This is a genomic window from Burkholderia sp. Bp9090 (genome assembly GCF_003857985.1).
Classification (GTDB): Bacteria; Pseudomonadota; Gammaproteobacteria; order Burkholderiales; family Burkholderiaceae; genus Burkholderia.
Genome location: NZ_QTPV01000009.1, coordinates 57282 through 112206, shown reverse-complemented (window position 1 = coordinate 112206; position 54925 = coordinate 57282). Strand labels below are relative to the sequence as shown.

Sequence of the window (54925 nt, the reverse complement as noted above, 5' to 3'; positions counted from 1 at the left end):
GGGCTCCTTGTCCGGCAGAAACGTCCGGCGAATCAGACTGCCGCCGCATCATGTGGCGACGCGGCGAGACAGGTGCCCATCGTAAGGAGCGGGCCGCTTCGGCGAAATACACGAAGGTCTCGAAGATTTGCCTATTCCTCTCGAATTGCACGCGAACGGCCGTCAAAACGCTTTCAAGGTGCTACATTGCGAGCCTGATTCTCTTGCCGGACAGGACGACGCCCGTGAGCTTCCAACCCCTTTTCGACGACACGGGCGACCGTGTGCGGCGCCGCATGATCGAGCTGCATGCGCGTCTCGCGCCGAACGAGGGCGATACGCCGGCGGCGCTCGACGGCGTGCGCTTCTTCCGCGTGAACCGCCCCGTGCCGCGCATGCCGGTGCTGTACGAACCGAGCATCATCGTCGTGTGCCAGGGCCGCAAGCTCGGCTATCTCGGCGACCGCTCGTTCGTCTACGACGCGCAGCAGTATCTCGTGCTGTCGGTGCCGCTGCCGTTCGAATGCGAGACCTTCGCGAGCATGGACGAGCCGTTTCTCGCGATCTCGATCCGCGTCGATCTCGCGGTGATCGCCGAGCTCGCGATCCTGCTCGACGAGACGCTGGGTGCTTCAGTCAGCGAGCCGCACGGCGTCTATTCGACGCCGCTCGACGCGCCGCTCGCCGACGCGGTGGTGCGGCTGCTCGAAGCGCTCGCATCGCCGCACGACACGTGCGTGCTCGGGCCGGCGATCATGCGCGAGATCGCATACCGCGTGCTGACGGGGGCGCAGGGCGACGCGATTCGGGCGGCGCTCGTCCAGCAGCATCATTTCGGCCGCATCGCGAAGGCGCTGCGGCGCATCCATGCGGACCTGAAGGCAGATCTCGACGTCGAGACGCTCGCGCGCGAGGCCGGGATGAGCGTTGCGGTGTTCCACGCGCAGTTCAAGCACGTGACGGCGACGTCGCCGATGCAGTATGTGAAGGCCGCGCGCCTGCACCAGGCCCGGTTGATGATGGTGCAGGACGGTCTCGGCGCGGGTGCGGCGTCGGCACGGGTCGGCTATGCGAGCGCGTCGCAGTTCAGCCGCGAGTTCAAGCGGCTGTTCGGCCGCAGCCCGGGAGACGAAGTACGCTGGATGCGCGAAATCGGCAGCCGGCCGGTCGAGTCGGAAGTCGGCGCGTAGCGCCTGGCCTCGTGCGCCGGTGATGCGTGCCGGTGATTCCCGGGGAAGCCGCCGGGTGCGGCGCTCAGCGCCGTACGACCTTGCGCCGCTGCGCGCTGATGCCCGCGTAGTCGGGCAGCGTGTCGACGCGTTTGGCCGTCGCCTTCGCATACAGCGGCATCAGGTCCGGCAGGCGGTTCAGCAGATCCTGCCGCCGCGCGGCGCTGTACGGATGCATGTAGATGAAGCCCGACGTCTTGTTCGCGCGCGTCGCCGCCGCGAGCTTGTCCCACAGCGTGATCGCCGCGCGCGGATCGAAGCCCGCGCGGGCCGCGATGTCGCCGCCGATCACGTCGGCTTCGGTTTCATCGGTCGGGTCGTAGCGCAACGTCTGCAGGCGTTCGCCGAGGTTCAGCGCCTGCGGCAGCGGATCGCCGACGCCGAACAGCGGCGGCAGCGTGGCCGCGCGCAGCGACGTTTGCGACGTCGCGCTGAAATTGCTGCGCGCGTGTTCGCGCAGCGCATGCGCGATGCCGTGTGCGATCAGCACGCCGAACTCGTCGTCGTTCAGGCGGACGCGATCGAGCAGCCCGCCGTACACGAGCACCTTGCCGCCCGGCAGGCAGGTGATGCGGATGTCGCGCGAGCGGATCACGTTGACGTCCCACGCCCAGCCCTTCACACGATCGTTCCACTTCACCGAATACGGCGCGAGCTTCATGACGATCGCGCGCAGCCGCTTCACGCGCGGCTGGTTCGCGGGCAGCAGGCGGTCGCTGTCGGCGGCGGCCTGGACGATCTGCGCGTATTCGTTCGCGGTGAGTTGTTCGAGCAGCGGCGACGGGATCAGCGTGCGGAACGCGATCGCATTGCCGTAGCGAACCTGCTGCGGCGCCGGCGTATAGGCTTTCGCGGGCACGGCGGCGCCGGTCGGCTGCGCGGCTTCGGCTGCAGGCGGGGGAGCGGATGCAGCCGGTGTGGACGGCGATGCCGGGGCAGCGGGCGCGGAGCCGGCCATGGCCGCAACGGTGTCGGACGCATGAGCGCTTCCCGCCGCGCCGAGCGTCGCGAAGCCGACGCCCAGCGCGGCGGCGACGCGCGCCACGCGATGCAGTCGGTCATTGCGCACGGCTGGCCTCGCCGTTGCGCGCGGTGCCGTTCCACGGCGCGATCTTGAACAGCAGCAGCATGCCGGGGATCGCGAGCGCGGTGCACACGATGAAGTAGTCGAACCAGCCGATCTTCGCGACGATGAAGCCGCTCGCGGCCGATGCGAGGGTGCGCGGCACGGACGCGAGGCTCGTGAACAGCGCGAACTGCGTGGCCGTGTAGCGCGGATCGGTCGTGCTCGCGATATACGCGACGAACGCGGCCATCGTCAGGCCGGTCGTGAAGGTTTCGACGCCGTAGACGATCGCGAGCGCGACCGTCATCGGGCTGAATTGCGGCGTGACCGCGACGCCGAACACGGACAGCGCCGCCGCGATCGCATGGCTCGTCGATACCGTGAAGTCGTACAGCATCGCGAGCACCGGCGAGCCGGGGCCGAGTTGCGCGAGCCATGCGAAGCCGAGCGTCGACACCATCTGCAGCGCGCCGAAGATCCACAGCCCGCGGCCGATCCCGATCTTCACGAGCCAGACGCCGCCGATGATGCCGCCGGCGACGCTCGCGACGAGCGCGGTGGTCTTCGCGACGATGCCGATCTCGGTGCGCGTGAAGCCGATGTCGAGGAAGAACGACGTCGACAGCGTGGTGGCCATCGTGTCGCCGATCTTGAACAGGAAGATGAACGCGATGACGAGCAGCGCGCCGCTCCAGCCGTCGCGCTGGATGAATTCGCGGAACGGCAGCACGATCGCGTCGCGCAGGTTGCGCGGCGGCGCGCCGACGACTTCCGGTTCGCGCACAAGCAGCGTCATCAGGATGCCCGGCAGCATGAACGCGCCGGTGAGCGCGAACACGGCGTCCCACGGCATGTGGTCGGACAGGATCAGCGCGAGCGAGCCGGGGATCAGCGCGGCGAGCTTGTATGCGTTCACGTGCACCGCGTTGCCGAGGCCTTGCTCGGTGTCGCGCAGCAGTTCGCGGCGATAGGCGTCGATCACGATGTCGGAGCTTGCGCCGAAGAACGCGACGAGCGTCGTGAGCGCGGCGACCGTCCAGATCGAGTCGCGCGGCGACACGAAGCCGAGCGCGGCGATCGCGCCGGCGACCAGCACCTGCGTGAGCAGCATCCAGCCGCGCCGGCGGCCCGGCCGCCAGCCGGGCAGGCGCGGGATGTAGCGGTCCATCAGCGGCGCCCACAGGAACTTCCACGTATACGGGAACTGGATCAGCGCGAACAGGCCGATTTCCTTCAGGTTCACGCCCTCGGAGCGCAGCCATGCCTGCACGAGGTAGACGAGCGTGAACAGGGGCAGCCCCGACGTGAAGCCCAGGAACACGCAGATCAGCATGTGCGTGTTCAGATAGGCGCGCCAGCCGGGGTGATCCTCGTGAGCGGTGAGTGCGGGCGCCTCGTGTGGCGTTTTGGACATGGACGGAAACTGGGTAGCGTTGACTGATGGCGGCGGCAGCGCAGGCGGCGGCGCGGGTAGCACAGGAGCGCGGCCGTACGTGCGTGCGGGCCGTCGGCGTCCGTCAACGGCCCCCCGGCTCAGCTGCGCTTGACGCGATAGACAGCAAGACTACCACGCCAGTTCGCTCCCCATCGAATCGGCTGGCCTTCGTGCAGCACGATGCGGTCGAGGATCGTGACGCCGACTTCCGGCGCGAGCGCCTCGAAATCCTTGATCGTCAGCACCCGGACGTTCGGCGTGTTGTGCCACTGGTAAGGCAGCGACTTCGACACCGGCATCCGGCCGCGCAGCACCGACAACCGGTGCGCCCAGTAGCCGAAGTTCGGGAACGACACGATGCATTCGCGTCCGACGCGCGCGGTTTCGCGCAGGATCGCGGCCGTCTGGTGGATCGTCTGAAGGGTTTGCGACAGGATCGCGAAATCGAAGCTGTGATCCTCGAACAGGCGCAGGCCGTCCTCGAGGTTCTGCTGGATCACGTTGATCCCGTTCTTCGCGCTGGCGAGCACGCCCGCGTCGTTCAGTTCGATCCCGTAGCCGGACACGTCGAGTTCTTCCGACAGCAGCGACAGCAGCGAGCCGTCGCCGCAGCCGAGGTCGAGCACGGTCGCGCGCGGTTCGACCCAGCGGGCGATCGCGCGGAAGTCCGCGCGGGCGGACAGGGAATTCAGTGCTTGCTGGTTCATGCCCCCACCTCGATGGCGATTCGTTCGTAATACGCGCGGAGCAGGTTGTGATAGCGCGCGTCGTCGAGCAGGAACGCGTCGTGGCCGTGCGGCGCGTCGATTTCCGCGTAGCTGACCGTGCGCTTGTTGTCGAGCAGCGCCTTCACGATCTCGCGCGAACGCGCCGGCGCGAAGCGCCAGTCGGTCGAGAAGCTCGCGATCAGGTATTTCGCCTGCGTGTGCGCGAGCGCGGCCGTCAGGTTGCCGTCGAACGCCTTCGCCGGATCGAAGTAGTCGAGCGCGCGCGTGATCAGCAGATAGGTGTTCGCGTCGAAGTAGTCGGCGAACTTGTCGCCCTGATAGCGCAGGTACGACTCGACCTCGAACTCCACGTCGAAGCTGAAGTTGTACGCGTCGAGCGCGCCGTCCGCACGGCGCAGCGCACGGCCGAATTTCTCGGCCATGTCGTCGTCGGACAGGTACGTGATGTGGCCGATCATCCGCGCGACGCGCAGGCCGCGCTTCGGCTTCACGCCGTGTGCGTAGTAGTCGCCGCCGTGGAAGTCGGGATCGGACAGGATCGCCGAGCGTGCGACCTCGTTGAACGCGATGTTCTGCGCGGACAGCTTCGGTGTCGACGCGATGTCGATGCAGTGCGCGACGCGCTCCGGATACATCAGGCTCCACGCGAGCGCCTGCATCCCGCCGAGGCTGCCGCCCATCACGGCGGCGAAGCGCTCGATGCCGAATGCGTCGGCGACGCGCGCCTGCGCGTGCACCCAGTCCTCGACGGTGACGACGGGGAAGCGCGCGCCGTACGGCTTGCCGGTCGACGGATCGATGCTCATCGGGCCGGTCGAGCCGAAACACGACCCGAGGTTGTTCACGCCGATCACGAAGAAGCGGTTGGTGTCGAGCGGCTTGCCGGGGCCGACCATGTTGTCCCACCAGCCGGTGCTGCGCGGATCGTCCGCGTAGACGCCAGCGACGTGGTGCGACGCGTTGAGCGCGTGGCAGACGAGCACCGCGTTCGAGCGCGCGGCGTTGAGCTCGCCGTACGTCTCGACGACGAGCTGATAGTTGCCGATCACGCTGCCGCTTTGCAAGCGCAGCGGTTCGGCGAAGTGCATGGTCTGTGGAGCGACGATGCCGATCGATTCCATTCGTTCCGCCTTATGCCATATGACTGGGCGGCTAAATGGTGTCGGCGAGGCGCGGAGTCGAAGGTGCGCGGCTGACGACCTCTTTAGCCGCATTTGTAGTGAACCGCCGGGGAACGACGCATCGACGCGTCAAGGCCCCGGCCGGTTCGCGCGCCCGCAATCGAGTCAGCAAATCGGCGCGCTTCCGGCCTGCCGCCAAGGGGGCGGCAAGTCGGCAAAGTATAGCGGAATTCCGCCGGAGGCGGATTGCATCGGGGCGTGCGGCCCGCTGGCCCGTTACCAGCAGCGGTACTTTGCCGTGAATTGCCCCGTGGCCACCGAGTAGTCGGACAGGTTGCCTTCCACGCGGAGGCTGGCCGATATCGAGAAGCGCTGGCTCACTTGTCCGGTCGTGCCGAGTCGGATGGAAGCGCGCGTCACTGCAGAATCAGCCGCAAATGCGCATCGGCCTGTTCCCCGGGCGGCTTCTGGAACCCGCCTTTGGCAAAGCGATGCCACCGGCCGATCACATAGCTGACGAGCAGGCTTGCGCGCGCGGCGGGATCGTAATCGGCCGGCAGCACGAACGGCGCCGCGCCGTCGGGCGCCTGGGATTCGGTGCGCGCGACCCGCAGGCACTGCTTGACGGTCGCCTCGATCCGGTCGAGCAGCTGGTTCACGCGCTCGGTGAGCCGCTCGTCCTCGCCGACCAGCGCCTCGCCGGTCAGCACGCGCGTCATGCCGGGGTTCTTCGCGGCGAAATTGAGCATCGTCAGCGCGATCGTGCGTGCCTGCAGCACGCCGTTCGGCTCCTTCGCGACGATCTGGTTGACGAGGCCGAACAGCGCCTGCTCGATGAACTCGATCAGCCCTTCGTACATCTTCGCCTTGCTGGAGAAGTGCCGGTACAGCGCGGCTTCCGACACGTCGAGCCGGGCCGCGAGCGAGGCCGTCGTGATTTTTTCGGGCTTCGGCGCCTCCAGCATCGCGGCGAGCGTCTGCAGGATCATCACGCGCCGCTCGCCCGGCTTCGGGCGCGGGCGGGACGGCGTGGCCTGGTCTTCCGTTACGGCTTGGTCCTGCGGGTAAGTCGGCTGCATTTTTGTCGCCCCGATCGTGTGCCCAGTCGCAGCGATTTTAACGAACGAATGCGCTGGTCGACATAATGCGGCCGGCCGATGTTCGGCAGATGACCCGGAAGGTGGCCCGTGATCCATACGGTGCCGATGCCGAGGCGCTTGTAGCGCTTCAGGTGGCTGCGCGTATCCTCGACGAGGATCGCGTCGGCGAGCCGCGCGTGCGCGACGCGCAGCGTGCGGCGCAGCATCGTGTGATCGGGCTTTGCGCGCCACGCACGCCGGTCTCGCATGTGCTCGATCGCGATCACGCGCTCGAACAGGCGTTCGATGCGCAGCTCGCGCAGCACCGCGCGCGCGTAGTTCTCGGGCGCGTTGGTCAGCACGAACTTGCGGCCCGGCAGCGCGGCGATGATGCGCGCGAGGCCGCGCTCGGCGCGCAGCATCGCGGGCAGGTCGGAAAACGTGTGCACGACCCGCAGGAAGTCGTTCGGATCGATCGGATGGTGGCGCGTGAGGCCGAGGAGCGCGGCGCCGTAGCGCTGCGTGTAGCCGGTGCGCAGGCGATCGGCTTCGACGCGCCCGACGTGGAGCGTGTCGATGATGTATTGCGTCATCGCGCGGTTGATCTCCGGGAAGATCGCGTGCGATGCGTGGTGAAGCGTGTTGTCGAGATCGAACAGCCAGACAGGCGAGCCGGCGCGCGGCCGGCTGCGGGAGATGCGCCGGCGTCGCAGCGACGCCGGCAGGTCGGGGCGGGTGGTCTTGCGGCGCGCGCTCAATGCGAGCGGATCATCGTGCCGAACGGCTGCTCGGTCAGGATTTCCAGCAGCACCGAGTGCTCGATGCGGCCGTCGACGATGTGCACCGACTTCACGCCGCTCTTCGCCGCGTCGAGCGCCGACGAGATCTTCGGCAGCATGCCGCCCGAGATCGTGCCGTCCTCGAACAGCGCGTCGATCTCGCGCGCCGACAGGTCGGTCAGCAGGTTGCCGTCCTTGTCCATCACGCCGGGGATGTTGGTCATCATCAGCAGCTTCTCGGCGTTCAGCACCGTGGCGAGCTTGCCCGCGACCAGATCGGCGTTGATGTTGTATGAGAGGCCGTCCTCGCCGAAGCCGATCGGCGAGATCACCGGGATGAATGCGTCGTCCTGCAGCGCCTTCACGACCGCCGGGTTGATCGCCTCGACTTCGCCGACCTGGCCGATGTCGATGTACTGGCCCGGATTGTCGCGGTCCGGCATCAGCAGCTTGCGAGCATGGATCAGGCCGCCGTCCTTGCCCGTCAGGCCCACCGCATGGCCGCCGAAGTGGTTGATCAGCATCACGATGTCCTGCTGGACTTCGCCGCCCAGCACCCATTCGACGACTTCCATCGTTTCTTCGTCGGTGACGCGCATGCCCTGGATGAAGGTGCCGGCCTTGCCGATCTTCTTCAGCGCATGATCGATCTGCGGGCCGCCGCCGTGGACGATCACCGGATTGATGCCGACCAGTTTCAGCAGGATCACGTCGCGCGCGAAACCCTGCTTGAGCCGCTCTTCCGTCATCGCGTTGCCGCCGTATTTGATCACCACGGTCTTGCCGTGGTAGCGGCGGATGTACGGCAGCGCCTCGGCGAGGATTTCTGCCTTCAGCGTGGGGGCGATCTGCGAGAGGTCGATGGGCTCGGACATGGCGGCGGCTCTGGCTGGGAACGGTTGAAACAGGGCGAATTGTACAGGAGTGGCGCAGCGCAGCATCGGGTTTTTGGGCTGGCCGGACGGCCGATCGCGCGGGCCCGGCGCCACGCGCGGCGGCCCGCCGGCCATGGCGCCGGACCCTGCGCCGAACCCCACGCCGAACTCTGCGCCGACCCCCGCGCCGACCCCTGCGCCGACCCCCGCGCCGGCGGCGCGAGCGGGGCGACGTGCGCCGCGTGCGGCGCGGTGTCGGCGGCACGCATCGGCCGGACGGCAGACGTGCAAAATCCGTGCGCCGCGCTATGCTTGTCGCGTAGGGCGACGTGCATGCCCGCTTTCACGCTTGAGCCATGACCGATTCCGCCGCCGCCGCCCGTTCGACCCCGCGCCGAGCGCGTTGCCCGCACTGCGGGCGCGGCTTCGACTGCGGCGCCGGCACGCAGCCGTTCGAGTGCTGGTGTGCATCGATGCCGGCCCTGCCCGGCGGCGCGCCGTCGGCAGCCGGTACGCGTTGCCGCTGTCCGGAGTGCCTCGCCGACGAGATCGCGCAACGCATGACCGGTGCGGCCGGCTGACGGTTGCCGGCCCGTGCAACCCGATGCAACGCCGGCTCGCCCGGTGCTCCGTTCGTCCCCACCGATCCGGCCCCCGGTAGAGGCGCCGGGCGCTAAACGGGTAAACTGCTCGGATGCAACGAATCACCACCACCGGGCGCGTCAACCTCAGTCACCTGTTCTGGCTGCGCAATCTCGCGATCATCGGCCAGCTCGTGACGATCGGCGTCGTGCAGACCTATTTCGGCGTGCATCTGCCGCTGCCGGCGATGCTGATGGTCATCGCGCTCGAAATCGTTTTCAACGCGCTGACCTGGGTGCGCGTGCTGCGCGCGCGGCCCGAGACCAATTTCGAGCTGCTCGGCCAGCTGTGGGTCGACCTCGGCGCATTGTCGGCGCTGCTGTTCCTGTCGGGCGGCACGACCAACCCGTTCGTGTCGCTGTACCTGCCGTCGCTCGCGATCGCGGCGGCCGTGCTGCCGTGGCACCTGATGATCTGGCTCGCGGCGTTCGCGGTCGCGTGCTACGCGGCGCTCGGCTTCGATTCGGTGCCGCTCAACATGGATAACCCGGCGAACCTGTTCGACTACTACCGCACCGGGATGTGGGCGAACTTCATGGTCAGCGTCGGGCTGATCGCATGGTTCGTCGCGCGCATGTCGAACGCGCTGCGCCAGCGCGATGCGGCGCTCGGCGAGGCGCAGGCGCACCTGCTGCGCGACGAGCGGGCGGTCGCGCTCGGCGTGCAGGCGGCCACCGTCGCGCACGAGATGGGCACGCCGCTGTCGACGATCGCGATGCTCGCGGAGGAACTGCGCGACGCGGCACGCGCCGATCCGGGGCTCGCGCGTTACGAGGGCGACCTGAAGGTGCTGGAAGAACAGATGACGCTCTGCACGTCGGCGCTCGCGCGGCTGCGCAGCCGCGCGAGCGCGCCGGCGAGCCGTCAGCCGGTGGATGACTGGCTCGACACGTTCGTCGAGCACTGGCGCCTGCGGCATCCGCACGTGCAGTTCGAGCTGCTGGGTGCGCGCCCGTCTGGCGTCGCGCTCGACGACACGGTCGCGGCCGGCCAGATCCTGACGATCCTGCTCGACAATGCCGCGCGGGCGAGCCCGCACCGCGTGACGCTGGCCGCGAAGCTCGCGCACAACGACCGGGCGGGCGACCAGATCGAATTCGAAGTATGCGACGACGGCCCGGGCATTCCGGCCGCATTGCGCGAATCGCTCGGCGCGATGCCGGTCGACAGCACGCAGGGCGGACACGGGGTCGGCCTGTATCTTGCGTTCAGCGCGGCCGCGCGCCTCGGCGGCGAGGTCGAGCTGTCCGATGTCACGCCGCGCGCGGCGGGCGGCAACGGGCGCGCGGGTGGCGGTGCGAACGGTCACGCCGCTGCTGCGTCGGGCCAGCGCGCGAGCGAACGAGCGGCAGCCGCGCCGGACAGCCGCCCGGCTGGCGTCACCGGTCGCGGCACCCGCGCGGTGCTGCGCCTGCCGGTGGCGCGCGTCACGGCGCCGGCCGCCTCAACCAACACGTAGACGGAGAAACCACATGAGCGAGAACAATTTCCTGGTGATCGACGACAACGAGGTGTTCGCGGGCACGCTCGCGCGCGGCCTCGAGCGCCGCGGCTACGCGGTCCAGCAGGCGCACGACAAGGAGGCGGCGCTGCGGCTCGCGGCCGGCGGCAAGTTCCAGTTCATCACCGTCGACCTGCATCTCGGCGACGATTCGGGGCTGAGCCTGATCGCGCCGCTGTGCGACCTGCAGCCCGACGCGCGGATTCTCGTGCTGACCGGCTACGCGAGCATCGCGACCGCCGTGCAGGCCGTGAAGGAAGGCGCCGACAACTATCTCGCGAAGCCGGCGAACATCGAGTCGATCCTGGCCGCGCTGCAGACCAACGCGAGCGAAGTGCAGGCCGACGAGGCGCTCGAGAATCCGGTCGTGCTGTCGGTCGACCGGCTCGAATGGGAGCACATCCAGCGCGTGCTCGCGGAGAACAACAACAACATTTCGGCAACCGCGCGCGCGCTGAACATGCACCGTCGCACGCTGCAGCGCAAGCTCGCGAAGAAGCCGGTGCGGCAGTAAGCGGCGCGGCGGCAGCGGCCGGCCGCCCCCAACGAAAACGGGCGGCCCCGAAGGAGCCGCCCGTTTCGCATTCGCCGCCGCGCGCGTTACAGCACGTAGCGCGACAGGTCTTCGTCCTGCGACACTTCGCCGAGCGCACGGTCGACATACTGCGCGTCGATCGTCACGCGCTCGCCGGCGTGGTTGCCGGCCGAGAACGACACTTCCTCGAGCAGCTTCTCGATCACCGTGTAGAGCCGGCGCGCACCGATGTTCTCGGTCTTCTCGTTGACCGCGTACGCGATCTCGGCCAGGCGGCGAATGCCGTCTTCGGCGAACTCGAGCTGCACGTCTTCAGTGGCGAGCAGCGCCTGGTACTGTTTGACGAGGCTGGCATCGGTCGCGACGAGGATTGCCTCGAAATCCTTCACCGACAGCGAGTCGAGCTCGACGCGGATCGGGAAGCGGCCCTGCAGTTCGGGAATCAGGTCGCTCGGCTTCGCGAGGTGGAATGCGCCGCTCGCGATGAACAGGATGTGATCGGTCTTCACCATCCCGTACTTCGTGTTGACCGTCGTGCCCTCGACGAGCGGCAGCAGGTCGCGCTGCACGCCCTGGCGCGACACTTCGCCGCCGCTGCCTTCGTTGTTGCGCGACGTGATCTTGTCGATCTCGTCGAGGAACACGATGCCGTTCTGCTCGACGTTCTGCACGGCCTTCGTCTTCACTTCCTCGTCGTTGAGCATCTTCGCCGCTTCCTCGTCGGTCAGCAGCTTCAGCGCTTCCTTGATCTTCACCTTGCGGCGCTGCTTCTTGCCGCTGCCGAGGTTCGAGAACATCGAGCGGATCTGCTCGGTCATTTCTTCCATCCCCGGCGGCGCCATGATGTCCATGCCGGCCGACGGCTGCTCGAGGTCGAGCTCGACTTCCTTGTCGTCGAGCTGGCCTTCGCGCAGGCGCTTGCGGAAGGTCTGGCGCGTCGCGTTGTTGTCGTCGTTCGCGTGGTCGGCATTGCCGCCGAAGCCCACCGCGCGCGGCTGCGGCAGCAGGATGTCGAGGATGCGGTCTTCCGCCTGGTCGGTGGCCTTGCTGCGCACCTTGCGCATCTCGGATTCGCGCGTCTGCTTGACCGAGATCTCGATCAGGTCGCGCACGATGCTGTCGACGTCGCGGCCGACGTAGCCGACCTCGGTGAACTTGGTCGCTTCGATCTTGATGAACGGCGCGTCGGCGAGCTTCGCGAGGCGTCGTGCGATTTCGGTCTTGCCGACGCCCGTCGGCCCGATCATCAGGATGTTCTTCGGCGTGATTTCCTGGCGCAGCGGGTCGGCGACCTGCTGGCGGCGCCAGCGGTTGCGCAGCGCGACCGCGACGGCCTTCTTCGCCTTGGCCTGGCCGATGATGTGCTTGTCGAGTTCCGAGACGATCTCGGCAGGGGTCATGGTGCTCATGGGGCGGTCCTTACTCGATCGTTTCGATGATGCGGTTGTGGTTCGTGTAGATGCACATGTCGCCGGCGATCTCGAGCGACTTCTCGACGATCTCGCGCGGCGACAGCTCGGTGTTCTCCGCGAGCGCGCGGGCCGCGGCCTGCGCATAGGCGCCGCCCGAACCGATCGCGCAGATGCCGCCTTCCGGGTCGAGCACGTCGCCGTTGCCGGTGATCACGAGCGTGGTGGTCGCGTCGGCCGTGATCAGCATCGCCTCGAGGCGGCGCAGCATCCGGTCGGTGCGCCAGTCCTTCGCGAGCTCGACGGCCGCGCGGGTCAGGTTGCCCTGGTGCTTCTCGAGCTTCGCCTCGAAGCGATCGAGCAGCGAGAACGCATCGGCGGTGCCGCCCGCGAATCCGACCAGTACCTGGTTGTTGTAGATCCGCCGCACTTTCCGCGCGCCACCCTTCATGACGATGTTGCCGAGGGTTACCTGGCCGTCGCCGCCGAGCGCGACCTTGTCGCCGCGCCGGACCGAAACGATGGTCGTGCCGTGAAATTGCTCCATCTGCGTTCCTTGAGAAAAACGGGGAAGAGTCGGGCGGCGCGACGCGCCGCCGCGTGAATCCGCAGTGCGCCGGGGAGCGGCCCGGCGCGCGTCCGTTTCATTTTAGGGCGGGCGCCGGGATATCAAGAGGGGGACGCAAATCGGCCGGCGGGCCGGGAACCGGTGCCGGAAAAACAAAAAGCGCGCGGCAGGCCGCGCGCTTTCGGGAAGCAGCGTGTCGGAGCGGAACGCCGCTCGATCAGTCGCCGAACAGCTTTTGGCGCAGCTCGCGGCGCTCTTGCGCCTCGAGCGACAGCGTGGCCGTCGGACGCGCGAGCAGGCGCGGAATGCCGATCGGTTCGCCGGTTTCCTCGCACCAGCCGTAGTCGCCGGAATCGATGCGGGCGAGCGACTGCTGAACCTTCTTGAGGAGCTTGCGCTCGCGATCGCGCGTGCGCAGCTCGAGCGCGTGCTCTTCCTCGATCGTCGCGCGGTCGGCGGGATCGGGGACGATCACCGTCTCGCGCAGGTTCTCGGTCGTCTGGCCTGCGTTCTTGAGGATGTCCGCCTGCAACTGTTCGAGCCGATTTTTGAAGAAGGCGAGCTGATCCTCATTCATGTAATCCTTGTCGCTCATCTTCAGGATTTCGGCTTCGGTCAAGAGTTTCTTCGTCATCTGCTTGCTTCTTCAATGTGCGGCAAATCAGGAGATAGTGCCTGCACTTTGGGATTACCCGCAACTGCCGCTTGCAATCATTTGCGATTTGCCGTCGCGGGGCCGAAAGCCTCTGGAAAACCGGTTCTCAAATACCAGGACAGGCCTGGCGCGGATTTGCGCGCGCGGCGAACCGGTACTGCGCGGCAGATCGCATCGGCCGCGGCCGGGTGGCGGATGGGCGATCCGGCGCGGTTGCGATGCCCGGGTAATGGTTCTGCAAGAACCGGGCCTGTTATTGCCGTACTCCAGCGGGCACGTATTGTAACTGAATCGCAAGCGGGCGCCGTATCGGGTCGATCCCCGTCGGCTGCGCCAATATCTAGAAAATATAACGCGCAAATCGCGAAAAAGCGATGACGGCGAAACCCTGCCCGGAAACGGCACCCCGCAAGCCCCGCGGCCGCCCGCGAAGGCGGCCGCACGGAAGGCCTGCGACACCGGCCCGACCGCTCAGGCGAGGCAGGCGTCGAGGCCGTCGGTGATCAGGTCCTGCGGCAGGTCGACGCCGATGAACACCATCTTGTTGGTCTTCTTCTCGACCGGCAGCCACTTCGCGGCGAGGTCGCTGCCCATCATCTGGTGCACGCCCTGGAACACGACCTTGCGGTCGACGCCCTTCATGTACAGCACGCCCTTGTAGCGCAACATCCGTTCCCCGTAGATCTGCAGGATGCCGCCGAGGAAGTCTTCCAGCTTGTTCGGGTCGAACGGACGGTCGTTGCGGTACACGAACGACTTGATCTTGTCGTCGTGGTGCGCGTGATGGTGATGGCCGTGGTCGTGATCGTGCGCGCATTGACCGTGATCGTGGTCGCAATCCGCGTGATCGTGATCATGGTCGTGATCGTGGTGATGGTGCGCGTGGTCGTCCTCGGCGAGGAAGTCCGGGTCGATCTCGAGCTTCGCGTTCAGGTTGAAGCCGCGCAGGTCGAAGATTTCCTTGATGTCGGCTTCGCCAAAATTCACGACCTTGATCGTCGCCTTCGGGTTCATGTGCATCAGGCGGTGCTTGAGCGCCGCGACGGCCTGGTCGTCGACGAGGTCCGACTTCGTGATGAACAGGCGATCGGCGAAGCCGACCTGGCGCTGCACCACTTCGTGTTCGTCGAGCTGCGCGTTCGCATGCTTAGCGTCGACCAGCGTGATGACGGCGTCGAGCAGGAAATCGTCGGCGATCTCGCTGTCGATGAAGAAGGTCTGTGCGACGGGGCCCGGGTTCGCGAGGCCGGTCGTCTCGATCACGATGCGGTCGAAGTCGAGCTTGCCTTCGCGCTTCTTCGCGGCCAGATCGCCGAGCGCGCGGGCGAGGTCGCCGCGGATCGTGCAGCAGATGCAGCCGTTGCTCATCTGGATGATCTGCTCGTTCGTGTCCTGGACGAGGATCTCGTTGTCGATGTTCTCTTCGCCGAACTCGTTCTCGATCACGGCGATCTTCATGCCGTGCTGTTCATTCAGGATGCGCTTGAGCAGCGTCGTCTTGCCGCTGCCGAGGAAGCCGGTGAGGATGGTGACGGGAGTGGCCATGTCGGTCGCCTGTGGTTCGTGAATCGGGGTCAAAACCAGGATGTGTGCGTCGCGCCGTCGACTCGCGAGCCGGGGCGCACAACCATCCATTGAAACATACCTGTCAAGCCCTCGCCCGTCGTCCGGACGACAGGCGAGAGCGCGGTTCCGCCAGCGCACGAACGGCCGGCGGACGGGTGTGCGTCTAGATCGGGGCGATCAGACGATTTGCAACAGCAGGCCCTTCAGATATTCGCCTTCCGGGAACGCGGCGAGCAGCGGGTGATCGACGCCCGCGCCGAGCCGCTTCAGGATCCGCGCGTCGACCTTCGCGTCGGCAGCCGCGCCCGCGACGATCTTCTGGAACAGGTCCATGTCGATCGCGCCCGAGCACGAGTACGTGAACAGCAGGCCGCCCGGACGCAGCAGCTTGAAGCCGCTCAGGTTGATGTCCTTGTAGGCGCGCGACGCGCGATCGACGCTGTCGCGCGTCGGCGCGAACTTCGGCGGATCGAGCACGATCAGGTCGAAGCGCTCGCCTTCGTCGACGAGGCGGCGCAGCGTCTTGAACGCGTCCGCGTCGAGCCAGGTCGCGCGGTCGGGATCGAAACCGTTCGCGACGACGTTCTGCTGCGCGAGCGCGAGCGCGTCGCCCGACGAATCGATCGACACGACGCGTTTCGCGCCGCCCTTGAGCGCCGCGAGCGAGAAGCCGCCCGTGTAGCAGAAGCAGTTCAGTACGTCGCGGCCGTCCGCGTATTGCGCGACGAGCGCGCGGTTGTCGCGCTGGTCGACGTAGAAGCCGGTCTTGTGGCCGTTCGGCACGTCGACGTGATAACGCACGCCGTTTTCGTTCGCGATCAGCGTAGCGGGCGGCGCGTCGCCGGCGAGCACGCCGGTCGTCTGCGCGAGCCCTTCCTTGTCGCGGATCGACACGTCCGAGCGTTCGTACACGTTCGGGCAGTCGGTCGCGCCGCTGAGCGCCGCGACGATCGCATCCTTCCATGCCTCGACGCCCGCGGCCATGAACTGGCACACGAGCTGGCCGCGCGGCGCGGCGCCCGGCTCCGCCGTGTCCGCGACGTAGTAGTCGACGATCAGCCCCGGCAGCCCGTCGGCTTCGCCGAACACGAGCCGCACCGCGCCCGTGCCCGACACCATCGTCGTGCGGTGCGCGACCGCGCGCTGCACGCGGCGCTTGAAGAAGGCGTGATCGATCGGCTCGTTTTCGTCGAAGCTCCACACGCGCACGCGGATCTGCGACTGCGGGCTGTACGCGCCGCGCGCGAGGAAGCGGCCGTCGTGCGCGCGCACGACCACGGTCGCGCCGGGGGCGGGCGTGCCGTCGACGCGGTCGATCGCATTGGCGTAGATCCACGGATGCCGGCGCAGCAGCGATTTTTCCTTGGACGGTCTGAGTGTGACGGTTTGCATGATCGGATCGATTGGGGCCGCGGACGGCGCCGGCCGTTGCCGGCCGCCGCGCGCGGCGGGTAGGGCGGAACGCGCGTCAGTCGCGCTTCTTCGCGCGCGGATGCGCGCTGTCGTAAATTTTCGCGAGATGCTGGAAGTCGAGCGACGTGTAGACCTGCGTGGCGGCGACGCTCGCGTGGCCCAGCAGCTCCTGCACCGCGCGCAGGTCGCCGCTCGACTGCAGCACGTGCGTCGCGAACGAATGGCGCAGCACGTGCGGGTGGACGTTGGCGGGGATGCCCGCGGCCAGCGCCGCGCGCTTCACGCGGTCGCGCACGACGCCCGGCGCCATCCGGTTGCCGCGCACCGACACGAACAGCGGATGCGGATCGTGCTTCACGAATTCGCCGCGCACCGCGAGCCACGCGTTCAGCGCGTCGATCGCCTTGCGGCCGACCGGCACCTTGCGCTCCTTGTTGCCCTTGCCGCGCACGGTGACTTCGGCTTCGGCGAGATCGAGCCAGCCGGCCGAGCGGTAGCCGTCGGCCTGCGTATACATGACGTCGAGCCCGACCAGTTCCGCGAGGCGCAGCCCGGACGAATAGAACAGCTCGAGGATCGCGTGATCGCGGATGCCTTCGGTCGTGCCGGCGAGCGGCGTATCCATGAGTGCGACCGCATCGTCGACCGACAGCGCCTTGGGCAGCGATTTCTCGCGTTTGGGCGCGCGCACCCCGGCAACGGGATTCGCGGGCAGCTCGACGCGCTGCGCGAGCCAGCGATAGAACGCACGCCATGCGGAAAGCCGGTGCGAGATCGAGCGAGCTGACAAGCCGCCCGCGTGTGCGCGCACGACCGCGCCGCGCATGTCGGCGGCCGTCAGCGCGTCGAGCGGGCGGCCGGCGGCGAGTTTCTTCAGTTCGTCGAGTTCGTGCGTGTACGCACGCAGCGTGTGTTCCGACAGCTGCCTGACGTGTTTCAGGTTCGACAGGTAGGCGGCGATCGGATCGTCGGTCATCGCGGGAGCGATCTCAATGCGGCAGCAGACGCGTGAGCGCGGCGCTCGCGAGCGTCGCGATCTGCGCGAGGAAGTCGGTCGCCATCCCGTCGTGGAAGCGGCGCGGATCGGGCGAGCCGAGCACGAGCAGGCCGAACGCGGGCGCATCGGTGCCGCCGAGCGGCGCACGCAGCGCGAGCAGTGCGACCGACGTGGCCGCGCCGTCGCCGGCCGGCGCGGCTTCGGCGCCTTCCGCCGCATTCGCGGCCGGCGCCGCGAGCGCGGGCGCGAGCCACTGGGCCGCTTCGAATCCGGTGTTCGCGCCGCAGTACGGCGTCGACAGCCCGTTCGTGAAGAGGCGCACTTCCTCGCCGACCTGGCGCGCGAAATCGGCCTGCGCATAGGTGTCGGCGACGTCCCAAACGCGCAGCGCGGTTTGCGGCACATCGAACACGTCGGCGATGCCTTCGGCGATCGTGCGCGGCAGCGCGTACGGGTCGCGTTCCGCGATCACGCGCGCGGTCCAGCGGCTGAACTTCGCGGACAGGCTGTCGTTCTCGTGGCCGTAGCGCACGAGCTCGGCGAGCCGGCGCTCGAGATGCTTGTTCTTGTCGCGCAGCATCTCCATCTGCCGCTCCTGCAGCGAGATCGCGGCCTTGCCGTGCGGGTTCGCGAGACGGATCGTCGCGAGCAATTCCGCGTGTTGCGCGAAGAATTCGGGATTGGCGAGCAGGTAGTCGGCGACTTCGCGATCGTTCATGTGGCTGGAGCGTTCTTCGGTTATCGGGACGTTGAAGGGTCAGACGTTCAGGTCGATCTCGCCTTCGAACACGGTCGTGGCGGGCCCGGACATCATCAGCGCGGCGGCTTCGTCGCGCGCGCCGCCCCAGCCGATCGTCAGCGTGCCGCCATGCGTGTGCACGGTCACCGGCGAATCGAGCAGGCCGCGCCGGATGCCGGCCGCCACCGCCGCGCACGCGCCGGTGCCGCATGCGAGCGTCTCGCCCGCGCCGCGTTCGTACACGCGCAGCTTCACCTCGCTGCGCGACACGATCTGCATGAAGCCGGCGTTCACGCGCTGCGGGAAGCGGGCGTGGCGCTCGATCAGCGGGCCTTCGTCAAGCACGGGATACGCTTCGACGTCGTCGACGACCTGCACCGCGTGCGGGTTGCCCATCGACACCGTCGAGATCCAGCGCGTGTGGCCGCCGACGTCGAGTGGCCACAGCGTGTCGTTGCCTTCCGTCCGGCCGTCGAGCCCCGCGGCGTCGAACGGCACCTCCGCCGGCGCAAACACGGGCGCGCCCATGTCGACGACGACTTCGCCGTTGTCCTGCATCGTCAACGTGATCAGGCCCTTCATCACCTGCACGCGCACGCTGCGCTTGTCGGTCAGGCCGCGGTCGCTGACGAACTTCACGAAGCAGCGCGCGCCGTTACCGCAGTGTTCGACTTCGCCGCCGTCGCAATTGAAGATCCGGTACTTGAAATCCGCGCCGTCGACGGTCGGTTTCTCGACGAGCAGCAACTGGTCGGCGCCGATGCCGAAGTGTCGGTTGGCGAGCGCGCGCACCTGCGCCTCGGTGAGCGGCGGCAGCGCGCGCGAATAGCTGTCGAGCACGACGAAGTCGTTGCCCGCGCCGTGCATCTTGGTGAACGAGAGTTTCACTGGGTCCGGAATTCCATGGCGAACAGGGCGGCCGGCACGACGGACGCGGCGCGCCGTCATGCCGGGCGGCGTCGTTCGTCGTGCTGATCTCAACCGCAAATGATACATGCAGCCGACAGGGGCGTCCTGCGCGGGCGGGGCGCCGGGCGTCGTTCGGGGGCGCGGAGCGCGGCGATGCCGGCCGATCGGCTGACTGGTCGCGTGGGCACCGAGTCGGCAGATTGAGGTGGTGCGGTGTGGCGAGCGTTGTCGGGACAGGTGAATCCGGCGGTACGCGTCGCGCCGTTGCCAGCGCACGGGATTTCGCCGCGTGCGCGTTTTCGTACCGGTCAAATTGACAAATCAATCAGGCGATTCGTATAGTCTGGCTATACGCCATGTGGGCCATGCCGTCGAATCGCACTCGAGTGTGGGAGGCCCATGATCAAGTCATGGCAGCACAAGGGGCTGGAAGCGTTTTTCACGAACGGGAGCAAGGCTGGCATCCGGCCGGATCATGCCCCGAGGTTGCGGCGCCAGCTTGCCCGTCTCGACATGGCGAGCCAGCCGTTCGACATGAACGTACCCGGCTGGCGCCTGCATGGCCTCGCCGGCGGGCTGGAGGGTTACTGCTCGGTGAGCGTGAGCGTCAACTGGCGCCTGACGTTCAGATTCGAGGGCCCGGATGCCGTCCTGGTCAACTATCAAGACTATCACTGAGGTCATTCAACGCCATGACTCGCATCTTCAATCCGCCCCATCCGGGCGAGGCGCTGCGCGACGACGTCTTGCCGGCGCTCGGCCTGACCGTCACCGAAGCCGCCGCGCAGCTCGGCGTCACGCGCGCGGCGCTGTCGCGCATCCTGCACGGCCATGCCGGCATCTCGCCTGAAATGGCGCTGCGTCTCGAAGCGTGGCTGGGCGAGGAAAACGGCGGGAAGGCGGATCTGTGGCTGGCGCAGCAGTCGGCCTACGATCTCTGGCAGGCGCGCGCGAAAGGCGCGCCGAAAGTGGCGAGGGTGCAGGCGCGCATCTGACGACGCGCCCGCGGTTCGACTCAGTAGAGGCTCGGCTCGCCGGGCGGGCGCGTCTTGAAGCGCTTGTGCACCCAGTAATACTGCTCGGGCATCAGCGGAATCTGCTCTTCGAGGAATTCGTTCATCCGCCGCGCGTCGAGATCGTCGTCGCCGGTCGGATAGTGATCCCACGGCTTGAACACCTTCAGCCGGTAACCCTGGTAGTTCGGCAGCACTTCGCCGATGAACGGCACGACCTGCGCGCGGCCCGTCTTCGCGAGCCGGCCGACGGCCGTCAGCGTGCACGCGGGCACGCCGAAGAAGGGTACGAACGTCGAATTGCGCAGCCCGTAGTCCATGTCGGCGCCGAGCATCACCGGCTTGCGGTCGCGCAGCCAGCGCAGCACGACGCGCGCGCTGTCCGCGCGGCCGACCATCTCGGCGTCGAAACGCCCGCGCGCCTTCTTCGCTTCTTCCTCGAGTATCGCATTCGAGAACGGCTGGTACAGCGATCCGCAACGGCGCTGGAGCGAACGGTTCAGCCAGATCGAGCCGGCTTCGATGCCGACGAAATGCAGGCCCAGGAACAGCGTCGGGGGCAGATCGGGGTCCGTGAGATCGACCGCGCTGTCGACCTGGATCAGTTTCGCGAGCTTGCGCTCGGAGCCGAACCACTGGACGCTGCGCTCGACGTAGCTGCGGATCGCGTGGCGGAAATGCCGGCCCGCCACTTCCTCGCGCCGCTCGTCGCTCCAGTCGGGGAAGCAGAGTTTCAGATTGGTATGTACGATGCGCTTTCGCCGGCTGGGAATCTGGTACAGCAGCCAGCCGAGGCCGTCGCCGAACCGTGCGGTCAGACCGTACGGCAGCAGGGCGAGCAGCTTCAGCAAGCCGATGGCGAGGTGCGTGCCGAGGCGGCCTAGCATGCGGAATCTCCGTGGGGCCGGCTGGCCGGCGCGTTGCGAACAGGGGGGTAGGACAGCGGACGATGCAGCACGTGTGGCGCTCTGTGACAATTCACGAAAGCCGCTATAATACGGGCTTCGCCGAGTTAACTGACAACTTGCGGGGCGAAGCCGGCTGGCGCGAAGCGCGCTGCCCGGTCCTGGTAATCCGCTAAAGCGTCGCCGCTTCAGGCCAACGAAGCTGGCTACGTGAAACCCACCGTAACCACACAGGAGCCTGAAAAAGTGGCAAACGATTATCTCTTCACGTCCGAATCCGTCTCCGAAGGCCATCCGGACAAGGTCGCGGACCAAATCTCGGACGCGATTCTCGACGCCATCCTCGAGCAGGACAAATACTCCCGCGTTGCGGCCGAAACGCTGTGCAACACGGGTCTAGTCGTGCTGGCCGGTGAAATCACCACGACGGCCAACATCGACTACATCCAGATCGCGCGCGACACCATCAAGCGCATCGGCTACGACAACACCGACTACGGCATCGACTACAAGGGCTGCGCGGTGCTCGTCGCGTACGACAAGCAGTCGCCGGACATCGCGCAAGGCGTCGACCGCGCGCATGACGACAACCTCGATCAAGGCGCGGGCGACCAGGGCCTGATGTTCGGTTACGCGTGCGACGAAACGCCGGAACTGATGCCGCTGCCGATCTACCTGTCGCACCGTCTCGTCGAGCGCCAGGCCAGCCTGCGCCGCGACGGCCGCCTGCAGTGGCTGCGCCCGGACGCGAAGTCGCAGGTCACGGTCCGCTACGTCGACGGCAAGCCCGATTCGATCGACACCGTCGTGCTGTCGACGCAGCACGCACCGGACATCGAGCTGCCGGCGCTGCGCGAAGCCGTGATCGAGGAAATCATCAAGCCGACGCTGCCGGCCGACCTGATCAAGGGCGACATCAAGTTCCTGGTGAACCCGACCGGCCGGTTCGTGATCGGTGGCCCGCAGGGCGACTGCGGCCTGACGGGTCGCAAGATCATCGTCGACACCTACGGCGGTGCCGCACCGCACGGCGGCGGCGCGTTCTCGGGCAAGGATCCGTCGAAGGTCGACCGTTCGGCAGCGTATGCCGGCCGTTACGTCGCGAAGAACATCGTCGCGGCAGGTCTCGCATCGCGCGCGCTGATCCAGGTGTCGTACGCGATCGGCGTTGCCGAGCCGACCTCGGTGATGGTCAACACGTTCGGCACGGGCCGCGTGTCGGATGCGGTGATCACGAAGCTCGTCCGCGAGCATTTCGACCTGCGTCCGAAGGGCATCATCAAGATGCTCGACCTGCTGCGCCCGATCTACGAGAAGACGGCCGCTTACGGCCACTTCGGCCGCGACGAGCCGGAATTCTCGTGGGAAGCAACCGACAAGGCACTCGCGCTGGCCGAAGCGGCTGGCGTGGAGCCGACGGCACGCGTCGCATAAGCGTCGTCCGCCTGAAACGAAAAACCCCGGCATGCCGGGGTTTTTTTATGCGCGTCGCGCGCCGGCGGAATGACGGCGCGCGCGACGATCGTGGCGGGCAGCGTGCCGCCGGCTCGGCTTCAGCGTGCGCCGAACCCGAACCAGCCGTTGCTCGCCGCGAGGCGGCGCGGGCGATTGACGCGGCGCTGCGGGCCCAGCGTGCGGCGCAGCGCGAGCGCGCGCAGCGACGACGGTTTCTGCAGCAGCGAGCGCAGGCCGGCGCGGCGGGCGAACGCCTGTGCGCTCATCATCGAGAAGAACGCGTGGAACCACGCGCGGATGCCGTCCAGCCGGCTGTGCGCGTGCGTGTGCTCGGCGAGCGCCTGCGTGCGCGCGCGGTGATGGCGCAGCGGGCGGGAGCGGACGGCACGACGCGCTTCGCAGCGCGGCTGAGACGGGAAGTCAGACGGAATGGCATGTGAACGATGCTTCGCTTGTATGGATGGCGCCCTTGAAGAGCGCACTGGTATGAACGGCCTCGGATGGCGCAACGGATCTTACCGAAAGTCGTTGCGCGCCGCGCCCGCCAGAATTGACAGGCCGCGACAGGCTACCGGGGTTTCATGACGTGCAAAAGTCGCGATAAACCCTTGTGCCGCAAGCGTGTCGTCGCATACCGCCTGTCGCTGAGGCTCGCGCCGCGCCGCACAGTTCCCTTGAGCCAGATCAAATCGGCGATTGGCATGCCCCTGCGTACGACAATGGCGCTGTTCGCGGCATCCGGCGCCGATTTACAATCGTCACATTCACACAATAAACGTCTGGCATCCCATGTCGTCTTCATTGCAGTCGGAATCGATCCGCGCGCAAGTCGCGGAATTGCGCGAACGCGGCTTCGTCGTCGCGCGCGGCCTCGTCGGCGAAGCGCAGTGCGCGACGCTCAAGCGGATCGCGGGGCGCCAGTTGCAGGAAGCGGCGGAGCCGATCGAGTTCGAGGCGGATTTGCGCTACCCGGGCGCGCCCGAGTCGAAGCATGCGCCGGGCGGGCATACGGTGCGGCGGCTGCTGGACGCCTACACGCGCGATCCGGCGTTCGCCGAGCGCGCGATCGCGCCGGAAATCGGCGCGTGGATGCGCGAGTACTTCGGCGAGCAGCCGGTGCTGTCGCGCGCGCATCACAACTGCATGATGACGAAGCATCCGGCGTACGGCAGCCTGACGGGCTGGCATCGCGACTTCCGCTACTGGTCGTTCGAACGCGCGGACATGGTGTCGGTGTGGCTCGCGCTCGGCCCGGAAACGAATGAAAACGGGGCGCTCTGGCTGGTGCCGGGTTCGCACACGGCCGAATTCGGGCCGGAAGCGTTCGACGACGCGAAGTTCTTCCGCAGCGACCTGCCGGAAAACCGCAAGATGATCGACGCGGCAACCTGCCCGCCGCTCCAGACGGGCGACGTCGTGTTTTTCCACTGCAACACGCTGCATTCGGCGGGGCAGAACCGCTCCGACCAGGTGAAGTTCTCGCTCGTCTACACGTATCACGGCGTGAGCAACCGGCCGGTGCCGGGCACGCGTTCGGCGGCGAAGCCGGAAGTGCAGTTCTAGCAGCGGTTCGGGCGGCGCTGCAGCCGCGTCGATGGTTCGATGCGGCGCGGCGGCCGCATGAGCGGATGAAGAAATGGGCGGCCTGGCCGCCCGTTGCGTTTTGTGCGGCCCGCATCGCGCGAGGCGGGCACGTCGTCGTGCGTCACGCGGCTGCGAGATCAGCGCTTGTTGGCCGGCATCGCGAGGCCGATCAGGCCGATCAGCATCGCGACGGCGCCCCCGGCGATCAGCAGGATCGTTTTCGTGGCGGGCGAGCCGGTGAAGAAGCGCGACACGTTGTCGTTGATCGAATGGAACGACTGGCCGCCGAAATACAGCAGCACGACGCCGCCGACGAGCAGCGCAACCGAGATGACCCGGGACATACCAACCTCGCTGTAACGGTGATTCGAGACGCCGCAGTGTAGGCGACGCGCGCAGCCGCGTCCATTGCCGTGCGCGCATCGGCCACGTTCGCTACCATAGCCGTCGTATGTTTCCTTCGCCGCCGGCGCGTGATGTTCGCGCGCGGCGCGCGTCCCTTCCCCGACGTCCTGACGGAACCGACTCATGGCCTACGAAGCAGCTTCCGAACGTTATGCCGACATGCAATACCGCACCTGCGGCAAATCCGGGCTCAAACTGCCCGCCTTGTCGCTCGGCCTGTGGCACAACTTCGGCGACTCGACGCCGATCGCGACGCAGCGCGAGATCCTGCGCACCGCGTTCGACCTCGGCATCAATCACTTCGACCTCGCGAACAACTACGGGCCGCCGTACGGCAGCGCCGAAACCAACTTCGGCCGGCTGCTGAAGGAAGATTTCCGGCCGTACCGCGACGAGCTGCTGATCTCGACGAAGGCCGGCTGGGACATGTGGCCGGGGCCGTACGGCAGCGGCGGCGGGTCGCGCAAGTACGTGCTCGCGAGCCTTGACCAGAGCCTGCAGCGCATGGGCCTCGACTACGTCGACATCTTCTATTCGCACCGCTTCGACGCGCACACGCCGCTCGAGGAAACCGCCGGCGCGCTCGCATCGGCCGTGCAGCAGGGCAAGGCGCTGTATATCGGCATCTCGTCGTACTCGGCCGCGAAGACGCGCGAGATGGCCGAACTGCTCGCGCAATACAAGGTGCCGCTGCTGATCCACCAGCCGTCGTACAACATGCTGAACCGCTGGATCGAGCCGGACCTGCTCGGCACGCTCGACGAGATCGGCACGGGCAGCATCGCGTTCACGCCGCTCGCGCAGGGGCTGCTGACGTCGAAATACCTGAACGGCGTGCCGGACGACGCACGCGTGAACAAACCGGGCGGCGGCTCGCTGAAGCAGGATCACCTGAGCGCGGAGAACCTCGAGCACGTGCGCAAGCTCAACGGTATCGCCGAGCGGCGCGGGCAGAGCCTCGCGCAAATGGCGCTCGCGTGGGTGCTGCGCGATGGCCGCGTGACGTCCGCACTGATCGGCGCGAGCCGTGCGGAGCAGGTGCGTGAAAACGTCGGCGCGCTGAAGAATCTCGAATTCTCGGCCGACGAACTCGCGGAGATCGATCGCCACGCAATCGAGGGCGGCATCAATCTGTGGGAAAAGCCGTCCACCGATCAGGCGATCTGACCGGCAGCAACGACCGTCGATACGGGATGCGAAGCATTGCATGCCGTATCGCCGCGCACGCACACACGCCGTCGCGTCGCTGCAATGCAGCGACGTGACCGCCGCGCGCCGACGCGTGGCTAGAGGAGTGCAGGCAGGCCCTCGACGAGCAATACCGCAACGCCGACGCCGAGGATGACGCCGAGCACGCGCAGCAGGTTGTGGCGGAATTCGGTTGCGCACGGCACCGCGCCGAGAAATAGCGCTCCGGCCAGCGCCATCGGAATCAACAGGATGAAGTCGCCGATCGTGAAATAGGTCGTCATGCGTGTCTCCGTAGTGGGCCGGAACAGGCGCAGGCGCGACTTCCAGCCCCATGCCGGGCATTTCTCTTGTTGGGCCGACCGATTCGCGATTGCGAGCGGGTCGGACAGTTCGAGTATAGGCAAGCTCGCCGCGATTTTCGCTATCCGAACCATTAAAAGTATGCGGAAAACCCCGGGGATTCCGCATTTTTCCCGCGAATTGGACGAATGCCTTGCGCCAGTCTTTCCCGTTCCTTTCGATTGGCGCGGAAACGCCGTACGTGTTCGCTACGGGCTGCCGCACCCGCGGGCGCGGCAGCCCGGCCGCTTACGCGCGATCGGGTTGCGCGCGAACGGCGGGCGTGCGGAACACGAGCGCGAGGCCCCCGACGATCGCCCCCATGCCGGCGAGCGCGAGCGGTTCGGGCCGGTTGCCGAGCCAGAGCGCGTCCATCAGCGTGGTGACGACGGGCACGAGATAGAACAGGCTCGTCACGTTGACGAGATCGCCGCGCTGCATCAACCGGTAGAACAGCAACTGCGCGATCACCGAGATCACGATCCCGAGCCACAGCAGCGGCACGACGAACGCCCAGCCGATCTCGAGCGAGATCGGCCGGAACGGCAGGATCGCCACGCACAGCACGAGGCCGATCGCGTTCTGCAGCGGCAGCACGTCGGCAGGCGCCGCGCGCACGCGCTTTTGCAGCAGCGAGCCGGCGGTCAGCGCGACGAGCGCCGTGAGCGCGCAGGCGACGCCGATGACCGGCAGGCCGGCACCGCCCACGCCGCGGCACACGACGAGCGCGAGACCGGCCAACGACAGCCCGAGCCCGGCGATACGCATCGGTTGCCAGCGCCGCTCGACGATCGCGAGCGTGAGGATCGGCTGCACGCCGAGGATCGTCGCGAGCACGCCCGGCGCGATCCCGCGGTCGAGCGCGAGCAGGTAGAAGATCGAATAGCCGCCCATCATCAGCAGGCCGGTCAGCGCGGCCATGCGGCGCTCGCCGCGCGGCGGCAGCCAGCGTCCGCGCATGACGGCCAGCGCGAGCAGCACGAGTGACGCGAGCGCGAATCGCGCGGTGAGAAAGACGAACGCGGATGCGTGATGCAGACCGAGTTCAGCGAAGATCGCGCCACTGCTCCACAGCAGGACGAAGAGCGACGTCACGCCATGCGCGGCGAGCGCGCGTTTGAACGAAACCATGTGAATCCACCTGTCGAACGGATCGAAACGTTCCATGTCGCGCGTGCGGGAACGCGTCGTGCGCGATCACGCACGAACGGCCCGAACGGGCAAATGGAAAACGGAAACCGGAAGCCGGCTGGTCAGCCGACGCGTGTCGCCGGCGGGGGCGGCGCGGCGCCGACGCGCGGCGGTGCGACAGGAGGAGGGAGGACCGACGGATGCGCGCACGCCTGCGGCCGCGAGTCGAACTGCGGCCGGGATTTTGCGAGAGCGGACGTGAGCGGATGCATCGTGTCGAAATGCGCTTGAACGCGAATGAACGTCAAAGGTAACGCAAGGCGGCCGTGCAGCGCAACCGCTGGCGCACCGGCACCGCCATACGCTATGGCGCCACGACACTACGACATCACGCCGCACGCCGCGCGTCGGTAGCTGCGTGAGTCTCGTTCGAGGTAGGGGGCGCGGCATTGAGGCGCGAGGCCGCGGGCGTGGTTCCGTTCGCTGCGCTCGCGCGAAGTCTCCTTGCGACCGGGCAAAGGGCAGACGATACGCCTGTCGTGCGATTCGCCTGCGCGCCGCGCGTATGGCCGGATTCGGCGGACAGTCACATTCGACAGGGTATGATGGGGGTATCCGCCCGTGCAAGCGCACGCGCGGCGCAGTGGTTGATTGGAGACATTCGACGAATTCGCGGCACTTCGCCTGCTTCTTCTTCTTTTCGCGCTTCGATAAACCGTGAACAATGGGATCACGCGCAACACCCCGACGAGGGCGGCGCGGATCGTGCATTTGCCGGCTCGCCAGCGAGCCGGGTTTCAAGTTTCAAGAGTGGGGAACCATCATGCATGTCGGGTCGATTGTCTGCACTACCCATATCGCAGTGCCGAAGGGCGCGCGCGGCATCGTTCAGCGCGTTCTGGGCGACATGGCCATGGTGACCTGGTACGCGGGCGTGCCGGGCGAGTCGAAGGAACTCAACACCGAGCCGTTCTTTCTCGAGGACCTGATCGACACCGGCGAATCCGTGCTGCCGGCCGGCGCCGCGATCCACTGAGCGCGCGTGCCGCACCGGGCGCTCGTGTTTCGGCGCGGCTGACGGCACAATGCGGGGCATGAAAGACGACACTTCCGCCCCCGCAGCTCCCGCCGGCCCGCCGTTCGCCGGCCTCACGCCCGAGTGCGTGCTCGACGCGCTCGACAGCGTGCTGATGCCGTCCGGGCTGCGCACCGACGGGCGCCTGCTCGCGCTCAACAGCTACGAGAACCGCGTCTACCAGGTCGGCATCGAAGACGGCCCGCCGGTCGTCGCGAAGTTCTACCGGCCCGCGCGCTGGTCGGACGACGCGATCCTGGAAGAACACGCCTTCGTCGCCGAGCTCGCCGCGCGCGAGATTCCGGCGGTGCCCGCGCGCGCGTTCGACGGCCGCACGCTGCATGCGTTCGACGGCTTCCGCTTCTCGATCTTCGAGCGGCGCGGCGGCCGCGCGCCCGATCTCGACCGCAGCGACACGCTCGAATGGCTCGGCCGCTTCATCGGCCGGATTCACGCGGTCGGCGCGACCGAGCCGTATGTCGCGCGTCCGGTGCTCGACATCCGCACGTTCGGCTACGAGCCGCGCGACTACCTGCTCGCGCACGATTTTCTTCCCGACGATGTCCGGCCCGCCTACGAGACGGCGGTGAACCTCGCGCTCGAAGGCGTCGAGGCCGCGTTCGAGCGTGCGGGCGAGATTCGCCTGCTGCGCACGCACGGCGACTGCCATCCGAGCAACGTGTTGTGGACCGACGCAGGCCCGCATTTCGTCGACTTCGACGATAGCCGGATGGCGCCCGCCGTCCAGGATCTGTGGCTGCTGCTGCCGGGCGATCGCGAAGGCGCGTCGCGCGCGCTCGCGGACCTGCTCGCAGGTTATGAGGACTTCTGCGAATTCGAGCCGCGCGAGCTGCATCTGGTCGAAGCGCTGCGCACGCTGCGCTTGATCCACTACGCGGCCTGGCTGGCGCGCCGCTGGGACGATCCGGCGTTTCCGGCCGCGTTCCCGTGGTTCAACACGCATCGCTACTGGGAAGCACGCGTGCTCGAGCTGCGCGAGCAGATCGGCGCGATGCAGGAAGGGCCGCTCTGGCCCGTGTGACGTGCGACGGCGCGCGCGGCAGCGTCGCCGCGCGGCGTTCGCGGGCGGGCCGGCGCGCGTGGCGCGCGGCCCGCATCGCTCAGAACTTCAGCATCATCCGGATGACCGCGGCGAAGCGCTTGCCGTAAGGCGGTACGATCAGCCCACGGGTATTCAGGCGCGCCTGCGTGAGCACGGGCTTCATCTTCGAGAACGTCACGAAGCCGTCGTAGCCGTGATACGCGCCCATCCCGCTCGCGCCGACGCCGCCGAACGGCAGGCTGCCGCACGCAATGTGCAGCAGTGCGTCGTTCACCGTCACGCCGCCCGAGATCGTTTCGCGCATCACGCGCTCGACCGTGCCGCCATCCTCGTCGAACAGGTACAGCGCGAGCGGCCGCGGCCGCGCGTTCACGTACGCGATCGCCTCGTCGAGCCGCTCGTACGGCACGAGCGGCAGCAACGGCCCGAAGATTTCCTCCTGCATCAGTTGCGACGCGGCCGGCACGTGCGTGACCGCGCACGGCACGAAGCGGCGTGACGCGGGATCGGACTGCGCGTCCGACAGCGGATGCAATTGCGCGCCTGCTGCCTGCGCGTCGGTCGCCAGCTGCTGCAGCCGGGCGTAATGGCGCGGCGACACGATCGTCGTGTAATCGCCGTTGGTCGACAGGTCCGGATACAGCTTCGCGAAGCGCGCCCGTGCCCGCTCGATGAACGCGGCTTCCATCCCGCGCGGCAGCAGTACGTAGTCGGGCGCGATGCAGGTCTGGCCCGCGTTCAGCGTCTTGCCGCCGATGATCGCGTCGACGGCTGCATCGAAGCGCGCATTCGGACCGACGATCGCCGGCGACTTGCCGCCGAGTTCGAGCGTGACGGGTGTGAGATTGTCGGCCGCGGCGCGCATCACATGGCGGCCGATGTGCGTCGACCCGGTGAACAGCAGGTGATCGAACGGCAGCGCGCTGAATGCGGCGCCGATCTCCGCATCGCCGTTCACGACCGCGACGTGGTCGCGCGAGAAGGTCTTCCCGATCAGTTGCGCGAACAGCGCCGACGTGCGCGGCGTCAGTTCGGACATCTTGATGATCGCGCGGTTGCCGGCCGCGAGCGCGCAGATCAGCGGCCCGGCCGCGAGCAGGAGCGGATAGTTCCACGGCACGACGATGCCGACCACGCCGAGCGGCTGCGGCAGCACCTTCGCGCGCGCCGGCCGCAGCCACTTGTTCATCGGCTTGCGGATGGGCTTCATCCAGCGCTTGCCGCGCTTGAGCGCATCGTCGATCTCTTCCTTCGCCATCCAGATTTCCGACAGCAGTACTTCCTGCTTCGCGCGATGCCCGAAGTCGGCGCTGATCGCATCGGCGAGCGCATCCGCGTGATCGAGCAGCATCGTGCGCAGCGCGCGCAGGTGCTGCGCGCGGGTGTCCCACTCCGGATACGGCGCGCGCAGGTAGGCCGCGCGCTGGTCGCGCAGCAGCGACGTCAGCGCATCGACCGACGGCGCCGTTTGCGGGGCCAGTTCGGGCAGGTCGTTCTTCATGTCGTCTACTCCAGTTGGGCGTGGCACGTCGGCCAGCAGTCAGGCCGCACGTACCCGCTCGGCGAGCGTGGTGGGGCGGGTCGGGATGGCGCGCGTCGCGCGGCACGGGGCCGGATGCAATGCACGGTCGAAAACAGGATGCAACGTGCGGCAAGCGTCGTATCCGCGCGACGGTATTCGTGTTCGAAAACGGGATTGCTCGGGGTGCGCGTGCGGCTCGCTGCGACTTCCGAATGGTGCGCGATCGCGAATTGCCGATGCTTGCCGGCGCACCGAAGCGGCATGACGCGATGCGCGCGACGATGCATGAATCGGCAGGTCGAGCCGCGCATGCGACGCGCCGTTCAAACGGTCGGCGATACGCGGCGTCGTTCGATTTCGACCGGCCGCGCGCACGGTGTTGCACGTCACCGCCAAGGCATCCGTTTGAAATGAAATGCGGGCCGCGCGCGGTGCGTCCGGACAACCCGGTCGGCACGCGGCCTGCAGAACGTCGCGCTGCATCGTCGTCTCCCCAGTTTCGCGACGGCGCGGCTTCTGGCGGCCGCTGCATCGCGTCGAATTCATCGATACATCTTAAATTTAGTTCACGCGGGCGTTTAGAGGAATCGCTCTTGAATCGGCGTGCCGCGCGCGCGACGGCCATTCCTACAATGCCCGAACATTACAAGCGGGAGCCGGGCCGCGCCGGGCGCCGTTCATGACACGAAGGAGACGTGACATGCAATACGACTACATCATCGTCGGTGGAGGATCGGGCGGGTCGAGCCTCGCGAGCCGCCTCGCCGATGCATGCCCCGACGCGACGATCGCGTTGATCGAGGCCGGTTCGCACACGGCGCGCAACCTGCTCGTCAACATGCCGGTGGGGATCGCGGCGCTCGTGCCGTTCAAGCTCGGCACGAACTACGGTTACGAAACGGTGCCGCAGCCGGGCCTCGGCGGCCGCCGCGGCTACCAGCCGCGCGGACGCGGGATGGGCGGCTCGAGCGCGATCAACGCGATGATCTACACGCGCGGCCATCCGGGCGACTACGACGAGTGGGCACAACTCGGTGCGACGGGCTGGGGCTGGCAGGACGTGCTGCCGTATTTCCGCCGCGCGGAAGGCAACGCGCGCGGCGCCGACGCCTGGCACGGCGCGGACGGGCCGCTGACGGTGTCCGATCTGCGCTTTCGCAATCCGTTCTCCGAACGATTCATCCAGGCCGCGCACGCGGCCGGTTATCCGCTCAACGACGACTTCAACGGCGCGACGCAGGAAGGCGTCGGCTTCTATCAGGTCACGCATCGCGACGGCTCGCGCTGCAGCGTTGCACGTGCGTACATCTACGACCGCGACCGGCCGAACCTGCATGTGATCACCGAGGCGACGGTGCTGCGCGTGGGCTTCGACGGCAGGCGCGCGGTCGGTGTGGTGGTGTCGCGCGACGGACGCGTCGAGACGCTCGGTGCGCGCGCGGAAGTGATCCTGTCGGCCGGCGCGTTCAATTCGCCGCAACTGCTGATGTGCTCGGGGATCGGGCCGGCGGAACAACTGCGCCGGCACGGGATCGCGGTCGTGCAGGACGCGCCGGATGTCGGCACCAACCTGATCGACCATATCGACTTCATCATCAACACGCGCGTGAATTCGTCGGAGCTGGTCGGCATCTGCCTGCGCGGGATCGCGAAGATGGCGCCGGCGCTCGCGCGCTATTTCTCGAGCCGCACGGGGATGATGACGAGCAACGTCGCGGAGGCCGGCGGCTTCATCAAGAGCGATCCGTCGCTCGATCGTCCGGACCTGCAGCTGCATTTCTGCACGGCGCTCGTCGACGATCACAACCGCAAGATGCACTGGGGCTTCGGTTATTCGCTGCACGTGTGCGCGTTGCGCCCGTTCAGCCGCGGCACGGTCGCGCTCGCGAGCGGCGATGCGCGCGACGCGCCGCTGATCGATCCGCGTTTCTTCAGCGATACGCGCGATCTCGACCTGCTCGTGCGCGGTGCGCAGGCGATGCGCCGGATCCTGTCGCAGGCGCCGCTCGCGTCGCAGGGCGGGCGCGAGCTGTACACGCGGGCGGGCCAGAGCGAAGCCGAGCTGCGCGCGACGATCGTCGCGCACGCCGACACGATCTATCACCCGGTCGGAACCTGCCGGATGGGCTCGGATGCGCGCGCGGTCGTGGATCCGCAACTGCGCGTTCGGGGTGTCGAAAGGCTGCGGGTGGTGGATGCGTCGGTGATGCCGACGCTGATCGGCGGGAACACGAATGCGCCGTCGGTGATGATCGGCGAACGCGCGGCGGACTTCATCGTCGCGGCGCGCCGGGGCAGCGTGCCGCGCGGCGAGGCGGCCGCGGCCGCGCACGGCCGCTGAGCGGCACATACCGGCACGCGAGCGACGCGATGCTCAGGCGAACGTATCGACGAGGCCCGCGCGGCTCACGGTGGCGGCGGCCGATGCGGATTGCGCGGCGTCGAGCGGTGCGTCGACGGCTGACGATCCGGCGCGCGCGCGCGGCGACGACCGGCCGCCGGCGAAGCTTTGCTGCGGGTTCTGCTGCTGCGACGCGAAGCCGCCGTCGCTGACCGTCGCGCTGCCCAGGCCGAGCCCGCCCGCTTCCATCGCCTCGCGCAGCTTCGGCAGCGCGGCTTCCACCGCGTCACGCACCTGCGCGTGCTGCGATACGAACAGTGCATGCGCGTGGTTGTCCGCGACGCGCAGCACGACCTGCAGCGGGCCGAGGTCCGGCGGGTTCAGCGTCAGCTCGGCGCTCTGCTGGTGTGCATTCGACAGGAACACGACCTTCTGGCTCAGCGCATCCGTCCAGTCGGCGGTGCCGACGTGCGGGGCCAGCACGTGCGGGTTGGCCGCGGCAATCGTGCTTGCGGCGGGCGATGCCTGGAGGTTCGCCTGGGCGGCTGCCGCAGCCGTGGCGGCGGCAGCGACCGTTGCGTCGGCGGCCGGGCTGGCGGTTTCTTCGGCGGCCGCGAATGCATGTTGCGCGGCGGGTTGGGCCGTTGCGCCGGCCTGCAGCGCCGGTGCGGCGGCCTGCGTGGCGGGCTGCTGTGTCGCGGGCGCGCCTTTGGCGTCGGCGAGCGCGCGGTCGAACGTCGGGACCTTCGGCGTCAGCGGGGCGGCGGCCGAGGCCGACGTCGTCGCTGCCGGTGCGGGCGCTGCGGCCGCCGCCGCGCCCGCCGCGGGCATCGCGATCGCGCCCGCGCCGCCGGTCAGCTTCGCCAGCGCGGCCTGCAGCGCGTCGCGACCCGGCGCGGGGGCAGCCGGCTCGGCGGCCGCATCCTTGCCGGCATGATTCGTCAGCGCGGCCGTGGCGTCGGGCTGGCCGGACACGGCCGTCGTCTGCGCGGCAGTGGCGGTGCTGTCGGCATCGGCCGGCGCCGCGTCGTTCGTGCGAGCCAGCAGCTGCGCCTGCACGGCGGCGGCCGCTGCGAGCGCGGCGGCGTCGGGATTGGGCGTCGCGTTCGCGTCGTCGGTCGGCTTGTCGTCGCCCGTGCCGGACGGCTTCGTGCCGGCGGCCGGCGTCGCCGACACCTGTTTCGTCGTGGCGTCCGGCATGCCGGCATTCGTCGCGTCGTGCCGCGTGTCGACGCTTTGCTTCAGCGTCTGCGCGAACGGCACGGCGGCCGGGCTGGCGGCGGCATCGTTGCCGGCGGTCTTGCCGGCGGCGGCCGACGAACCCGCGTCGCGGACGGCCTTGAGTGCGGTGCCGGCGGTGTCGAGCAGCGCGCCGAGCAGGGGCAGGGGAGGCATGACGATTCTCTCGTTCGAAAGCGGTGAGCGGCTACGCCGAGCGGGCGGCGTCGGCCCGCATGCGCAGGATCTTCGCGGCGTGTTCGTCGGCGTCGCGCTGTTCGCGCTTCGCGGTACGCTGCGCTTCCTGCGCGACGCCGCGCGCCTGCAGGATTTCGTATGAGCCGACGGTGCGTTTCTTCTGTTGCCAGTTCGGGCGCGCCTCGTCGATGCGGCGTTCAGCTGCGGCCAGCACGTTGCGCTGCTGCGCGATCGCAGCGTCGAGCGTGTCGATGAACGCCTGGAAATTGCGCCAGTTGCCGGCCGGCATCCCGCTCTGCGCGGACTGCGCGAAGCGTGCGTGGTATTCGTCGCGATAGCGCAGCAGCGCATCGAGCTGCTCGGCGGCAGCGGTGCGGTCGCGCTGCGCGGTGCCGAGCTGCTTCGCGGCCGTATCGAGATCTTCCTGCGCGCGGTCGAGCAGCAGTTGAAGGGGAAAGCCGTGTGCCATCGGGATCAGCCTCCGTGTACGTCGAACAGCGCATCGAGCGCGGCGAGGCTCGATTCGAACGGTGCGCATTCGCGAAAGCCCTGCTGCAGGAACGATTCGATGCGCGGGTAGAGCGCGATCGCGCGGTCGAGCTGCGCGTCGCGGCCGGGCGCATAGGCGCCGACCGCGATCAGGTCGCGATTGCGCTGGTAGCGCGACAGCATCTGCTTGAACTGCCGAACGCGGTCGAGATGCGGTTCGTCGATCAGCGCGGTCATCGCGCGGCTGATCGACGCCTCGATGTCGATCGCCGGATAGTGGCCGGCCTCGGCGAGCGCGCGCGACAGCACGACGTGGCCATCGAGGATCGCGCGCGCCGAGTCGGCGATCGGGTCCTGCTGGTCGTCGCCTTCGGTCAGCACCGTGTAGAACGCGGTGATCGAGCCGCCGCCTTCGGGCCCGTTGCCGGTGCGCTCGACGAGCGCGGGCAGCTTCGCGAACACCGACGGCGGATAACCCTTGGTCGCGGGCGGCTCGCCGATCGCGAGCGCGATCTCGCGCTGCGCCATCGCGTAGCGCGTCAGCGAATCCATCAGCAGCAGCACGTGCTTGCCCTGGTCGCGGAAATACTCGGCGAGCGACGTCGCGTAGGCGGCGCCCTGCATCCGCAGCAGCGGCGACACGTCGGCCGGCGCCGCGACGACGACCGAGCGCGCGAGCCCGTCCTCGCCGAGGATCTGTTCGATGAATTCCTTCACTTCGCGGCCGCGTTCACCGATCAGCCCGATCACGATCACTTCCGCGCTGGTGTAGCGCGCCATCGTGCCGAGCAGCACCGACTTGCCGACGCCGGAGCCGGCGAACAGGCCCATCCGCTGCCCGCGGCCGACGGTGAGCAGGCCGTTGATCGCGCGCACGCCGACGTCGAGTACGTGGTGGATCGGCTCGCGATCGAGCGGGTTGATCGACGGCGCCGACAGCGGCGCATCGACCTTCGACCCGAGCGGGCCGAGGCCGTCGAGCGGGCGGCCCGACGCGTCGACGACGCGCCCGAGCATTTCCCAGCCGACCGGCAGCCGCTTGGCGCCCGCGAGCGGATCGGCGACGGGCGCGGCCTCCAGCGGCCATACGCGCGCGCCGGGCAGGACGCCGGCGACGTCGGTGGTCGGCATCAGGAACAGGCGATCGCCGGAGAACCCGACGACTTCCGCTTCCGCGTGCGGCAGCGTGCTGCCGGGCGGCAATTCGATCGTGCATTCGGCGCCGACCGACAGGCGCAGCCCGATCGCCTCGAGCACGAGGCCCGCGGCGCGCGTGAGGCGCCCGCACGGCCGCAGCGGCAGCGCGCGGTGGCTGCGTGTCGCGAGCCCGTTCAGGTGCGTGCGCCAGTGCGCGAGATGCGGATTGTGCGGCGCGCGCGGCGTGTCGCAGGCGGCATCCGTCGCGTGTGCCGGCGCGTCGTGCGCGGTGTCGTGCGGACCGTCGGGGCCGAACGACGCGAGCGCGAGTTCGCGCTCGAGCGGCGTCATTCCGTCGTGCAGGATCGATTCGGGCGTGGGCGTCACCATGCGCTCACCTTGCCGATCGCGGCGGCGACGCGCTGCCAGCGGGTGGGCAGCGTCGCGTCGACCTCGCCCGTCGCGGCGTGCGCGCGGCAGCCGCCGCGCTCGATCGACGCGTCGGTGCGCACGTTCCAGCCGAGCGTATCGAGTTCGTCCTGCAGATAGGCTTCGACGACGGGCAGGTCGGCCGGATTCACCGCGAGATGCGGCGCGCCGGACAGCGCCGGTTCGGCGGCGAGCACGTCGCGCACCGCCGCGACGAGCGCGGCCGGATCGTGCTTCACGTGCTGGCGCACGACCTGCTGCGCGATGTCGAGCGCGAGCTGCGCGAGGTCGGACGCGAGATCGTGCTCGATGCTCGATACGGCTTCGCGGAACGACGCGGCGAGCGCCGCGAGCTGCGCGGCCTGTTTGCGGGCTTCGGCCTGGCCGGCTTCGAAACCCTGCTCGCGGCCCTGGTCGAAACCGGCCTGATAACCCAGCGCCTGGCCTTCGACGTGACCGGCCGCATGGCCTTCGGCATGCGCGGCGTCGCGCACGCGCTGCAGGTCCGCGGCGAGCGCGGCGGCGGCCGCTGCGGCAGCGTCGGGCGGCGGCGGGGGCGGCGGCGGATCGAACGACGCCATCTCCCACCGCTGGTACGCGGTGAGGGTGCCGGCGGGCTCGCGCGCGGAATCAGACATACGCGTCTTCCGCCTTGCCGCCGATCACGACCTGGCCGCTTTCGGCGAGATTGCGGACGATTTGCAGGATGCGGCGCTGCTGCGTCTCGACTTCGGACACGCGCACCGGGCCGCGCGCGTCGAGATCCTCGGCGAGCAGTTCGGCCGCGCGTTGCGACATGTTCGCGAGGAACTTCTGGCGCAGCGCGGGCGGCGCGCCCTTCAGCGCGATGATCAGCGTTTCCGACTCGACTTCCTTCAGCACCATCTGGATCGCGCGATCCTCGAGGTCGAGTAGGTTCTCGAACACGAACATCTGGTCGATGATCTTCTGCGCGAGCTCCGCGTCGTACTGGCGCACGCTTTCGAGCACGCCTTCCTCATGATTGCTCGTCATGAAGTTCAGGATCTCGGCCGCGGTACGGATGCCGCCCATCGGGCTGCGCTTCAGGTTGTCGCTGCCGGACAGCAGGCCGGTCAGCACGTCGTCGAGCTCGCGCAGCGCGGCCGGCTGGATGCCGTCGAGCGTCGCGATCCGCAGCAGCACGTCGTTGCGCAGCCGCTCGGTGAAGCACGATGCGATCTCGGACGCCTGGTCGCGGTCGAGGTGCACGAGGATGGTCGCGATGATCTGCGGATGCTCGTTCTTGATCAGTTCGGCCACCGCGCCCGAGTCCATCCACTTCAGGCCCTCGATGCCGCTCGTGTCGCTGCCCTGCAGGATCCGGTCGATCAGCACGCCGGCCTTGTCCTCGCCGAGCGCCTTGGTCAGCACCGAGCGGATGTAATCGCTCGAATCGAGCGACAGCGCGGTGTGCTGCTCGGCTTCCCTCGCGAACTCCTGCAGCACGTCCTCGACCTGCTCGCGCGTGACGTTCTTCAGCGCGGCCATCGCGGCGCCGATCTTCTGCACCTCGCGCGGCGCGAGGAACTTGAATACTTCAGCGGCCTCTTCCTCGCCGATCGACATCAGCAGCAGCGCGCTCTTGGTCAGGCCTTCAGCGTTCATCGGACACCCAGTTCTTCACGACGGTGGCGACGATCTTCGGATCCTGGCGGGCGATCGTGCGCGCGTAGTCGAGGTTGCGTTCGTAGCGGTTCTTTTCGTTCTCGAAGCCGAGCAGCAGCGCATCGGGCTCGTCGGCCTTGTCCGGGGCGGGCAGGCCGTCGAGCACGACCGCATCCTCCGGCGCCGCGAGCGCCGGCGCGGCCGGCTCGGGCGGCGGAAACGCGCGGCGCATCGCCGGGCGCACGAACATGAAATAGAGCGCCGCCGCGGCCGCCGCGATGCCGAGCCACTTCGCGGCTTCCTTCGCCATCGCGATCATGTCCGGCTGGCGCCACCACGGCAGGTCGGCGTACGGATCGCTCGCGGTCGAGAACGCGCTGTTCACGACGTTCACCGAGTCGCCGCGCTTCTCGTCGTAGCCCATCGCGTCCTTCACGAGCTGCTCGATCTGCGCGAGCTTCGCGGGTGGCAGCGGCTGCATCGTCACGTGGCCCTTCGCGTCGGCCACCGGCTGGTAATTGACGACGACGGCGACCGACAGCCGCTTCACGTTGCCCATCGGCTGCTCGACGTGGCGGATCGTCTTGTCGAGTTCGTAGTTGGTCGTCTGGTCCTTGCGGTCGCTGACGGGCGTCGACTGCGGCCCGCTCTGGCCGTTACCGGCGACGATCGGCGCGGAGGCCGGCTGCGGCGGCGTGTTCGACAGCGCGCCCGGCACGCCCGAGGCGCCGCCCTGCGCGAGTTCGGTGGCCGTGCTGGTCTGCTGGCTGCGGATCGCGGTCTGCTGCGGCGAGGCGTTCGGGCCGTAGCTTTCCGAGGTCTGCTCGAGCCTGGAGAAATCGACGTCGGCGCTGACCTGCGAGCGCGCGTTGCCGGCGCCGAAGATCGGCGCGAGGATCGCGTCGATGCGCTTTTGCGTGTTGCGCTCGACCTGCTGCACGTACTTGAGCTGGCTCGCGTCGAGGCCGGAGGCCGACGCCGTCTGGGTCAGCAGGTTGCCGTCCTGGTCGACGATCGTCACGTTCTTGGCCGGCATGTCGGGCACGCCGGACGACACCATCCGCGTGATCGCCTGGACCTGGCCCTCGTCGAGCACGCGGCCCGGGTAGAGGTCGACGAACACCGACGCGCTCGGCGCTTCCTTGTCGCGCACGAACACCGACGGCTTCGGGATCGCGAGATGCACGCGCGCCGTTTTCACCGCGTTGATCGACTCGATCGTGCGCTGCAGCTCGCCTTCGAGCGCGCGCTGGTAGTTCACCTGCTCCGCGAACTGGCTGATGCCGAATTTCTGGTTGTCCATCAGCTCGAAGCCGACCGAGCCGCCCTTGGGCAGGCCCATCGCGGCGAGCTTCAGGCGCGTTTCGTGCACCTGGTTCGACGGCACCAGGATCGCGCCGCCCGCGTCGGCGAACTTGTAGGGAACGTTTGCCTGCTGGAGCGCGGTGATGATCGCGCCGCCGTCGCGGTCCGACAGGTTGCTGTACAGCACGCGATAGTCGGGCGCGCGGCTCCACAGCACGAGCGCGGTGATCGCGGCGACGGCGAACGCGACGGCGATCACGAACGGCAGCTTCGGGTTGCCCTTCATCCGCGAGATGCCGGGGATGCGTTCCGCGAAGCCGCCGAACCCGAAGTCCGCGCCGGCGCCGCCTGCTCCCGGCAACGCGGCGGCCGCGGTGGCGCCTGGCACCGGGCTGGCGAGGCCCGTGCGGGCGTCGGGGTTGATCAGCGAGTTGGCCTGCGAATCCATGCGTGGAGTTTCTCCGGAGCGGGACGACTGAGCCGCTCGGACGAGCGGACGGACAATGACACGATGCGATTATCGGGACCCGGGCGCGACTCCGATCGACCGAAAAGAGCGGGGTTTCCCCCGTACTTTCGCGGCTTTGGCGCGCGCCGCGCTGCTATCCTTTTTCGCGATCCGGCATGGTGCGCGTCGTACGGCGCCGTCGGAAACGCCCGGTGTGCCCGGGTCTCATCTCTTACAGGTCTGGGGACAGCATGGCTGCCAACGTCAGCGGAATCGGTTCGGTGTTGCAACAGATGCAGGCGATGGCCGCGCAGGCGAGCGGCGGCGTCGGGAGCCCGGCGGCAGCGCTCGCCGGCTCGGGCGCCGCGACGGCCGGCACGTTCGCGAGCGCGATGAAGGCGTCGCTCGACAAGATCAGCGGCGACCAGCAGCACGCGCTCGGCGAGGCGCACGCGTTCGAGGTCGGCGCGGCGAACGTGTCGCTGAACGACGTGATGGTCGACATGCAGAAGGCCAACATCGGTTTCCAGTTCGGGCTCCAGGTCCGCAACAAGCTCGTGAGCGCGTACAACGACATCATGCAGATGTCGGTCTGACCCGCCGGCAACCGGCGACGGGCATCCGGCGACGGGCTTCCCGGGGCAGCCGCCCAGGGGAGCAGCCTGCCTGCCGCGCCGGCGGCCCGCGCACCTAAAGCTTTCCAATTCCGTTCCGATAACTCTGGAACGAGGCCGCGTCGTGCATCGCAAGGCGGCGGCCACCGCATAGCCAACGCATCACAAGGAGAAGCGCATGTTTTCCCCAGGACACGCTGGAGCCAGTGCGTACGCGCGTGTCGGCGTCGAGACGGGGGTGATGGGCGCCTCCCCGCACCGGCTGATCGCGATGCTGTATCAGGGCGCGCGGCAGGCCATCGCGCTCGCGCGCATGCATTTGCAGCAGGGCAACGTGTCCGCACGCGGCGAAGCGATCGGCAAGGCGATCGGGATCGTCGAGAACGGCCTGCAGGTGTCGCTGAATCGCGACGCGGGCGGCCAGATCGCCGAGCGCCTCGACGCGCTGTACACCTATATCGGCCGGCGCCTGCTGGAAGCCAACATGCACGCGAGCGACGCGATGCTGGTCGAGGTCGACGGGCTGCTCGCGACGCTCGAGGAAGCATGGACGGGCATCGCTCCGGAAGTCGCGCGCATGGCCGCGCAACAGGCGGCGGGCGCGGCGCGATGAATCTCAAGGCCGAATACTTCGCTCGCTACGAGGCGCTCGCGGCCGTGTCGGGCCGCATGCTGTGCGCGGCGCGCGGCGCGGACTGGCGCGCGCTGCCGGAGTTGCAGGCCGAATTCCTGAGGCTCGTCGACGGGTTGAAGGCGGCCGCTCCGGGCGTCGCGCTCGACGAAGCGGACCTCGGCCGCAAGCTCGCGCTGATCCGCCGCATCCTTGCCGACGACGCCGCGATCCGCGATCTCGCGAGCCCGGAAGTCGCGCGATTGTCCGCGCTGTTCGAGGCGCGGCGCTCGACCGAGGTATTGACCGATCTCTACCGCGCTCGCGGATAGTGCCCGTTTGCCGGGGCGGCGGTAGCCGCGTGCCCGGCTTCGCAACGATGTGGCTGAGGTGAGCAGGCTTCGATCATGACCGGTATCGACTCCGTTGCGGCCGCCCTGCTGGCGAGCCGCCTCGACAGCCTGCTGGCCGGCACCGTGACGGCGCCCGCCGGCGGCGGCGCGACCGCGCAAGTCGGCACGCCGGGTGCCGGCGCGTCGTCGCCGCCCGCGACGGGGGCCACGCCGGCCGCGCCGCCGGCGTCCGCGCAGACGGCGTTATCCGATGTCGCGCTCGTGCTCGATGCGATCTCGCGCTCTGGCGGTGTCGCGACGCCCGTGATCGCCGGGCGCACGCCGCTGCTGGCCGACCCTTCCGTGCTGCTGGGCGGCGCGGCGACTGCGCCGCCGGTCGGGCAGAGCGCCTCCGATCCGGCCGCTTCGGCCGCCGCTTCTTCCACTGCTTCCTACACCGCTTCTTCCAGCACTTCTTCAACCGCGTCGCCCGCGTCCGACGTCGCGGCCACGCGCGCTGCGGCTGCCGCACCGCCCGTCGCGGCGCTGCACGCGGCGCTCGCGCAGGCCGTGAGCGAAAGCGGCCTCTTCTACGAATCCCATCTCGCGCAGTGGCTGGCCGGCCAGCGCCCGCTCGCCGCGCTGATGCGCGAACCGCAGGCGCGCCTCACGACCGTGCCGGTGCAGCCAGCCCCGGATGCCGCGCAGCACGATGCGCCCGATGTGCTCGACGAACTGCTCGCGCCGCGTCTGCCGTTGCCGGCGGCCGCGCCGCGATTCGCCATGCAACCGGGCGCGCCCGCGCCGGGCGGTGCAGTGCCGCACGAGCCTGTGCCGAACGCCCAGCTGGTCGCCCGGCCGGGTGCCGCGTCGGGCACGGCCGCGCTGACCGACCCGCTCGGCGACCATCCCGACCCGCGCTGGACGCCGGCGCGCGCCGAACTGGCCGCCGCGTCGGCCGATCCGCAGGCGCAGGCATCGGCTCCCGTGCATCCGGCCGCCGTGCCGATCGTCCGGCAGCAGCTCGACGCACTCGCGACGGACCAGTTTCGCTGGGCCGGCGAGGCATGGCCCGGTGCGCGGCTCGACTGGACGATCGAGCCCGACGATCCGGGCGGCCGCGCGTCGCGCGGCGGCGACGACACGGGGGACGGGATCGCCTGGCGCACCCGGCTGACGCTCACGTTGCCGTCGCTCGGCACGGTCGACGCGGAGCTGGTGTTGAACGGCAAGCAGCTCGTCGCGCGGCTGCGCGCGAATTCGGCCGGCGCCGACCGGCTCACGCGAAACGAGGCGGCGTTGCGGCAACGGTTCGAGGGATCGGGCCTGCAGCTCGGCGGACTGTCGATCCGCGCGGTCGGCGACGAGCCGGACGGCTTCGATCCGCTCGCCGCGCAGGCCGCCGCTGCCGCGTATGCGCGCAGTGCGGCTGGCGGCATGCCGGGCGCCGACGACGAGGTGCCGCGATGAGCATGACGTCGCGCAAGCGCGCGGCCGCGCTCGTCTACGATCCGAAAGGCGGCGATGCCGCGCCGCGCGTGGTCGCGAAGGGGTATGGCCTGCTCGCCGAGATGATCGTCGCGCGTGCCCGTGATGCGGGGCTGTACGTGCACACCGCGCCGGAGATGGTGTCGCTGCTGATGCAGGTCGACCTCGACGACCGGATTCCGCCGCAGCTTTACCAGGCCGTCGCGGATCTGCTCGCGTGGCTGTATGCGCTCGATCGCACCGAGCCCGAACCGGGTGACGCCGCGCCGCGCTTTCCGTTGCCGCCGCTGCGCCGCTGAGCAGTTGAGCTGCTGAGCCACTGAATTGCTGAAGCGCTGAGCCCGCGGCCACGCCCACGCCAACGCCCACGGAGTTTTTCTTGCGAAATGCTGTCCGGGTCTTTCGTGATCATTTCGTCGGAATTTTTCGTCTATTGACCGGAATCTGCGTGCGATCTGTATGCTTTTTTGGTTATCTCTGGACTTTCTCGGCCGCTCCATCGTGTGCCGGCGGATTGAGCGGCCGCGTCATTTGTGTAATGATATCCATTCTCATTTTCATGCTGTCCGGGCGGCGCACGTTTTCCGTGCGCCGCCCGTTGCTTTGAACGAATGGATACTCTCGCGTGAACGCGCCCGAAACGATCGCCCCGCCGCAGGCGGGCAGGCCCCCCGCGGGCGTTACCGTGCTGCACCCGGCCGCACGGCCCCTGAGCGACGCCGAACTGGCGGCGCGCCGCCAGCGCTCGCGCCGCGCGACCTTCATCAAATGGCTGCGCAAGGTGCACGGCTGGGTCGGACTGTGGGGCGCGGTGCTCGGATTGCTGTTCGGCGTGACGGGCGTGCTGCTGAACCACCGTGCGCCGCCGCTGAAGATCCCGACCGGCGAACCGCAGGTCGAGCAGATGCAGATCGCGTTGCCGGACCCGGTGCCGAAGTCGCCCGCCGCGATGACGAAGTGGCTCCAGCAGGAACTGCACTTCGACGGCCGGCCGGGCCGCGTGCGCAAGGAGCCTGCGCAGCCGGTCGCCTGGGGCGACAAGCGCGTGATGCAGCCCGAGCACTGGCAGATGGGCCTGTTCGGTCCGCACCAGAACCTGCAGGCGGAATACTGGGTCGGCAACGGCTACGTGTCGGTGAAGCGCACCGGCAACACGTTCCTGACGACGCTGAACAACCTGCATCGTGGCGTCGGCATGAATCTCGGCTGGGTGCTGCTGATGGACACGATCGCGGGTTCGCTGATCCTGTTGTCGCTGACGGGCGTGCTGCTGTGGACGGAGCTGAACAAGCGCCGCACGATCGGCGTCGTGCTGGTGGCCGGCTCGGTCGCCGCGGCGCTCGCGGCGGGCCTTGCCTGACGTCGGCATCGACGCGCGCCGGTTTTCCGCCGACGCATGACGGCCATCCGGCGCGGCCTTGCACCGCAGCGACGGCGTCAAGAAAACGCCGGGCCGCCCCAGGTTTTCCGCCCCGAAGGAAGTCTCCTTGGGGGGCTGGCGCGAAGCGACCGGTTTGGAGGGGGCCTCAGAGGCCGCAGGCCGCGCCGCCGTTTGCCGCGATTTCGCGGGCGGCCTTCGCGCCCTCGACCTGCAGGATCGTCGGCAGCGACACGTTGTTCTTCGCGGCCGTCACTTCGGCGAGGATCGAGATCGCGATTTCGGGCGGCGTGCGGCTGCCGATGTAGATGCCGGCCGGCCCGTGCAGCCGCGCAAGTTCCGCCTCGCTCAGGTCGAATTCGAGCAGCCGCTCGCGCCGCGCCGCATTGTTGCGTCGCGAGCCGAGCGCGCCCACGTAGAACGCGGGCGTCTTCAACGCCTCCATCAGCGCGAGATCGTCGAGCTTCGGGTCGTGCGTGAGCGCGATCACGGCCGAACGCGCGTCGAGCTTCATGTCGAGCACCGTGTCGTCGGGCATCGTGTGCACGACGCGCGTGCCCGGCACGTCCCACGCGTCCGTGTATTCCTCGCGCGGATCGCAAACCGTCACCTGATAGTCGAGCCCGACCGCGATCTGGCACAGATAGCGCGACAATTGCCCGGCGCCGATCACGAGCATCCGGTAGCGCGGCCCGTGGATCGTCACGAGCCGCTCGCCGTCGAACGCGAGCCCGTCGGTCGCCTGCGCGGGTGACAGCGACGCGCGCCCGGTCGCGAGCGCCATCGTGCGCGTGACGAGGCGGCCGGCTTCGACTTCCGCGCACAACGCGGCGATCCCGCTGTCGCGCGTGAGCGGCTCCAGCACGAGCTGGATCGTGCCGCCGCAGGGCAGCCCGAAGCGGTGCGCTTCCTCGGCCGTCACGCCGTACTTGACGGCTTCCGGGCGCGCGTCGGCCGCGATCCCGCTCGCATGCACGCGGGCGATCAGGTCGTCCTCGATGCATCCGCCGGACACGGAGCCGACCACGAGCCCGTCCTCGCGCACCGCGAGCATCGCGCCTTCGGGGCGCGGCGACGAGCCCCACGTCTTCACGACCGTCACGAGCAGCACGCGGCGCCCTTCGTCGAGCCAGCGCGCGCTGGATTTCAGTACATCGAGATCGACGCTTTCCATCATCCTGTTCCTGTTGCCGGACGGCCCGCCGGGCCGGGCCGTCGTTCGATGGCGGGATTATGAACCGGCCGGCGCGCGCGTGCCGGCAGCGTGCAGATCGTGGCGGCAAATCCGGACGATCGGGCAAGAAATCGCGACGATCGGGCAGCGATCGTGCGCGGGCGGGGCGAAGCGGCGCATGTCGCGCCGCCCGCGCGGGTGCGCCTGTGGCGAGGACGATTCGGGCGGGGACGATTCAGGCGGGAGGGAGCGGGGCGCACGGGGCCGGTGCCGGCCCGGCGTGGCGTCGTACCGCTACACGCTGGGTGCTGCGCGCGGTGTGCGCGCGCAGCGGCGGCGGTCAATGCGCGTCGTGGTGACCGTGCGCGAGCTTCGAGTGGCGCCGCGAATACAGGAAGTAGATCACGAGGCCGATCACGAGCCAGATGCCGAACGCGGCCCACGTGACGGGCTGCAGGTTCAGCATCAGGAACAGGCACGCGCCGACCGCGAGGATCGGCACCACCGGCACGCCCGGGCAACGGAACGCGCGCGGCAGTTCCGGGTGCGTGCGGCGCAGCACCAGCACCGCGATCGACACCATCGAGAACGCGGCGAGCGTGCCGATGTTGATCAGCTCGGCGAGCACGTTGAGCGGCACGAGCGCGGCGATCAGCCCGAAGAACAGGCCGACGAGCCAGGTCGTCAGGAAGGGCGTCGCGTAGCGCGGATGCACGCGCGACAGCGTCGCCGGCAGCAGCCCGTCGCGCGACATCGCGAAGATGATCCGCGTCTGGCCGTAACTCATCACGAGGATCACGGTCAGCATGCCGAGCACCGCGCCGAGGTCGATGAAGCCCGCGACCCACTTCTCGCCGGCGATCTGCAGCGCATACGAGATCGGGTGCGACACGTTCGCGTACTGCGCCGACGGCACGATGCCGGTCGCGACCGCCGCGACCGTCACGTACAGCACCGCGCACACCGCGAGCGACGCGATGATGCCGATCGGCAGGTCGCGCTTCGGGTTCTTCACTTCCTCGGCCGCCGACGACACCGCGTCGAAGCCGATGAACGCGAAGAACATCACGGCCGCAGCACCGAACACGCCGTTCCAGCCGTGCGGCATGAACGGCTTCCAGTTCGCGGGTGTCACGTGGAACACGCCGACCGCGATCACGAGCAGCACAACCGACACCTTGATGAACACCATGATGTTGTTGATGCGGGTCGACTCGCGGATGCCGATCGACAGCAGCGTCGTGATCACCAGCATCACGAGGAACGCCGGCAGGTTGAACCACGTGACGACGCCCGGAATCGCGCCGGGTGCGGCCGTCAGCACGGTCGGCAGCGAGAGCCCGAAGCCCTGCAGCAGCGACTGCAGGTAGCCCGACCAGCCGACCGACACGGCCGACGCCGCGAGGCCGTATTCGAGCATCAGGTCCCAGCCGATGATCCAGGCGACGAGCTCGCCGAGCGTCGCGTACGAATACGTGTAGATCGAGCCCGCGACCGGAATCGTCGACGCGAATTCGGCGTACGACAGCGCCGCGAGGCCGCATGCGATCGCGGCGATCACGAACGACAGCATCAGCGCTGGGCCGGCCTGCACGGCGCCCGTGCCGGTCAGCACGAAGATGCCGGTGCCGATGATCGCGCCGATGCCGAGGAAGGTGAGGTCGATTGCGCCGAGCGCTTTCTTGAGCCCGGCGCCGTGCGCGCCGGCGATCATGCGATCGACGTTTTTCTTGCGGAAGAGGGACATTGCGGATGTGTCTCCGGCGCGCGCGAGCGCGGCGGCGCCGAGTGAGTGAAAACCCGCAATTTTAGCCGATTTGGCGTGAAAGACCCGCTGCGGCGCAGCGGCGTGCTGCGGAATCGCCCGACAAAACAAGCGCTTGCGCGCAGCATTCGGCGGCCGGCGCCGGCGCGGCGCAGGCCGGCGCGGTGAACGGCGCGATTCCGGTGAATCCGGCGGATCAGGCGCCCGACGCGGGCGTCATCTCGACGAGCCGGTTGCTCATCACGTAGAACGTCAGTTCCGCGTTGTTCGACAGCCGCATCTTCTCGAGCAGCCGCGACCGGTACACGCTGACCGTCTTCACCGACAGCGACAGCGTGTTCGCGATGTCGGTGAGGCGCTTGCCCGACGCGAGCATGCAGAGCGTCTGGTATTCGCGGTCGGACAGCTTCTCGTGCGGCAGCGGTTCGTTCTCGAACGACACGTATTCGGCGAGCGCCTCGGCCATCGCCGGGCTCACGTACTTGCGGCCGGCCGCGACCTGCTGGATCGCGCCGATCATCTGCGCGGCATTCACCGTCTTCGACAGGTAGCCGGAGGCGCCGGCCTTCAGCGCGCGCACCGCGTACTGGTCCTCGCGGTACATCGAGAACATCAGCACCGGCGCGGCCGGCAGCTTGCGCTTGATGCGCTTGAGCACCTCGATGCCGTTCGCGTCCGGCAGCGAGATGTCGAGCAGGATCACATCGAAGGCCTGGCGGTCGACCGCGGCCATCGCATCGCTGCCGGTCTCGGCTTCGGTCACGTCGCGCGCGACGCCGCGGTCGATCAGCAGGTGGCGGATCCCTTGGCGGACGATCGCATGATCGTCCACGAGCAGGATGTTCAGGCTCATGACGACCTCACGAAAGCGACGCGCGGCGCGCGGCGGCCGGCACCGCGAACAGCGAGTCCCACGCGAAGCGCGCGATGACGCGCGTGCCGCGGCCCGCTTCCGGCGCACGCGCGTCGAAGCTGCCGCCGAACGCCTCGCAGCGTGCGCGCATCCCGGCGAGGCCGTAGCCGGCGCGCCGGCTGCGGGTAAAACCGGTCCCGTCGTCGGTGACGATCAGGGACAGATGCGTGTCGTCCGTATCGATCTGCACGTCGACGGACGTCGCGCGCGCATGCTTCGCGACGTTCGACAGTGCTTCTTGAGCGACACGGAAGATCGCGAGCGCGCCGGCGCCGCCGAGTTGCGTGAGCCGCGCGTCGGCCGCGCAGACGAAGCTCGTACGCAGGCCGGTGCGGGCCGCGTGGCTGTCGGCCCACGTCGACAGTGCGCCGACGACGCCGCCGTCGAGTGCCGGCGTGTCGCGCTCGTCGATCAGCCTGCGGTTGGCGTCGGTCGCGGCGTCGAGCGACCGCTGCGCCAGCTCGAGCGCGCGCAGGCAGCCCTCCGGCGCATCGGCCGGCAGCCACGTTTGAACGTTTGCGAGCGCGAAACGCGCGGCGGTGAGTTCGGCGCCGAGCCCGTCATGCAGTTCGCCGGCCAGATGGCGGCGGGCCGCTTCGTCGGCGGCCGTCAGCTGAAGGGACAGCGCCGCGATCCGGGCGGCGGACGCGTCGCGGTTGGGCAGGGCTTCGGCCACGGGGGCTGCTGCCGCGCCGTCGCCAGGCACGCACGGCTGCGACGGGAACGGGGCGTGGGCGCCCGGGGGCGCGTTGAGCGACGTATCCATGACTCTCCCTGCTGTCAGAAAGCGGTTCGGGCACCGGCTGGCTGCGTGGATCGGCTGCCGTTTCGATGACGGTCGCCGTCAGAGAATCGCCCCTTGCCGAGGTAACAGAAGTTACAATTTGTAACGTTTGAGTCCGACCCTTCAATGACCGTCCCGACGCCAACCATGCGGGCCGAATAATATCTCAAAAATTTTGAAAAGGTCATGTCAGACGGAGGTTTAAGGGTAAATGTGAATAATCGGAATGAAGCTGGCTGTAGGAAAAACACCGACACGAAAGCACCGGCGTTGCGCGTATCCAAATGTAACGATTTGACATGGAATAGTCCCAGTTTGTTACGAATTCGCCAAGTAGGGACGAAAAAAAACCGGAGCTTTTGCTCCGGTTCTTGATACGGCACAAATTCGGGGTTCGATCAGTCCACGAATGCACGCTCGATCACGTAGTGACCCGGCGCGCTGTTCTTGCCTTCGACGAGGCCGGCCTGCTTCAGCAGGTCGGTCGTGTCCTTCAGCATCGCGGTGCTGCCGCACAGCATCACGCGGTCGTTTTCCGGCGAGAACGCCGGCACGCCGAGGTCCGTGAACAGCTTGCCCGTCGCGATCAGGTCGGTGATCCGGCCCTCGTTGTCGAACGCTTCGCGCGTGACCGTCGGGTAGTAGACGAGCTTTTCCTTGATGATGTCGCCGAGATACTCGTGGCCCGGCAGGTCGTGCTTGATGTAGTCCATGTACGCCAGCTCGCCCTTCAGGCGGCAGGTGTGCGTCAGGATGACCTTGTCGAAGCGTTCGTAGATGTCCGGGTCGCGGATGATCGACATGAACGGCGCGAGGCCCGTGCCGGTCGACAGCATCCACAGCGTCTTGCCGGGCAGCAGGTTGTCGGCGACGAGCGTGCCGGTCGGCTTCTTGCCGATCAGCACCGAGTCGCCCACCTTCAGGTGCTGCAGGCGCGACGTCAGCGGGCCGTTCTGGACCTTGATGCTGAAGAATTCGAGGTGCTCTTCGTAGTTCGGGCTGACGATCGAGTAGGCACGCGCGAGCGGCTTGCCGTCGACCTCGAGGCCGACCATCGTGAATTCGCCGTTGTTGAAGCGCAGGCTCGGCTCACGGGTGCAGGTGAAGCTGAAAAGCGTGTCGGTCCAGTGATGGACGGATTGGACGGTGGCGGTGTCGTATTTGCTCATGGCTTTGAAAACGGACGCGCGTAGCGGACGCGTGTAACGGGCCCAAAAACGGGCAAAAAAACCGAGTGCGTCGGCCCGATCGCGGATCGGCCGGCCGGCGCGTCGGACACGCGCCTTCTCGATGACAGACGTTTGAGGAACTCTTTATTTTACCCTGCTTGGGGCAGATGCGGGCTTGACCCGCGCGGCTGCGCGGATTTGGCGCAACGGAATCTTGCAAACAGCTTTCAGTAATCGGCAGCGAGCTTCGCGCCGCGAACACGCTGGTCCGGGACGCGCACGCTTTCGAGCCGGTCAGGCAGGTGAACCGGCCGCTGCGATATGCGCTTCGGTAGTCGCGGGCATGCGGTGCTGCCGCGTCACTGCGAATCGAGGCGCAGCCGCGCGATATACGGCAGGTGGTCCGACAGCCACGCGGTTTCGCCGGACGGCGCCTGCCATTCGAGCGGTGTCAGCCCGCGCACGAACATCTTGTCGAGCGCGAGCGCCGGGGAGAACGCGGGGAACGTGCGGCCCGACTCGCCGAGCAGCGTCGCGACCTCGGACAGCCCGATCTCGGCGAACAGCGCGACCGAATCGTTGCGCCAGTCGTTGAAGTCGCCGGCGAGCACGAGCGGGTCGTCGCCCGCGTTGCGCACGATCCAGTGCGCGATCCAGTGCATCTGGCGCAGCCGCGCCGCACGCGTGAGCGCGAGGTGCGCGCACAGGAGCGTGACGGGCCGCGCGCCGGCGAGCGTCGCGCGCGCGACCAGCAGCCCGCGCCGCTCGAAGCGGTGCGCGGAGATGTCCCAGCGGCCGCCGAGGTCGAGCGGGTGCGGCGACAGGATCGCGTTGCCGTGCCGCCACGACGGCTTGAACACGTTCGGTCCGAGCGCGATCTGCCAGTCGAGCGCTTGCGCGATCTCGGTGGCCTGGCAGTGCCACACGTCGTCGACCGCGTCGTCCATCGGCGCGCCGAAGCCGGGGGCGAGCATCGGACGCGGCATGCGGCGCGCCATCGCTTCCTGCAGGAAATACACGTCGGCGTGCGTCGACTGCATCCAGTTGCGCATCGCGTTCCATGCGGTGAAGCCGAGCGGCGAGCGGCCCTTGTGCAGGTTCCAGCTGACCGCGGTGATTTCGTCGGGCGCGGCGTGCGGTTCGGCGAACGGGAGGGACAGGGCGTCGGCGGACATGGCGCTCAGTCCTTCGCGACGTGCGCGCGCACGCGGTAGACGAGATGCGGGCGCTGCTCGACGAGCGTCCAGTCGGTCCATGCGTCGCCGCCGACCGACAGCCCCGGATGGCTCGCGACGATCTGCCGCGGCGACGCGGGCACGCACGGATCGCTGCGCGTCGCGTTTTCGTCGTCGAGGGTTTCCTGCACGTCGAGCGCGAGCGATACGGTGCGGGCGGCGTCGTCGACGGTGAGCGGCGCGACCGTCACCGAGCGCGAGCGCTCGGTCGGCACGACGCGCGCGGCGTTGCCGCAGCCGACGGGCACGGCGGACGGATAGCGATGGGTGTCGGTGCGGGTCTGACCGACGGTGGTGCGTTGCTGGAACGTGTCGATCGTCTGACCGTCGCGCACCACCTGGATCTCCCATGCGACGGCTGCCGGTGCGGCGCTCTGCGCATGGGCCGCGAGCGCGGCGCTCACGAGCAGGACGGCCAGGCCGTGTTTCAGCATGAAACTTCTCCGGAAACGCGGGGTAGCGGGGAACGGACGCACATCTTACGCCCGATCGATCCGGACGGTCGCGTGACACGATGCGTCGCCGCGGGTTCGCAGCACGATCTGGTCCTGATCGAAAGGTAGGTGCGCGTCACGCGTTTTCAAGCGAAAAAGCGCGCGAACTCGGCGACGCTCGCGCGCTCGGTGACGAGGCGGTTCTCGATCGCGTGCGGGTCCGCATGGCCGAGCGACATCCCGCACACGAGTTGCTCGTTGGCCGGGATGCCGAGATGCTCGGCGACGATCCGGTGGAACGGCACGAACGCGGCTTGCGGGCAGGTGTCGAGGCCGCGTGCGCGCGCGGCCGTCATCACGCCCTGCAGGAACATCCCGCAGTCGAGCCATGCGCCGTGCGTCATCACGCGGTCGAGCGTGAAGAACAGTGCGACCGGCGCATCGAAGAAGCGGAAGTTGCGCGCATGCTGCGCGTGCATGCGGGCCTTTTCGTCGCGGCCGATGTTCAACAGACCATACAGGTCCCAGCCGACCTTGCGGCGCCGGTCGATGTACGGCGACACCCATTCGCGCGGATAGTAGTCGTACTCGGCGACGTATTTCTCGTCGCGCGCCGGATCGTCGTATGCCGCTGTGAGGGCCGCGGCGAGCGCGTCGCGGGTCGTGCCGGTCGCGACGTACACGTGCCACGGCTGGATGTTGGTGCCCGACGGCGCGCGGCTCGCGGCTTCGAGGATTGCCTCGAGCGTGTCGCGCGGCACGGGCGTCGGCAGGAACGCGCGAATCGCGCGGCGCGACTTGAGCGCGGCGTCGACAGCGTCGACGGCGTGGATCGCGTCGGGATCGACGCGCGGGGCAGCAGCGGGGACGGACATCGGCAACCCTTCGAGACGAAGCGCGCGGCGCCGTGCGGGCGCCGTGGCGAGGCCGGCGCGACGGCCGGTGAACCATCGATCATACGCCGCGCGGCGCGACGCCGCAGCGCGCGCACGGTGTTAGCAGCAGACCGCGGTGGCTGCTTGCTTGCACGCCGATGCGGGATCGCTACACTGAAATCGTAAGGGTCTGATGATCGTGTGACGGCAGCAGCGGCGAGGTTGGTATGACGACGGCGATGGTGAAACAGGAACTGGCGGTGGCGTCCTTCAGCACGGTGTACGACCTCGAGCAGGTCGAGACCGCGTTGAACGAGCTGAACGAGAGCGCGAGCGACGCACTGCGCGCCACCTACGAGCGGATGCTCAAGACCGGCAATCTGCGCTTTTGCGTGAAGCCGAACCGGATGCCGTCGTTCGACGAACTCGGCGACGCGCTGCCCAATTTCACCGAACCCCTCGACGACGTGCGCAAGCAGGTCGCGCTGTGCCTCGAGACCGACGACCGGCTCGAACTGATGCCGATCCTGCTGCTCGGGCCGCCCGGCATCGGCAAGACGCATTTCGCGAAGGCGCTCGCGCAGCTGCTCGGCACCGCGTACCACTACGTGCCGATGAGTTCGCTGACAGCCGGCTGGATCCTGTCGGGCGCATCGTCGCAATGGAAGAACGCGAAGCCCGGCAAGGTGTTCGAAGCGCTCGTCAACGGCAGCTACGCGAACCCGGTGATCGCGGTCGACGAGATCGACAAGGCGGGCAGCGACGCGCAATACGATCCGCTCGGCGCGCTGTACGCGTTGCTCGAGCACGACACCGCGCGCGCGTTCGTCGACGAATTCGCCGAGGTGCCGATCGATGCGGGCAACGTGATCTGGGTCGCGACCGCGAACGATGCGCAGGCGATTCCCGAGCCGCTGCTGAACCGGATGAACGTGTACGAGATCGCGCCGCCGGACGCGGCCGGCGCGCGCCGGATCGCGCAGACGATCTACGACGAGATCCGCACGTCGCACGCGTGGGGGCGGCGCTTCCCCGACACGCTCGACGACGACGCGCTCGACGTGCTGGCCGCGACGCCGCCGCGCACGATGCGCCGTGCGCTGCTGCATGCGTTCGGCGCCGCGCGGCTCGACGGCCGGGACGTGATCGCACCGTCCGACATCCGCGCCGACGAGGGCGCGGCGAAGCGCCGTCCGATCGGGTTCTGAGCCGGCGGCGCGCGCCTCGCCGCGGCCTGCGCGCGTCGTGCCGTGCGGCGCGGCGCACGCGACATGCCGATGCAAGCGCGCTCGGCAGGCGGGCGAACCGGGACGTACAATTCTCTTCTCTCCCCTCGACGCGTGAGCGACGCGAAACGCCATGGAGCAGATGGATTGTGTGGTGATCGGCGCGGGTGTCGTCGGTCTTGCGATTGCGCGGGAGCTGGCCGCGCGCGGACGCGAAACGATCGTGCTCGAGGCGGCCGACGCAATCGGCACGGGCACGAGCTCGCGCAACAGCGAGGTGATTCACGCGGGGCTCTACTACTCGCGCGGCTCGCTGAAGGCGATGTCGTGCGTGCGCGGGCGCGACCTGCTGTACGAGTTCTGCGAGACGCGTCACGTGCCGCACCGGCGCGTGGGCAAGCTGCTCGTCGCGACGAGCGCCGCGCAGGTGAAGCAGTTGAAGGCGATCGCCGCACGCGCGGCGGAAAACGGCGTGCTCGACCTGATGCCGCTCACGCGTACCGAGGCGCAGACGCTCGAGCCCGCGCTCGATTGCGTGGAGGCGCTGTTTTCGCCGAGCACCGGCATCGTCGACAGCCACCAGCTGATGCTCGCGCTGCTCGGCGACGCGGAGCGCGACGGCGCGGTGTGCGCGCTGAAATCCCCGGTAGAGTCGATCGACGTGTTGCGCGGCGGCCGCTTCGTCGTGCGCACCGGCGGCGACGCGCCGACCGAAATCGAGGCCGCGTGCGTGATCAACAGCGCGGGCCTCGGCGCGCAGGCGCTCGCGCGCCGCACGCGCGGCCTCGATCCGCGCTGGGTGCCGCCGCTCTATCTCGCGCGCGGCAAC

At 68.5% G+C, this 54925-nt stretch carries 55 protein-coding genes and 1 pseudogene (1 of these 56 running past the window's edge); 20 read left to right on the top strand and 36 right to left on the bottom strand.

Going from position 1 to position 54925, the window contains the following annotated elements:
• The first annotated feature begins 224 nt into the window (after positions 1 to 224).
• A complete protein-coding gene (locus tag DIE16_RS11570; RefSeq protein ID WP_044847827.1) occupies positions 225 to 1169 on the top strand; it encodes an AraC family transcriptional regulator in 945 nt (314 codons plus the stop codon).
• 64 nt (positions 1170 to 1233) lie between these two features.
• Here DIE16_RS11570 and DIE16_RS11565 read toward each other — a convergent pair whose 3' ends face one another.
• The 7 genes from DIE16_RS11565 to argB form a co-directional block, all read right to left on the bottom strand.
• On the bottom strand, positions 1234 to 2277 hold the full coding sequence (locus DIE16_RS11565; protein WP_124892311.1) for a M48 family metallopeptidase: 1044 nt from the start codon (positions 2275 to 2277) through the stop codon (positions 1234 to 1236).
• The gene (locus DIE16_RS11560; protein WP_124486695.1) at positions 2267 to 3688 is read right to left on the bottom strand and encodes an AmpG family muropeptide MFS transporter; all 1422 of its coding nucleotides are present in this window, start codon (positions 3686 to 3688) and stop codon (positions 2267 to 2269) included. The genes DIE16_RS11565 and DIE16_RS11560 overlap by 11 nt, the downstream gene beginning before the upstream one ends.
• Positions 3689 to 3807: 119 nt before the next feature.
• A complete protein-coding gene (gene metW, locus DIE16_RS11555) occupies positions 3808 to 4416 on the bottom strand; it encodes a methionine biosynthesis protein MetW (protein WP_044847830.1) in 609 nt (202 codons plus the stop codon).
• Positions 4413 to 5558 carry a homoserine O-acetyltransferase gene (locus tag DIE16_RS11550; protein WP_044847831.1) on the bottom strand — a complete coding sequence of 382 codons (1146 nt, stop codon included), beginning with the start codon at positions 5556 to 5558 and terminating at the stop codon, positions 4413 to 4415. The genes metW and DIE16_RS11550 overlap by 4 nt, the downstream gene beginning before the upstream one ends.
• Positions 5559 to 5974: 416 nt before the next feature.
• Positions 5975 to 6637 carry a nucleoid occlusion factor SlmA gene (slmA, locus tag DIE16_RS11540; RefSeq protein ID WP_124486693.1) on the bottom strand — a complete coding sequence of 221 codons (663 nt, stop codon included), beginning with the start codon at positions 6635 to 6637 and terminating at the stop codon, positions 5975 to 5977.
• Positions 6604 to 7395 carry an HAD-IA family hydrolase gene (locus DIE16_RS11535; RefSeq protein WP_124892310.1) on the bottom strand — a complete coding sequence of 264 codons (792 nt, stop codon included), beginning with the start codon at positions 7393 to 7395 and terminating at the stop codon, positions 6604 to 6606. The genes slmA and DIE16_RS11535 overlap by 34 nt, the downstream gene beginning before the upstream one ends.
• On the bottom strand, positions 7392 to 8291 hold the full coding sequence (gene argB / locus DIE16_RS11530; protein ID WP_006490510.1) for an acetylglutamate kinase: 900 nt from the start codon (positions 8289 to 8291) through the stop codon (positions 7392 to 7394). Before argB ends, DIE16_RS11535 begins: the two co-directional genes overlap by 4 nt.
• A 356-nt stretch (positions 8292 to 8647) precedes the next feature.
• Here argB and DIE16_RS11515 point away from each other — a divergent pair, with 356 nt between their 5' ends.
• From DIE16_RS11515 to DIE16_RS11505, 3 genes are all read left to right on the top strand, one after another.
• Positions 8648 to 8872: a cysteine-rich CWC family protein gene (locus tag DIE16_RS11515; protein WP_124486691.1), complete on the top strand. Its 225-nt coding sequence runs from the start codon at positions 8648 to 8650 to the stop codon at positions 8870 to 8872.
• Positions 8873 to 8985: 113 nt separating this feature from the next.
• Positions 8986 to 10392, top strand: a complete 1407-nt coding sequence (locus DIE16_RS11510) for an ATP-binding protein (RefSeq protein ID WP_044847840.1) — start codon at positions 8986 to 8988, stop codon at positions 10390 to 10392.
• 13 nt (positions 10393 to 10405) lie between these two features.
• Positions 10406 to 10948 (top strand): response regulator transcription factor, encoded by a 543-nt coding sequence (locus DIE16_RS11505; RefSeq protein ID WP_044847841.1) that lies wholly within the window; start codon positions 10406 to 10408, stop codon positions 10946 to 10948.
• Between the two features lie 86 nt (positions 10949 to 11034).
• On the opposite strand, the gene hslU is transcribed toward DIE16_RS11505, so the two are convergent.
• The 8 genes from hslU to dapF form a co-directional block, all read right to left on the bottom strand.
• Positions 11035 to 12378, bottom strand: coding sequence for an ATP-dependent protease ATPase subunit HslU (gene hslU / locus DIE16_RS11500; RefSeq protein ID WP_044847842.1), 1344 nt, complete (start codon positions 12376 to 12378; stop codon positions 11035 to 11037).
• 10 nt (positions 12379 to 12388) lie between these two features.
• Positions 12389 to 12925, bottom strand: a complete 537-nt coding sequence (gene hslV / locus DIE16_RS11495) for an ATP-dependent protease subunit HslV (RefSeq protein WP_006760749.1) — start codon at positions 12923 to 12925, stop codon at positions 12389 to 12391.
• Between the two features lie 238 nt (positions 12926 to 13163).
• Positions 13164 to 13580, bottom strand: coding sequence for an RNA polymerase-binding protein DksA (dksA, locus tag DIE16_RS11490; protein ID WP_006477498.1), 417 nt, complete (start codon positions 13578 to 13580; stop codon positions 13164 to 13166).
• A gap of 492 nt (positions 13581 to 14072) precedes the next feature.
• Positions 14073 to 15146 (bottom strand): GTP-binding protein, encoded by a 1074-nt coding sequence (locus DIE16_RS11480; RefSeq protein WP_124486689.1) that lies wholly within the window; start codon positions 15144 to 15146, stop codon positions 14073 to 14075.
• A gap of 198 nt (positions 15147 to 15344) precedes the next feature.
• On the bottom strand, positions 15345 to 16559 hold the full coding sequence (locus DIE16_RS11475; protein WP_124892309.1) for a class I SAM-dependent rRNA methyltransferase: 1215 nt from the start codon (positions 16557 to 16559) through the stop codon (positions 15345 to 15347).
• A 76-nt stretch (positions 16560 to 16635) separates the two neighbouring features.
• The gene (gene xerC, locus DIE16_RS11470) at positions 16636 to 17556 is read right to left on the bottom strand and encodes a tyrosine recombinase XerC (RefSeq protein WP_124486688.1); all 921 of its coding nucleotides are present in this window, start codon (positions 17554 to 17556) and stop codon (positions 16636 to 16638) included.
• A gap of 13 nt (positions 17557 to 17569) precedes the next feature.
• Positions 17570 to 18295: a DUF484 family protein gene (locus tag DIE16_RS11465; protein ID WP_124486687.1), complete on the bottom strand. Its 726-nt coding sequence runs from the start codon at positions 18293 to 18295 to the stop codon at positions 17570 to 17572.
• A 39-nt stretch (positions 18296 to 18334) separates the two neighbouring features.
• Positions 18335 to 19204, bottom strand: a complete 870-nt coding sequence (dapF, locus tag DIE16_RS11460; protein ID WP_124486686.1) for a diaminopimelate epimerase — start codon at positions 19202 to 19204, stop codon at positions 18335 to 18337.
• A gap of 420 nt (positions 19205 to 19624) precedes the next feature.
• Here dapF and DIE16_RS11455 point away from each other — a divergent pair, with 420 nt between their 5' ends.
• The gene (locus DIE16_RS11455; protein WP_124486685.1) at positions 19625 to 19903 is read left to right on the top strand and encodes a type II toxin-antitoxin system RelE/ParE family toxin; all 279 of its coding nucleotides are present in this window, start codon (positions 19625 to 19627) and stop codon (positions 19901 to 19903) included.
• Positions 19904 to 19917: 14 nt separating this feature from the next.
• Positions 19918 to 20220: a HigA family addiction module antitoxin gene (locus DIE16_RS11450; RefSeq protein WP_044847849.1), complete on the top strand. Its 303-nt coding sequence runs from the start codon at positions 19918 to 19920 to the stop codon at positions 20218 to 20220.
• A 20-nt stretch (positions 20221 to 20240) separates the two neighbouring features.
• Here the strand turns inward: DIE16_RS11450 and lpxL are convergent, their stop codons facing one another.
• Positions 20241 to 21125 (bottom strand): lauroyl acyltransferase LpxL, encoded by an 885-nt coding sequence (lpxL, locus tag DIE16_RS11445; RefSeq protein ID WP_044847850.1) that lies wholly within the window; start codon positions 21123 to 21125, stop codon positions 20241 to 20243.
• Between the two features lie 264 nt (positions 21126 to 21389).
• On the opposite strand from lpxL, the gene metK reads away from it, so the two are divergent.
• The gene (metK, locus tag DIE16_RS11440; RefSeq protein ID WP_044847851.1) at positions 21390 to 22577 is read left to right on the top strand and encodes a methionine adenosyltransferase; all 1188 of its coding nucleotides are present in this window, start codon (positions 21390 to 21392) and stop codon (positions 22575 to 22577) included.
• Between the two features lie 119 nt (positions 22578 to 22696).
• Here metK and DIE16_RS11435 read toward each other — a convergent pair.
• Positions 22697 to 23034 (bottom strand): annotated as a pseudogene (locus DIE16_RS11435) (hypothetical protein).
• A gap of 353 nt (positions 23035 to 23387) precedes the next feature.
• Here DIE16_RS11435 and DIE16_RS11430 point away from each other — a divergent pair.
• On the top strand, positions 23388 to 24161 hold the full coding sequence (locus tag DIE16_RS11430; protein WP_124892308.1) for a phytanoyl-CoA dioxygenase family protein: 774 nt from the start codon (positions 23388 to 23390) through the stop codon (positions 24159 to 24161).
• Positions 24162 to 24319: 158 nt separating this feature from the next.
• On the opposite strand, the gene DIE16_RS11425 is transcribed toward DIE16_RS11430, so the two are convergent.
• On the bottom strand, positions 24320 to 24526 hold the full coding sequence (locus DIE16_RS11425) for a DUF3185 family protein (protein WP_044847854.1): 207 nt from the start codon (positions 24524 to 24526) through the stop codon (positions 24320 to 24322).
• Positions 24527 to 24710: 184 nt separating this feature from the next.
• Here DIE16_RS11425 and mgrA point away from each other — a divergent pair, with 184 nt between their 5' ends.
• The gene (gene mgrA / locus DIE16_RS11420; protein ID WP_124892307.1) at positions 24711 to 25754 is read left to right on the top strand and encodes an L-glyceraldehyde 3-phosphate reductase; all 1044 of its coding nucleotides are present in this window, start codon (positions 24711 to 24713) and stop codon (positions 25752 to 25754) included.
• A gap of 119 nt (positions 25755 to 25873) precedes the next feature.
• Here mgrA and DIE16_RS11415 read toward each other — a convergent pair whose 3' ends face one another.
• Positions 25874 to 26059 carry a hypothetical protein gene (locus tag DIE16_RS11415; protein ID WP_014895742.1) on the bottom strand — a complete coding sequence of 62 codons (186 nt, stop codon included), beginning with the start codon at positions 26057 to 26059 and terminating at the stop codon, positions 25874 to 25876.
• 307 nt (positions 26060 to 26366) lie between these two features.
• On the bottom strand, positions 26367 to 27248 hold the full coding sequence (locus tag DIE16_RS11410) for a DMT family transporter (protein ID WP_124892306.1): 882 nt from the start codon (positions 27246 to 27248) through the stop codon (positions 26367 to 26369).
• Positions 27249 to 28071: 823 nt separating this feature from the next.
• Between DIE16_RS11410 and DIE16_RS11400 the strand changes: the two genes are divergently transcribed.
• On the top strand, positions 28072 to 28284 hold the full coding sequence (locus tag DIE16_RS11400; RefSeq protein WP_011886311.1) for a hypothetical protein: 213 nt from the start codon (positions 28072 to 28074) through the stop codon (positions 28282 to 28284).
• A gap of 49 nt (positions 28285 to 28333) precedes the next feature.
• Entirely contained in the window at positions 28334 to 29365 is a 1032-nt protein-coding gene (locus DIE16_RS11395) for a serine/threonine protein kinase (RefSeq protein WP_124520550.1), read from the top strand.
• A 79-nt stretch (positions 29366 to 29444) separates the two neighbouring features.
• On the opposite strand, the gene DIE16_RS11390 is transcribed toward DIE16_RS11395, so the two are convergent.
• Positions 29445 to 30887 carry a coniferyl aldehyde dehydrogenase gene (locus tag DIE16_RS11390; protein ID WP_124892305.1) on the bottom strand — a complete coding sequence of 481 codons (1443 nt, stop codon included), beginning with the start codon at positions 30885 to 30887 and terminating at the stop codon, positions 29445 to 29447.
• Between the two features lie 39 nt (positions 30888 to 30926).
• Complete coding sequence (locus DIE16_RS11385; RefSeq protein ID WP_124486678.1) at positions 30927 to 31391, bottom strand: hypothetical protein; 465 nt, start codon at positions 31389 to 31391, stop codon at positions 30927 to 30929.
• Positions 31392 to 31608: 217 nt separating this feature from the next.
• Between DIE16_RS11385 and DIE16_RS11375 the strand changes: the two genes are divergently transcribed.
• Positions 31609 to 33249, top strand: a complete 1641-nt coding sequence (locus DIE16_RS11375; protein WP_124892304.1) for a GMC family oxidoreductase — start codon at positions 31609 to 31611, stop codon at positions 33247 to 33249.
• A 33-nt stretch (positions 33250 to 33282) separates the two neighbouring features.
• Here DIE16_RS11375 and DIE16_RS11370 read toward each other — a convergent pair whose 3' ends face one another.
• From DIE16_RS11370 to fliF, 6 genes are read right to left on the bottom strand one after another with little or no spacing between them, the layout of a single operon-like run.
• On the bottom strand, positions 33283 to 34644 hold the full coding sequence (locus DIE16_RS11370) for a flagellar hook-length control protein FliK (protein ID WP_124892303.1): 1362 nt from the start codon (positions 34642 to 34644) through the stop codon (positions 33283 to 33285).
• 31 nt (positions 34645 to 34675) lie between these two features.
• A complete protein-coding gene (gene fliJ / locus DIE16_RS11365) occupies positions 34676 to 35134 on the bottom strand; it encodes a flagellar export protein FliJ (RefSeq protein WP_044849246.1) in 459 nt (152 codons plus the stop codon).
• A 5-nt stretch (positions 35135 to 35139) separates the two neighbouring features.
• Positions 35140 to 36681, bottom strand: coding sequence for a flagellar protein export ATPase FliI (fliI, locus tag DIE16_RS11360; protein ID WP_124486675.1), 1542 nt, complete (start codon positions 36679 to 36681; stop codon positions 35140 to 35142).
• Positions 36675 to 37358: a flagellar assembly protein FliH gene (gene fliH / locus DIE16_RS11355; protein ID WP_124486674.1), complete on the bottom strand. Its 684-nt coding sequence runs from the start codon at positions 37356 to 37358 to the stop codon at positions 36675 to 36677. The genes fliI and fliH overlap by 7 nt, the downstream gene beginning before the upstream one ends.
• On the bottom strand, positions 37351 to 38346 hold the full coding sequence (gene fliG / locus DIE16_RS11350) for a flagellar motor switch protein FliG (protein ID WP_124486673.1): 996 nt from the start codon (positions 38344 to 38346) through the stop codon (positions 37351 to 37353). Before fliG ends, fliH begins: the two co-directional genes overlap by 8 nt.
• Positions 38336 to 40099, bottom strand: coding sequence for a flagellar basal-body MS-ring/collar protein FliF (fliF, locus tag DIE16_RS11345; RefSeq protein ID WP_044849242.1), 1764 nt, complete (start codon positions 40097 to 40099; stop codon positions 38336 to 38338). The genes fliG and fliF overlap by 11 nt, the downstream gene beginning before the upstream one ends.
• Positions 40100 to 40350: 251 nt before the next feature.
• On the opposite strand from fliF, the gene fliE reads away from it, so the two are divergent.
• The 6 genes from fliE to DIE16_RS11310 all read left to right on the top strand — a co-directional run bounded on the left by fliE (position 40351) and on the right by DIE16_RS11310 (position 44503).
• On the top strand, positions 40351 to 40695 hold the full coding sequence (fliE, locus tag DIE16_RS11335; protein WP_044849241.1) for a flagellar hook-basal body complex protein FliE: 345 nt from the start codon (positions 40351 to 40353) through the stop codon (positions 40693 to 40695).
• A gap of 196 nt (positions 40696 to 40891) precedes the next feature.
• Entirely contained in the window at positions 40892 to 41326 is a 435-nt protein-coding gene (fliS, locus tag DIE16_RS11330) for a flagellar export chaperone FliS (protein WP_044849240.1), read from the top strand.
• On the top strand, positions 41323 to 41655 hold the full coding sequence (locus DIE16_RS11325; protein WP_044849239.1) for a flagellar protein FliT: 333 nt from the start codon (positions 41323 to 41325) through the stop codon (positions 41653 to 41655). The genes fliS and DIE16_RS11325 overlap by 4 nt, the downstream gene beginning before the upstream one ends.
• A 75-nt stretch (positions 41656 to 41730) precedes the next feature.
• The gene (locus DIE16_RS11320) at positions 41731 to 43125 is read left to right on the top strand and encodes a flagellar hook-length control protein FliK (RefSeq protein ID WP_124892302.1); all 1395 of its coding nucleotides are present in this window, start codon (positions 41731 to 41733) and stop codon (positions 43123 to 43125) included.
• Positions 43122 to 43442, top strand: coding sequence for an EscU/YscU/HrcU family type III secretion system export apparatus switch protein (locus tag DIE16_RS11315; RefSeq protein WP_044848841.1), 321 nt, complete (start codon positions 43122 to 43124; stop codon positions 43440 to 43442). Before DIE16_RS11320 ends, DIE16_RS11315 begins: the two co-directional genes overlap by 4 nt.
• A gap of 326 nt (positions 43443 to 43768) precedes the next feature.
• Positions 43769 to 44503: a PepSY-associated TM helix domain-containing protein gene (locus DIE16_RS11310; RefSeq protein ID WP_124892301.1), complete on the top strand. Its 735-nt coding sequence runs from the start codon at positions 43769 to 43771 to the stop codon at positions 44501 to 44503.
• Positions 44504 to 44669: 166 nt separating this feature from the next.
• Here the strand turns inward: DIE16_RS11310 and DIE16_RS11305 are convergent, their stop codons facing one another.
• The 8 genes from DIE16_RS11305 to DIE16_RS11265 form a co-directional block, all read right to left on the bottom strand.
• Positions 44670 to 45695, bottom strand: coding sequence for an XdhC family protein (locus tag DIE16_RS11305; protein WP_124892300.1), 1026 nt, complete (start codon positions 45693 to 45695; stop codon positions 44670 to 44672).
• Between the two features lie 340 nt (positions 45696 to 46035).
• Positions 46036 to 47442 carry an amino acid permease gene (locus DIE16_RS11300; protein WP_124520544.1) on the bottom strand — a complete coding sequence of 469 codons (1407 nt, stop codon included), beginning with the start codon at positions 47440 to 47442 and terminating at the stop codon, positions 46036 to 46038.
• Between the two features lie 214 nt (positions 47443 to 47656).
• Positions 47657 to 48313 carry a response regulator transcription factor RqpR gene (gene rqpR / locus DIE16_RS11295; protein ID WP_124892299.1) on the bottom strand — a complete coding sequence of 219 codons (657 nt, stop codon included), beginning with the start codon at positions 48311 to 48313 and terminating at the stop codon, positions 47657 to 47659.
• 7 nt (positions 48314 to 48320) lie between these two features.
• Positions 48321 to 49139, bottom strand: coding sequence for a quorum system sensor histidine kinase RqpS (gene rqpS, locus DIE16_RS11290; RefSeq protein WP_124892298.1), 819 nt, complete (start codon positions 49137 to 49139; stop codon positions 48321 to 48323).
• Between the two features lie 416 nt (positions 49140 to 49555).
• Positions 49556 to 50326, bottom strand: a complete 771-nt coding sequence (locus DIE16_RS11285; protein ID WP_059535031.1) for a ferredoxin--NADP reductase — start codon at positions 50324 to 50326, stop codon at positions 49556 to 49558.
• 359 nt (positions 50327 to 50685) lie between these two features.
• Positions 50686 to 51501 (bottom strand): endonuclease/exonuclease/phosphatase family protein, encoded by an 816-nt coding sequence (locus DIE16_RS11275; RefSeq protein ID WP_124486665.1) that lies wholly within the window; start codon positions 51499 to 51501, stop codon positions 50686 to 50688.
• 5 nt (positions 51502 to 51506) lie between these two features.
• Complete coding sequence (locus DIE16_RS11270) at positions 51507 to 51995, bottom strand: hypothetical protein (RefSeq protein WP_124892297.1); 489 nt, start codon at positions 51993 to 51995, stop codon at positions 51507 to 51509.
• A gap of 146 nt (positions 51996 to 52141) precedes the next feature.
• Positions 52142 to 52870, bottom strand: coding sequence for a nitroreductase (locus DIE16_RS11265; protein ID WP_124892296.1), 729 nt, complete (start codon positions 52868 to 52870; stop codon positions 52142 to 52144).
• A gap of 227 nt (positions 52871 to 53097) precedes the next feature.
• Between DIE16_RS11265 and DIE16_RS11255 the strand changes: the two genes are divergently transcribed.
• Both DIE16_RS11255 and DIE16_RS11250 read left to right on the top strand, forming a co-directional pair.
• Positions 53098 to 54078, top strand: coding sequence for an AAA family ATPase (locus DIE16_RS11255; protein ID WP_044848851.1), 981 nt, complete (start codon positions 53098 to 53100; stop codon positions 54076 to 54078).
• Between the two features lie 151 nt (positions 54079 to 54229).
• On the top strand, positions 54230 to 54925 hold the 5' portion of the coding sequence (locus DIE16_RS11250; protein WP_124892295.1) for an NAD(P)/FAD-dependent oxidoreductase. Its footprint extends 414 nt past the window's final position; only the first 696 of its 1110 coding nucleotides appear in the window; it begins with the start codon at positions 54230 to 54232; its stop codon lies off the right edge, out of view.

What these genes read in the sequence shown, in the direction of transcription:
- fliI (WP_124486675.1), bottom strand. Translation starts at nt 36,681, where the DNA reads ATGGTGACGCCCACGCCCGAATCGATCCTGCACGACGGAATGACGCCG.
- DIE16_RS11320 (WP_124892302.1), top strand. Translation starts at nt 41,731, where the DNA reads ATGACCGGTATCGACTCCGTTGCGGCCGCCCTGCTGGCGAGCCGCCTC.
- DIE16_RS11270 (WP_124892297.1), bottom strand. Translation starts at nt 51,995, where the DNA reads ATGCTGAAACACGGCCTGGCCGTCCTGCTCGTGAGCGCCGCGCTCGCG.
- DIE16_RS11285 (WP_059535031.1), bottom strand. Translation starts at nt 50,326, where the DNA reads ATGAGCAAATACGACACCGCCACCGTCCAATCCGTCCATCACTGGACC.
- DIE16_RS11450 (WP_044847849.1), top strand. Translation starts at nt 19,918, where the DNA reads ATGACTCGCATCTTCAATCCGCCCCATCCGGGCGAGGCGCTGCGCGAC.
- DIE16_RS11560 (WP_124486695.1), bottom strand. Translation starts at nt 3,688, where the DNA reads ATGTCCAAAACGCCACACGAGGCGCCCGCACTCACCGCTCACGAGGAT.
- DIE16_RS11390 (WP_124892305.1), bottom strand. Translation starts at nt 30,887, where the DNA reads ATGAAGAACGACCTGCCCGAACTGGCCCCGCAAACGGCGCCGTCGGTC.
- DIE16_RS11370 (WP_124892303.1), bottom strand. Translation starts at nt 34,644, where the DNA reads ATGCCTCCCCTGCCCCTGCTCGGCGCGCTGCTCGACACCGCCGGCACC.
- xerC (WP_124486688.1), bottom strand. Translation starts at nt 17,556, where the DNA reads ATGACCGACGATCCGATCGCCGCCTACCTGTCGAACCTGAAACACGTC.
- metW (WP_044847830.1), bottom strand. Translation starts at nt 4,416, where the DNA reads ATGAACCAGCAAGCACTGAATTCCCTGTCCGCCCGCGCGGACTTCCGC.
- dksA (WP_006477498.1), bottom strand. Translation starts at nt 13,580, where the DNA reads ATGACGAAGAAACTCTTGACCGAAGCCGAAATCCTGAAGATGAGCGAC.
- hslU (WP_044847842.1), bottom strand. Translation starts at nt 12,378, where the DNA reads ATGAGCACCATGACCCCTGCCGAGATCGTCTCGGAACTCGACAAGCAC.
- DIE16_RS11515 (WP_124486691.1), top strand. Translation starts at nt 8,648, where the DNA reads ATGACCGATTCCGCCGCCGCCGCCCGTTCGACCCCGCGCCGAGCGCGT.
- DIE16_RS11400 (WP_011886311.1), top strand. Translation starts at nt 28,072, where the DNA reads ATGCATGTCGGGTCGATTGTCTGCACTACCCATATCGCAGTGCCGAAG.
- fliG (WP_124486673.1), bottom strand. Translation starts at nt 38,346, where the DNA reads ATGAACGCTGAAGGCCTGACCAAGAGCGCGCTGCTGCTGATGTCGATC.
- DIE16_RS11300 (WP_124520544.1), bottom strand. Translation starts at nt 47,442, where the DNA reads ATGTCCCTCTTCCGCAAGAAAAACGTCGATCGCATGATCGCCGGCGCG.
- DIE16_RS11510 (WP_044847840.1), top strand. Translation starts at nt 8,986, where the DNA reads ATGCAACGAATCACCACCACCGGGCGCGTCAACCTCAGTCACCTGTTC.
- DIE16_RS11385 (WP_124486678.1), bottom strand. Translation starts at nt 31,391, where the DNA reads ATGCAGCGCGACGTTCTGCAGGCCGCGTGCCGACCGGGTTGTCCGGAC.
- fliF (WP_044849242.1), bottom strand. Translation starts at nt 40,099, where the DNA reads ATGGATTCGCAGGCCAACTCGCTGATCAACCCCGACGCCCGCACGGGC.
- fliE (WP_044849241.1), top strand. Translation starts at nt 40,351, where the DNA reads ATGGCTGCCAACGTCAGCGGAATCGGTTCGGTGTTGCAACAGATGCAG.
- hslV (WP_006760749.1), bottom strand. Translation starts at nt 12,925, where the DNA reads ATGGAGCAATTTCACGGCACGACCATCGTTTCGGTCCGGCGCGGCGAC.
- DIE16_RS11505 (WP_044847841.1), top strand. Translation starts at nt 10,406, where the DNA reads ATGAGCGAGAACAATTTCCTGGTGATCGACGACAACGAGGTGTTCGCG.
- fliH (WP_124486674.1), bottom strand. Translation starts at nt 37,358, where the DNA reads ATGTCTGATTCCGCGCGCGAGCCCGCCGGCACCCTCACCGCGTACCAG.
- DIE16_RS11410 (WP_124892306.1), bottom strand. Translation starts at nt 27,248, where the DNA reads ATGGTTTCGTTCAAACGCGCGCTCGCCGCGCATGGCGTGACGTCGCTC.
- DIE16_RS11375 (WP_124892304.1), top strand. Translation starts at nt 31,609, where the DNA reads ATGCAATACGACTACATCATCGTCGGTGGAGGATCGGGCGGGTCGAGC.
- DIE16_RS11255 (WP_044848851.1), top strand. Translation starts at nt 53,098, where the DNA reads ATGACGACGGCGATGGTGAAACAGGAACTGGCGGTGGCGTCCTTCAGC.
- DIE16_RS11430 (WP_124892308.1), top strand. Translation starts at nt 23,388, where the DNA reads ATGTCGTCTTCATTGCAGTCGGAATCGATCCGCGCGCAAGTCGCGGAA.
- lpxL (WP_044847850.1), bottom strand. Translation starts at nt 21,125, where the DNA reads ATGCTAGGCCGCCTCGGCACGCACCTCGCCATCGGCTTGCTGAAGCTG.
- DIE16_RS11395 (WP_124520550.1), top strand. Translation starts at nt 28,334, where the DNA reads ATGCGGGGCATGAAAGACGACACTTCCGCCCCCGCAGCTCCCGCCGGC.
- argB (WP_006490510.1), bottom strand. Translation starts at nt 8,291, where the DNA reads ATGTCCGAGCCCATCGACCTCTCGCAGATCGCCCCCACGCTGAAGGCA.
- DIE16_RS11550 (WP_044847831.1), bottom strand. Translation starts at nt 5,558, where the DNA reads ATGGAATCGATCGGCATCGTCGCTCCACAGACCATGCACTTCGCCGAA.
- DIE16_RS11465 (WP_124486687.1), bottom strand. Translation starts at nt 18,295, where the DNA reads ATGAACGATCGCGAAGTCGCCGACTACCTGCTCGCCAATCCCGAATTC.
- DIE16_RS11425 (WP_044847854.1), bottom strand. Translation starts at nt 24,526, where the DNA reads ATGTCCCGGGTCATCTCGGTTGCGCTGCTCGTCGGCGGCGTCGTGCTG.
- DIE16_RS11415 (WP_014895742.1), bottom strand. Translation starts at nt 26,059, where the DNA reads ATGACGACCTATTTCACGATCGGCGACTTCATCCTGTTGATTCCGATG.
- slmA (WP_124486693.1), bottom strand. Translation starts at nt 6,637, where the DNA reads ATGCAGCCGACTTACCCGCAGGACCAAGCCGTAACGGAAGACCAGGCC.
- rqpR (WP_124892299.1), bottom strand. Translation starts at nt 48,313, where the DNA reads ATGAGCCTGAACATCCTGCTCGTGGACGATCATGCGATCGTCCGCCAA.
- fliS (WP_044849240.1), top strand. Translation starts at nt 40,892, where the DNA reads ATGTTTTCCCCAGGACACGCTGGAGCCAGTGCGTACGCGCGTGTCGGC.
- DIE16_RS11455 (WP_124486685.1), top strand. Translation starts at nt 19,625, where the DNA reads ATGATCAAGTCATGGCAGCACAAGGGGCTGGAAGCGTTTTTCACGAAC.
- DIE16_RS11275 (WP_124486665.1), bottom strand. Translation starts at nt 51,501, where the DNA reads ATGTCCGCCGACGCCCTGTCCCTCCCGTTCGCCGAACCGCACGCCGCG.
- DIE16_RS11315 (WP_044848841.1), top strand. Translation starts at nt 43,122, where the DNA reads ATGAGCATGACGTCGCGCAAGCGCGCGGCCGCGCTCGTCTACGATCCG.
- rqpS (WP_124892298.1), bottom strand. Translation starts at nt 49,139, where the DNA reads ATGGATACGTCGCTCAACGCGCCCCCGGGCGCCCACGCCCCGTTCCCG.
- mgrA (WP_124892307.1), top strand. Translation starts at nt 24,711, where the DNA reads ATGGCCTACGAAGCAGCTTCCGAACGTTATGCCGACATGCAATACCGC.
- fliJ (WP_044849246.1), bottom strand. Translation starts at nt 35,134, where the DNA reads ATGGCACACGGCTTTCCCCTTCAACTGCTGCTCGACCGCGCGCAGGAA.
- DIE16_RS11325 (WP_044849239.1), top strand. Translation starts at nt 41,323, where the DNA reads ATGAATCTCAAGGCCGAATACTTCGCTCGCTACGAGGCGCTCGCGGCC.
- DIE16_RS11265 (WP_124892296.1), bottom strand. Translation starts at nt 52,870, where the DNA reads ATGTCCGTCCCCGCTGCTGCCCCGCGCGTCGATCCCGACGCGATCCAC.
- DIE16_RS11305 (WP_124892300.1), bottom strand. Translation starts at nt 45,695, where the DNA reads ATGGAAAGCGTCGATCTCGATGTACTGAAATCCAGCGCGCGCTGGCTC.
- DIE16_RS11480 (WP_124486689.1), bottom strand. Translation starts at nt 15,146, where the DNA reads ATGGCCACTCCCGTCACCATCCTCACCGGCTTCCTCGGCAGCGGCAAG.
- DIE16_RS11475 (WP_124892309.1), bottom strand. Translation starts at nt 16,559, where the DNA reads ATGCAAACCGTCACACTCAGACCGTCCAAGGAAAAATCGCTGCTGCGC.